Source organism: Chryseobacterium salipaludis, from assembly GCF_022968825.1.
Lineage (GTDB): Bacteria > Bacteroidota > Bacteroidia > Flavobacteriales > Weeksellaceae > Kaistella > Kaistella salipaludis.
Genome location: NZ_JALHKS010000004.1, coordinates 1 through 57,671, shown reverse-complemented (window position 1 = coordinate 57,671; position 57,671 = coordinate 1). Strand labels below are relative to the sequence as shown.

The following is a 57,671-nucleotide window of genomic DNA, read 5'->3' as shown; positions in this document are numbered from 1 at the left end:
AATCCGACAATCAGCGTAATGATGAACAGAAACTGAAAAGTTTCGCCCATGTTCTTCGCATTGTTTCGCACAATCACCGCATTTTCATCGTCCGGCGAAACTTTATGCCTTGCTTTCAGATCCTTTTGAATCTGATCACCATATTCGATGGCCTGTGCCGGTGATAACTTTGTATCGTAGGTAATAAAAATACGGTTCACGGTATCGGAACCTTTTTTCATTTGCTGCAGGGTGGTAATGGGCACGGTAATCATTCGTTCATCCCAGTCGCCGCCGTCATCAGAAAAAACGCCTACCACTTTGAACATGGTTCCGTTGATGTCCAGGTCTTTGCCGATCGGGCTGCCGTTTTTGATCAGGTCGCGCTGTACCATTCGCCCGATAACAGCTACATTTTGTTTCCGGGCAAGATCCAGCGGACTGATGTAACGCCCTTCCATCATTTGGCGGTTTTCGATCACTTTCTCATCCTGGTTAGCGCCGCTGATCTGATACTGTCCGCTCTCGCGGCCGTATTTCACCAGCATGGAAGTGGAGTAGCGCGGGGTCGCGCTTTCTATTTTTTCAGGTTCCTTTGTAGTGATGGTTTCAAAGTCTTCATTCTTTAAAACAATCTGCCGGTTTTCCTGCAGGCCGGCATAAGCTTCCGACGTTCGGCCGGTAAAAATGGAAATAAGGTTCGTGGCATCGCGCGCGAATCCTTGGGTAAAAGCATTCTGCAGTCCCTTCCCAATTCCGAACAGCACGATAAATATGTACAGTCCCAGCGCTACGGTAAATCCGGAAAGTACCGTCCGCAATATATTACTGCGAATGGAATCAAAAATTTCGCGCCACCGGTCGATATCAAACATGGACTTTTTATTTAATTTTTATTGCAGGACACGCTGAATGATGAACTCATCGCTTTCAATAATGCCATCTTTCAGCACTACATTTCTTTTGGTTTCGGCCGCCACATCCGGTTCGTGGGTTACCACAATAATGGTTTTCCCTTCCCGGTTGATTTCCTGCAGCAGCTTCATAATATCATACGTGGTTTTGGAATCCAGTGCACCGGTCGGTTCATCGGCCAGGATTACTTTCGGGTCGGTAATCAGTGCGCGGGCAATGGCGACTCTCTGTTTTTGCCCGCCCGACATTTCATTCGGCAAATGAGTAGCCCACTCCGCGAGGCCTACTTTTCCCAGATATTCCAGAGCACGCGCATTTCTTTCCTTGCGCGGCACGTTCTGATAGTAGAGGGGAAGTGCCACGTTTTCCAAAGCGGTTTTGTAACCAATCAGATTAAATGACTGAAAAATGAACCCCAGAAAACGGCTGCGGTATTCGGCAGCTTTTACTTCACTCAAATGCTCGATAGGGATACCGTCCAGTTCATAGGTGCCGGTATCCTTTTCGTCCAAAATCCCGATAATGTTCAGCAGCGTGGACTTGCCGGAACCTGAGCTTCCCATGATGGACACGAATTCGCCTTCGCTGATGGACAGGTTAATTCCCTTCAATACGTGAAGTTTGCTCTTTCCGGTATCATAGGACTTGTTCAGGTTTTCAATTTTCAGCATCAGTGATTGGGTTTGCGAAATAGGTAGCCATTTCGGCAGAAATGTTACAGAGAATTTACAAAAAAATAAAATTTCGGGTCGTGGCCTCAATAGCCATCGGTGCCGGTCAACTAACTGAAATATTGTCACTAAAAAGTTGGATTTGCTGGCACAGCTTTCGCTAACTGAGTGCCAGTGTGCACTCTACGGGAATTGTGGAAAACTTGTTCACTTCTGAGCTTAATTTGATTGCTCAATCTCACTTTTGTTTTTCTATTTTTGTACGGTTCACAAATGCGTTTTCTTCTGAAAAACATCGTGTTCAGTTCTGGAAATTAGTACCGCCGCAGCGGATTTAATATAAAAATTTATGGGAATTTTTGATAAGCGTATCGGGTATAAACCATTTGAATACCCTGAGGTTCTGCAGTTTGTGGAAGCCATTAACAAATCTTTCTGGGTGCATTCGGAGGTGGATTTCACCGCCGATGTGCAGGATTTCCAGTCCCAGCTGGAACCTCATGAAAAAAATGCGGTGAAGAACGCCCTGCTGGCCATCGCCCAGATTGAGGTATCCGTAAAAACCTTCTGGGGAAATCTATACCACCATCTTCCGAAACCAGAACTCAACGGCCTGGGGGCTACCTTTGCCGAGTGTGAGTTTCGCCACTCCGAAGCGTATTCGCGTTTGCTGGAAGTGCTGGGTTATAATGATGAGTTCACCAACGTGGTGGAAATCCCGGCGATTAAAAAAAGGATTGAGTTTCTGAGCAATGTACTGCGCCACGCCAATTCAACCACGCCGAAGGAATATGTGTCGGCGCTGCTGCTGTTCAGTATCCTGATCGAGAATGTATCGCTGTTTTCGCAGTTTGCTATCATCCTTTCCTTTACCCGTTTCAAAGGGTATATGAAAAATGTATCCAATATTATTGCCTGGACTTCCGTCGACGAGCAGATTCACGCGAATGCCGGTATCTACCTGATTAATAAGATCCGGGAAGAGCAACCGGACCTGCTGACGGATTCCGATATCGAAGACATTTATACTTTGGTGGATCATTCCATCTCCGTGGAAGAAGAAATCCTGGACTGGATTTTCGAGCTCGGTGAACTGGATAACGTCAGCAAAGAAAATCTGCTGAACTTTATGAAATACCGCGTGGACGACAGCCTGCGTAAAATAAAAATGCAGCCGCGCTACAATGTTTCGCAGGAAGAATACCGCCCGATGGTATGGTTTGAGGAAGAAGTCTTTGCCAACTCAATGGATGATTTCTTCGCCAAGCGGCCGGTGGATTACACCAAGCACGATAAAAGCATTACAGAAAACGATTTGTTTTAAGCAGGTGTGCGCGAGCGAAGCGAGCGCCAAAACGTACTGATGATGCTGCGTGAAACCTGCCGAAGCAAACGGAACTTCCAAAATAGCCCCGATTGCAGCGGCATCCTTTTCCGGCGCAGGAGCACAGCGCAGGCGCCGGAAAAGATACAGCGGAAAGCGGGACCGCACCTGAAAAGAAACGGGCACCTGAGGCTCCAAAAAAAATATAACCACAACCGCACTTTGTACATGACTCATTTTACAGATTAAAAATATGGACGAGCAGAAAAATATATGGTGGCTGAACGAAGAATCGGAGCAAATGCTCAATCGCGGCTACCTGCTGAAGGGCGAAACCGTGCACGGCGCCATCGAAAGGATTACCACCGCCGCGGCCAAAAGGCTCTATAAACCGGAACTGCAGCCGGCGTTTGAAGAAATGATTACCAAAGGCTGGATCAGTTTTTCATCTCCGGTCTGGGCGAATATGGGTACCCAGCGCGGTCTGCCCATTTCGTGCTTTAATGTGCACGTTCCCGATAATATCGAGGGCATTACCCACAAGCTGGGAGAAGTAATTATGCAGACCAAAATCGGCGGCGGAACTTCCGGCTATTTCGGTGAACTGCGTAACCGCGGTACGGCTGTTACCGACAACGGAAAATCCTCCGGCGCAGTTTCTTTCATGAAGCTGTACGACACGGCGATGGATGTGGTGTCCCAGGGAGGCGTGCGGCGCGGTGCGTTTGCGGCCTACCTGGATGTGGACCACGGTGATATTGAGGAGTTTTTGTCGATTAAAGATATCGGAAGCCCGATTCAAAACCTGTTCACCGGAATCTGTGTACCTGATTACTGGATGCAGGATATGATTGATGGCGATATGGAAAAACGCCGTATCTGGGCGCGCGTCCTGGAAAGCCGCCAACAGAAAGGCCTGCCTTATATTTTCTTTACGGACAACGTGAACCGCAAAAAGCCACAGGTATATAAAGATCTGGGCATGACGGTAAACGCGAGTAACCTGTGTTCCGAGATTATGCTTCCGTCCAGCCAGGAAGAAAGTTTTATCTGCTGCCTGTCTTCGATGAACCTGGAACTGTACGACGAGTGGAAAGATACCGATGCCGTGAAACTGGCTATTTATTTCCTGGATGCCGTACTGTCGGAATTTATTGAAAAAACCGAAGGGAATTATTACCTGAGCGGTGCCCGTAATTTTGCGCTGCGTCACCGCGCGCTTGGTCTGGGCGTGTTGGGTTACCATTCGTATCTGCAGAAGAACATGATTCCGTTTGAAAGTTTTGAGGCGACGCAGTTTAATGCGAAGGCGTTCCGTCAGATCCGCGAGCAGTCGCTGCAGGCTTCTCAGGAGCTGGCCAATATATACGGTGAACCGGAATTGCTGAAAGGCTACGGCATGCGCAACACGACCACCATGGCGATTGCACCTACGACCTCCAGCTCGGCGATTTTGGGACAGACGTCACCCGGTATTGAACCTTTTGCGTCCAACTATTATAAAGCAGGTCTGGCGAAAGGAAACTTTATGAGGAAGAATAAGTACCTGGCCAAACTGCTGAAAGAAAAAGGAATTGATAACGAAGATACATGGCGCAGCATTATGCTGAATCACGGTTCTGTGCAGCATCTGGAAGAACTGACCGCTGAGGAAAAAGCAGTCTTCAAAACCTTCCGTGAGATTTCTCCGATGGAAATTATTTCCCAGGCGGCGCAGCGCCAGCAGTACATCGACCAAGGGCAATCACTGAACCTGCAAATCCCATCGACCATGCCGGTGAAAGATGTGAACTTCCTGTATATCGAAGCCTGGAAGAAAGGTGTGAAGTCCTTATATTACCAAAGAAGTTCTTCGGTTTCCAAGGAACTGATGGTGAACTTCGTGACTTGTTCGAGTTGTGAGGCTTAATCAGAATCAACAAATAAAATACGGAAGCTACCGCCTGCGGTAGCTTTTTTATATTTTTTAGATAAAAATTTACGCCAGAAACTCAATTTCCTTGTCCTTGAAATCACTGTTTTCTACCAGTTTCTGCATGGCCTTCATTGTTTTCTTTCGCAGTTCGGCCAGCTGCCGGATATTCGGGTCTTCACTGTAATCAAAGATATTGTCCTCAAAGGAGAAGGTGTCGCCTTCCTTGAATTCGATGTTATTCTCCTTCAGTTCTTTCAGCAGCATCAGATTCGTCATGGTTTCCAGCAGCATATATTCTGTTTTGTTCAGCGACTTCAGGCATTTCAGTACCTGTTTTTTATATTTCTTCTTAGTTTTCATATTTAATATTTTTCTAATGCAATATAATATATTAAAACCGATCAACCGCCGGAAATGCGTCAAAAGAATGCTTTTGAGTATCTTTGTGTACCATGAAAGATGCGGATTTGCTACAGCTGATTGTCAGCGCCAAAAATAAAGACCAAAAGGCACAAACCCGGTTGATTAATCTCTTCTGGGTGGATGTTTTCAGCTTTATCATGAAAAAGGTGCAGGATGAATATGTGGCCGATGAACTCACCGTTTCCGTTTTCTCCAAAATTCTCGGCAAACTGGATTTGTATGATCCCAACTTTCAGTTTAAAACCTGGATGCTGACCATTGCTCAGAATTCCATCATCGATTACTGGCGCAGACGTGCGCGTGAAAATGAAGATTCCACCGCCAATTTTGATGACTTTAAAAACCACCTGGCCTTATCTCCGGAAGAACTCCTGATTTCAGAAGAAGACCAGCGCCAGATTCTGAACATTATCGAAACACTGGATGCCAAATATCAGGAAATCATTCACCTGCGTTTCTTTGAAGAAAAGAGTATTAAAGAAGTAGCCGAAGAACTGGATATTACCGTTGCCAATGCGAAAGTCAGGATTATGCGCGCCAAGAAACTGCTGGCCGGACTGCTGAAAGATAATTCGTTTGACGAGTAATCAAAGTACCTTCTTTTTGTGCAATTGCTTAAATTTGTATTTTCCAAATTATGAACGACCTCGATACCACGACACAGAAACCCAAATGGATTCGCGTAAAGCTGCCCACCGGAAAGAATTACCGTGAACTGCGCAGCCTGGTAGATAAATATAAGCTCAACACCATTTGCCAAAGCGGCAGCTGCCCGAATATGGGCGAATGCTGGGGTGCGGGAACTGCTACCTTTATGATTCTGGGGAATATCTGTACCCGGAGCTGCGGTTTCTGCGGCGTGAAAACCGGCCGTCCGCTGGACGTGAACTGGGAGGAGCCCGAGAAAGTGGCGCGCTCCATTAAGCTGATGAAAATCAAACATGCGGTTCTCACTTCCGTGGACCGAGATGACCTGAAAGATATGGGCTCCATTCTTTGGGCGGAAACTGTTAATGCCGTCCGCCGCATTTCGCCCGGCACGACCATGGAAACGCTGATCCCGGATTTCCAGGGAATTACGCGCCACATTGACCGCCTGGTCGCCGTTGCGCCGGAAGTGATTTCGCATAACATGGAAACCGTTTCGCGACTGACACGCGAGGTTAGAATTCAGGCAAAATATGAACGCAGCCTTGAAGTATTGGCTTACTTAAAACAAGCCGGACAACGCCGCACAAAGACCGGCTTAATGCTGGGTCTGGGCGAGGATAAAGACGAAGTGTTCCAAACGATCGAAGATATCCGAAAAGCAGACGTGGACGTAATTACCATCGGGCAGTACCTGCAGCCTACCAAAAAACATTTGCCGGTGAAGCGTTTTGTGTCACCGGAAGAGTTCCAGGAACTGGGCGATTTTGCCCGCAGTCTGGGCTTCCGCCATGTGGAAAGTTCGCCGTTGGTGCGCAGTTCCTATCACGCTGAAAAACATATCCATTAAAAAAAATATCCTTGCTGATTTCAGCAGGGATATTTTTATAAAGACAGAAAATTAATTATTCTTTTCTGAAATATTTACGCAGTTTCCAGGACATTTTTTCGTGTTCCTGCATCAATCCGTTCAGGAAATCAGAGGTTCCTGCATCGCCATAGTCATCTTCACATTTATCCAGATCATCGCGCAGTGACTTCACAATTGCTTCATGGTCGGCCACCAGTTCTTTAAGCATACCTTGATTATCAGGTACTTTTCCGGGTGTTTCCTTCAGCTGTGAAAGTTTCGCAAATTCTTCGGTAGTGCCAATTGCCATGCCGCCCAGCGTACTGATACGCTCAGCTACTTCATCCACCGCTTCAGCTACTGCTGTGTACTGGTCTTCCAGCAAAAGGTGCAGCTCCATAAAGTTATCACCGGAAAGGTTCCAGTGAAATTTTCTTAGTTTAATATAAAGAATGTTTCCGTCTGCCAGTACTCGGTTCAGGATTTTATAAACTTCGTTCAGATTCTTTTGGGTTATTCCTAAATCAGGTTTCATATGTGTTTGGGTTTTAATTAAATATGCAGATTTCCTTCGCGGCCGTCGTCATTATCGGTTTTTTTACCGCTGATGGCTGCAGCAGCGAAATTCAGCAGCGATACAAATTTGCCGGCTTTCGGCTCCCAATAGTAGGTCTGCTGTGGTACCACGCGAATTACCGTAACGTTTGGGTCATCTTTTCCGTCGAACCAGGCGTTTGCCATTTCGGTCCATTTGTCTTCAATCAGGCTGCGGTCTTTGTAAATAAACGCTTCGCCTAACACCGACAGATATTCCGAATTGCTGTTGTTCATAAAATACAACTGTACGCGGTTGTCTTCCTTAATTTCAAAATTTTTATGGCTTTGGTCGCTGCTCAGGAACCACATATTTCCTTCATGGTCGGTTTCGCGCAGGCTCATCGGGCGTGAAGCATTTGGAATAGTATCAAGTTCTGTACAGAACATACAGAACTTGGCATCTTCTGAAAGCTCCTTCAGTTTTTTAATCGCTTCCTCGGAAGTTAAATTTTCTTTTGACATAAAATTATTTGTTTTGGTGTTAATAATGTACATGCAGTTTCTAAGTAAAAAACTGTCTTCAAGCAGATTCAAATATTACACCATATCCGACTAAAACATAGAGTGTGCTCCGTTTTGGAACAACTTCATTCTTTATACTGAATCATGACTTTACTCTAAAGCCTAAATACGTTTATAAATATATGTATTTTATGAATATAATATTAATTATAATGTAAAGGATTGGGATTGAATTCATCGAAGCCGTAAAGTCAGTCACCATTTTTAAGGAGGGACTCAAGGTGAGTGGTACAAAAGTAGCTGCTCGTTTTTGTATCTTTATGAGAATAAACTATTAAAAACATGCATACACTTAAAAAGCTCTTTGTGCCTGCCGTGCTGGGAATTGCAGGACTTATGCTCTTTTCTTCCTGCACAGTCGGATTACCGGACGGCGCCACTGCTGTAACCAACTTTAAAAAAGATAAATTCCTGGGCAAATGGTATGAAATCGCGCGCTTTGATTACCGTTTCGAAAAGAACCTGAACAACGTCACGGCTACCTATTCCCTTAAAGATAACGGAAATATTAAGGTTAATAATCAGGGATATGATTACTTGAAGGATAAATGGAAACAAAGTCTTGGCGAAGCACGTTTCGTGAAAGATGAAAACACGGCGGAGTTGAAAGTGTCTTTTTTTAAACCCATTTGGTCCGGTTATAATGTTATAGATATTGATGAAGATTATCAGTACGCGCTGATTGCCGGTTACAACCTGGATTATCTGTGGATTTTATCGCGCGAAACCACCATTCCCGAAGGTATCAAGCAGCGTTTCCTGAAAAAAGCGCAGAGCCTCGGCTACGATACCGGAAAGCTGATCTGGGTGGAGCACAATAAAACCAAATGACTTTTTTAAAATACTTTGTGTATGCAAGCCGTCATCATCGTGATCGGAGATGAAATTCTGTCCGGAAATACCGTCGACACCAACTCTGCTTTTATTACCTCCAAACTTCGAATGTCGGGGTTTAACACGGTGCGTATTTTCACGGTACCGGATGAAACGGAAACCATTGTTGCCACTTTCAAGACTGCGTGGGACTTGGCGGAGGTCATCATCACCACCGGTGGTTTGGGCCCGACCAGTGACGATAAAACCGTACCTGCGCTCCGGGCATTTTTTAATGATAACTACCGGACCGACGAAGCAACTTTGCAACACCTCAAAAAGCTGCTGGCCGAACGCGGACGACCCGAGCTTTTCGATATTAATAAAAGCCAGGCTGAAGTTTTGTCATTTGCAGTCATCCTGCAGAACGACCTGGGCACAGCGCCCTGCCAGCTGATTGAAAAGGAAGGAAAAACCGTTCTTTGTCTGCCGGGAGTTCCGCTCGAGATGAAAAATCTGGTCACCAGTAAAGTGATTCCCTTCTTGAGCGCAAAGTATAAAACACACCATTTGCTGTCGCGTACCGTAACCGTGGTCAATATCCCCGAAAGCCGGCTGGCGCAGATGCTGACAAACTGGGAAAATCAATTGCCGGCAGAGGTGAAACTATCCTATTTGCCGATGGGCAGCCGCATAAAATTGCGGTTATCCGGCAGTGGTCCGAGCGAAGCGGACATCATTACGACATTTGACAGTCTAACCGCTGCGCTCAGACCGATTTTGGGAAATCACATTATTTCGGAACGTGCTGAAACGGTTGAGGAAATTATAAAAGATCTTCTGGCGGCACATCACTTAACCATTTCCACTGCTGAGAGCTGCACCGGCGGCCAAATCGCACGGTTGATTACCGATGTGCCGGGCAGCAGCAAGATATTTCTGGGCGGCGTAGTACCGTATGACAGTTTACAAAAAGTAAAACTGCTGCAGGTGAAACAGGAAGATATCGATACGCATACAGTCGTCTCCGAAGAAGTTGCACAGCAGATGTCGAAGGGGTGTCAGCAGCTGTTTAAAACAGATATAGCCGTAGCTACAACCGGTGTTGCGGGGCCCGCCTCGGATGCGCATGGCAATACGGTCGGCACGGTGTATTATTCTGTCCGTTTTAGAGATAAAGAGCTGACGAAAAAGCTGTTTCTGCCTTACTTGGAGCGCAGTGATTTTATGAATTTTGTGGCGCAGCGTACTTTGCAGACCGTTGTGGAAATGGTACTGGAAGAAACGCGAATTTAATTACAGTTCAAATATCAGATCTTCGGTAAAAGCGATGCAGCGGTAATCGCGGCAGCTCTGCGTATCCAGTCCTGTGAATTTACTGAAGGCCGGCAAAATCAATTGCTGATCCGAGAGCCGGAAACAGGGAAGGCGCAGGGAACTGTGCCGGTCGAGCCGCACCGTGACGCCCGGATGCAAATGCCCGGAAATACTGAATAAATCTTCATGATCTTCAGGAATGTGAATCAGCCGAAACGGCCTTTCGTCGAGATAATTATCTTCCCAGCCGATACCTAATCCTTCCAGAAAACCTGGTTTGTAACGATCATGATTTCCTTTAATAATGGTGATAAGCAGTTTGGGAAATCGGGCACGCCAATTTTCAAAAATACAAAAATCAGTATTCTTGCCTGCATGCAAAAAGTCACCCACAATATAAAGATGTACTGCTGCAAAGTGTTGCACCAATTCTTCCAGCCGTACTAAATCTTTGACCAACAGATCGGCCGGCACTGGGATCCCGTTTTTCCGGAAATGCGCCGTTTTACCGACATGAAGGTCGCTGATGATAAGGCCTTTTATTTTCGGCCAGTATAAAGCACGCTGATTTGTAAAAATCAACTGTTCGCCGCGGATTGTTCTTTCGAGAGTATCCAGCTTCATTTGCCCATTTTCTTTTTCATTGCTTCCACTTTCAGCCGCAAAATCCGTGCTGCCAAATCTTCTGAGCTCAAGCTTTGTCGCAGGCTGTCCACCTTGATCGGGAAACTTAAAGGCGTAAAGGCATTGGAGCTTTTTAAAATAATATCACTTTTATGCAGCCGGTCAAAAGCTTCCATCAGCCGGACTTCATCAATCTGCTGAAAAAACACTTCGGAATATGCCTGTTTTAATAACAGATTCTCCGGATCGTAATCTTCAAGCACATTAAAAATTAATCCCGACGACGACTGCAGGTTCTTGTTATTTTTCTGTTGACCCGGATAGGTACGTACAACCATGCCGGAAATTACTGCAATATCACGGAACTTTCGACGCGCCATTTCAGTTGAGTTCACGGATGCCATGACATCCCGTATCAAATTTTTCCGGGACAGGATTTCGTGGACGTTCTCTTCATCTACCGGAATTTCCTGTTTAGAAAACAATTCAAAACCATAATCGTTCATCGCAATCGAAAAGGTGATTGGTGACCACAGCGAAATACGATATGCTACCAGCGCAGACATAACCTCGTGAATCAGCCTTCCCTCGAATGGGTACATAAATAAATGATACCCTTCCCGCGTTTTTATTTTTTCAACCAGAAACTCATTTTGCGCCGGAATGTGCGAAAATTCCTGTTGGCGGGCTAGCAACGGATGCAAGAAGCGCAGTTCGGGTTCCGAACTTTTAGCATGTACCGAATCCGAAAGTTTTTCCCGTAAAAAGCCGCTCAGCGAAGAGGACAACGGCAGCCGTCCGCCCAGGTAACTTGGCACGATCGCCTTGCCGCTGGAGCTTTTCACGTACACGGTCATTTCCTTGATATGAGACACTTCCAGCACGCGTCCGGCCAGGATAAAGCGGTCGTCTTTCTTTAGTTTTGAAATGAAATATTCTTCAATCATTCCAATATAGCCACCACCAAAAAACTTCACTTTCATCATGGAATCGCTGACGATGGCACCAATGTTCATTCGGTGTAGCATGGCAATTCGCCGCGAGGTAACTTTGTACAAACCGTCTTCCAGCACTACTTTATGATACTCCTCATAATTATGAAGTTTGCCACCGATGGTGATAAAGGTGAGCAGCCACTGCCAGTCTTCCGGTGTCAGATCACGAAAGGCGTGGGTAGAAATGAGCTGCGCATAGGTTTCTTCATCTTTAAAACCGTCACCCACGGCGAGTGTCAGCAAAAACTGGATTAAAACATCATAACATAAAACCAAAGGTTCGCGCGGTTCTATTTTGTTTTGTTTAATGGCTTCTTTCAATGCCGCCACTTCAATAAGTTCCAAGGAATGGGTCGGCACAAAATAAATACGTGAAACCTCGAAAGGGGAGTGGCCGCTGCGGCCGGCACGCTGCAGAAACCGAGCAATGCCCTTGCTGCTGCCAATCTGAATGACAGTATCCACGGGTTTAAAGTCCACTCCTAAATCTAAAGAGGAAGTGGAAATAACTGCTTTCAGATAACCGGAGGAAAGATTTTCTTCAATCCAGATACGCAGATCCTTATCCACTGAACTGTGGTGGATCGCGATCTGTCCCGCAAAATCCGGATAGGCGGTGAGCAAAACCTGATACCACATTTCAGCCTGACTGCGGGTATTGGTGAAAATTAAGGTCGTCTGGCTTTCCAGAATAATGGGAATAATTTTGTCAGCGAGCCGCGTCCCGAGATGTCCTGCCCACGGCAGCACTTCCACATCATTCGGGAAAACGGACTGAATCTGAATTTTCTTTTTCTCACGCGCCATCACCTGCGTTTTCTTTACCTCGTAAGGAATCAAAACATTCATGGCTTCCGCCAGATTCCCGATGGTTGCTGTAATTCCCCAGATGCGCATGGTGGGACTGAAGTTACGGATCCGCATTACGGAAAGTTCCGTCATCACGCCCCGCTTGGAACTCAGCAGTTCATGCCACTCATCCACGACCATGCAATGCAGATGCTTGAAAAACCGTTGATTTTGTTTCTGGCTTAATAATAAATGCAGGCTTTCCGGTGTGATTATCAGGATATCCGGCATTTTGCGCGTTTGCTTGGCGCGAAGGTCTTTGGGCGTATCCCCATTGCGAACCGATACTTCCCAGTCCAGGCCAATGTCTTCCAGCGCTTCGGACATGGCTTTGGCGATGTCCTTGGCCAGCGCACGAAGCGGCGTAACCCAGAGTAATTTCAGGCCCTCCTGATATTCGTCGGGACGGTTCATAAAATCAATCACGACTGCCAAAAATACCGAGAATGTTTTGCCGAAACCCGTGGGTGCCACCACCATGCCCGAATATCCCTGCGAAAAGCGGTACCAGGTCTGTGACTGGAAACCAAATGGCTTGCGGCCGTGCTTTTCCATCCAATGCAGAATAATCTGATGCCCGTTACTGTGTAAAAATTTTTGCGTCATGCTTCAGCGTCCTCCTGATTCAGGTAATCATCTTTTTGATTTCGGAAAGTTCATCGATTTCGTCGGGCGTTTTATCGCGGCGCCAGCGCAGGATTCTGGGGAAGCGTACGGCCACCCCGCTTTTGTGGCGGCTGCTGAAACCAATGCCTTCAAAGGCAATTTCAAAAACCAGTTCGGGTTTCACGGTGCGCACCGGCCCGAATTTTTCGATGGCATTTTTATTTACAAATTTACTGACTTCCATAATCTCCTTATCGGTCAGGCCGGAATAGGCTTTGGCAATGGTCACAAGTTTATCGCCATCTTTAACCGCAAAGGTGTAATCCGTATAATAATTGCTGCGGCGGCCGGAACCCTTTTGCGCGTAAATCAAAACAGCATCAATGGTCAGCGGGCTGACTTTCCACTTCCACCAGTCGCCTTTCTTGCGGCCGGCGTGGTACAGCGAATTCTTTTCCTTCAGCATTAATCCCTCGGAATTGTTATCCCGCGAATGTTCCCGCACTTCGGCCAGTTCTTCCCAGCTTTTTGCTTCAATGATCTCCGAAATCAAAAGTCGGCCGGCTGGATGTTTTCTCATAATCTCCTCCAGCAATTCTCTTCTTCTGTATAACGGTTCAGCGCGCAGATCTTCAAACTCGAGTTCCAGCAAATCATAAACAAAAATGTGCACAGGAAGTTCCTCCAGCATTTTCTTCGGAATGGTTTTTCGGTTTAGGCGCTTCTGTAATTCATTGAAATTTAACACTTTATGGTCCCGAACGACCAGTATTTCACCATCCAGCACAAAGTTTCCTTCCATCAGTTTCAAGGCTTCTTCGATTTCCGGGAACTGCTCCGTTACCAGTTCTTCGCCACGCGACCAGATAAATATTTCATCATTTCTTTTTACAAATTGTCCGCGGATGCCGTCCCATTTATATTCTGCCTGCCAGTTAGCAATATCACCCAGTTCTTGCGGTTCTTTTTCGAGCGGATACGCCAGGCAGAAAGGATATGGTTTGGAATCATCGGGATTAATGTGGGTGCCCTGAATCAGGTTGTCAAAGTTTTCTTCTTCCATTTTCCAGGAACCCATAATACTGTGCATCAGAATATTCCCGTCCACGCCGGAGAACTTTGCCAGCGCATTGATAAACAGTTTTTTACTGACACCAATCCGGAAACTGCCGCCGATAAGCTTATTGAATATGAACCGTTCGATGTGGTTCAGGCCGTTCCAGGCTTCCAGTACATAGGCTTTTTTTTCTTCCTCGGTCTGGTCTTTTAGCAACACCAGTTCGGTCATCCATTGCGACAGTGATTTTTCAATTTTATTTTCCGCCCGAGGCAGAATGAGAGAAATCGTTTCACCGAGGTCACCCACCGAGGAATAGGCTTCGGTAAAAAGCCACTCGGGCAGCTCGGTGATTTCAAGTGCCCATTTTTTAAGCAAAGCTGTATTTACGGGACGCTTGGGTCGTTTGCCGGTAAAGAGTGCCAGAAACCAAAGTTTGTCGTTCGGGTTTGCTATTTCCAGGTAATGCACCATCGCATCAATTCTTGCGGTGGTTTTATTACTGCTGTCCAGTGCGTTAATCAGTTCTGCAAAATCTTTCATGATTTTTCTGCTATTTCTTTTTCGCCGGCTTCTTCATCACCGAAAATGGTTTTAAGTTCCACTGCATCAATACCAATTTCATTCAGGTATTTCGAGAAAACAGCGGTTTGGCCATGGGTTACATACACTTTTTCAGCTTCGGTACCTTTCACGGTCGCGATCAGGCTGTTCCAGTCAGCATGGTCAGAAATCGCAAAGCCGGCATCAGCCGAACGCCAGCGTCGTGAACCTCGCACCTGCATCCAGCCGGAGCAAATTGCCGTGGCGCGGTTCGGAATTTTTTTAATGACATTCGAGTCGAATAAGGCGGGCGGAAGAATTACAATTTGCCCGTCCGTTTCTTTGGCATTTTCGTGCAGGTTAATCGTTTCGTATTCCGGCAGGTCAATACCCACTGATTCAATTCCTTCATTGAGCCGGCCGATGGACTGATGCACATAAATCTTACCGCTGCCCTGGACGGACTGCATAATGCGCTGTGCTTTTCCTAAGGAATAGCCGATGAAAACCGAGGTCTTGCCATTGGTCTGGTTTTGTGTAACCCAGGATTGCATTTGCGAGGCATATTCGGCCGGAGTCAGCCAGTTATATATAGGCAAGCCAAAGGTACTTTCTGTAATAAATTCATTGCACTTCTGGAGTTCAAACGGCGTGGATAGCCCGTCGTTATCTGTTTTGTAATCACCGGAAAAAACAATCACGTAGCCTTTGTATTCCATCCTGATTTGGGAGGAGCCTATGATATGGCCTGCCGGATGCAGCGAAACCTGGACGCCATTGATACTAATTTTCTCGCCGTAAGCTGCCGTCTGGATCGAAATGTCTTCACCAATTCTCAGCCGTAAGATCGGTTCGGTATAACTGTGGCATAAATATTTTTTCATTCCCCAGCGCGCGTGGTCGCCGTGGCCATGTGAGATAACGGCCATCTCCACCGGTTTCCACGGATCGAGATAAAATTTACCGGGCACACAGTACAGGCCTTTATTGGTTAATTTAATAAATGTTTTACTTTTCATAGGCAGAAAGTCTGGCTCCGTACTGCTATTCAAAAACCACACCCTTTGATTATATAAAAATACATGGGTTCAAGATCACGTTTAATAAATATTGCAACCCAATTGTAACAAATTGCGGACTTTGTTGACTAAATAATAAAATTAAATCCAATGAAAAAGATTACAATACATGCGGTGGCTACCGCTGCCGTGCTGGCCTTTGCTTCCTGCGCTGCGCCGGTTGCGACCAATTCCACCCCGGAAACCTCTTCCGAAACACAGGCTGCTCCGGCAGAACTTCCTGAAAAGGGGCTTGACCTGAGCGCCATGGATACTTCCGTGCGTCCGCAGGATGATTTTTATAATTACGTAAGCGGAAACTGGATGAAGACCGCTCAGATTCCCTCTGATAAATCCACCTGGGGTTCTTTCAACAAACTTGCAGAAGATACGGATGTTAATTCCATGAAAATTCTTTCCTCTTTGCTGACGGATACTTTTGAAGAAGGCAGTGAAGGGAAAAAAATTCAGGATCTGTACGTTACCTATATGGATATGGAGAAACGTAATGCAGATGGTATGGCACCGGTAAAGGCAAATCTTGCCAAAATCGACGGCATCCGTTCCCTGAACGATTTGCAGAAATACCTGATCGAAGCTACGCCGCGGGGCGACAATCTGTTTTACGGCTGGGGTGTTTTCGCGGATCTGAAAAACTCTAAAATGAACGCCGTGTACATGGGTGATCCGGCCTTGGGACTCGGGAGGGATTATTACCAAAAAACAAATCCGAAGAATACCGAAACCATTGCAGAATACACCCAGTATGTAAGCGCAATGCTCGGCAAAATGGGATATAAAAACCCGGAAGCGACGGCACGGAATATCGTCGCATTTGAAAAGGAAATGGCGCAGACACTGCTTACCAACGAGCAAAGCCGCGATATCACCCTTCAGTACAACCCGAAGACAATGCCGGAACTGAAAAAGCTGGTGAAGAATGTGGACCTGCCGGCCTATCTTCATGCAGCCGGTGTAGATACAGACCGCGTCATCGTGGGTGAATTAAAATATTACCAGAACCTGGATAAATTCCTGACGGCTAAAAACCTGCCTTTAATCAAGGACTATCTTAAGTTCCACTTGCTTTCCGGCAGTGCTTCGTATTTATCCAAAGATTTAGATGATCTGAAATTCAGCTTCTATGGAAGATACCTGCGTGGCCAGGATGAGCAGCGTGCCCTGGACAAGCGTGGTTACGAAATGATTGGCGGTGTGCTGGGTGAAGCTTTTGGTAAACTCTATGTGGAAAAATATTTCCCGGCAGAAGCCAAAGCGCAAATGGTGGAACTCATCGACTACCTGAAAAAAAGTTTTGCGACCCACATTACCAATCTTAGCTGGATGTCGCCGGTAACGAAGGAGAAAGCAATGAAGAAACTGAACTCCTTCACTGTGAAGGTAGCCTATCCGGATAAATGGAAAGACTATTCTGAACTGAAAATTGTTTCTGAACAAAAAGGAGGAACCCTGTACGGAAATCTGCAGAACGTGGCAGATTGGAGCTATCAGCGTGCCCTGGAAAAAGTGGGCAAACCGGTAGACCGCTCGGAGTGGGGTATGACACCGCAAACCGTTAACGCCTATTATAACCCATTGAACAACGAAATCGTATTCCCGGCTGCAATTCTGCAACCGCCGTTCTTTAACCCCGAAGCTGATCCTGCGGTGAACTTCGGTGGTATCGGTGCGGTGATTGGTCACGAAATGACCCACGGTTTTGATGATTCAGGTGCTCAGTTCGATGCAGAAGGAAACCTGGTGGACTGGTGGACACCGGCAGATAAGGAAAACTTTAAGAAGGCGACTGAAGCATTGGCAAAACAATATGACAGCTATGAGCCGGTGAAAGGAACCTTCGTCAACGGAACCTTTACCAACGGCGAAAATATCGCCGACCTTGGCGGCGTGAATATCGCTTATGACGCCTTACAAATGTACCTGAAAGACCATGGAAATCCGGGCAAAATCAGCGGCTTCACGCAAGATCAGCGCTTCTTCCTGAGCTGGGGAACCGTATGGCGTACGTTGCAGAAAGAAGCAGCTTTGCTGAATCAGGTGAAAACAGATCCGCACTCACCGGGATTGTACCGTACTTTCGGACCGCTGGTAAACACCGACGCGTTTTATAAAGCGTTCGATGTCAAAGAAGGTGATAAACTGTACAAGAAACCGGAAGACCGTATCAAAATCTGGTAATACTAAATAGCAGGGCAGTTGGCGTAATTATAAAATCCGCTGCCCTGTATTTCAGTGAATTAAACGTATATTTACAAGAATCAATAAAATAGCAAGAGAAAGTATTATGAAAAAAATGACGATTGCGGTGCTCGCATTTTCCGGCATCGTGTTGCTTAATTCCTGTTCCAGCAGAAACGTTACTGCTGCGGAAAACCAGCCTGTTGCGGATACGACCGTGGTTGCTGATGAAGAAACACCAGCCATGGCGGAGGAAGGTTTGAACCTTTCCTACATGGATACCAGCGTGCGCCCACAGGACGATTTCTTCCATTATGTCAACGGAAACTGGATGAAAACAGCCGAAATTCCATCCGACAAATCCAGCTGGGGGAGTTTCAATGCGCTTCGTGAGGATGTGGACAATGCTTCGCTGGAAATCCTGACGCACATCCTGACCGATAAATTCGAGCCGGGTTCCGAAGGACAAAAAATCCAGGCGCTCTACGGAACGTTTATGGATTGGGATAAGCGAAACGCTGATGGCATCAGCCCGATTAAAGCTGACCTGAAAAAAATTGATGATATTAAAACCGTAGCCGGACTTCAGAAATATCTGACGGAAGCAACACCAAGCGGAAACAACCCGCTCTATGGCTGGGGCGTGAGCGCGGATATGAAGAACTCGGTGATGAACGCGGTGTATCTCGGTTCTGCTTCTTTGGGTCTGGGCCGTGATTATTATCAGAAACAAAACGACGCCAATACCAAAACACTTCAGGAATACAAAAACTACCTGACGAAATTATACGAAGTAATCGGTACTAAAAATGCGGCGCAAACTGCCCAACGCGTGGTGGATTTCGAAAAGAAGCTGGCCCTGGACATGCTGACCAATGAGCAGAACCGCGACGCTAATCTGCGCTACAATCCGAAGACCATGCCTGAACTTGGCAAACTGGTGAAAAACGTGAACCTTCCGAAGTACCTGAAAGATGTCGGCGTAAACACCGATAAGGTAATCGTGGGCGAAATCAAGTATTACCAGAATATGGATTCCTGGATGACCAATGCCAACCTGCCGCTTATCAAGGATTATTTGAAAGCACGTCTGGTTTCTGCCAATGCCGGCACACTCAACCAGCAACTGGATGATATCAGTTTTGATTTTTATTCAAAATACCTTCAGGGTCAGCAGGAGCAGCGCCCGATGGAAAAGCGCGGCCTCGGCGTGATTAATGGTACGCTGGGCGAAGCCTTCGGTAAATTATATGTAGATCAGTATTTCCCGGCTGAAGCAAAAAGCCAGATGGAAACCTACATCAGCTACCTGAAAAAATCCTTCAAACAGCATATTGACCAGCTGGACTGGATGTCTCCCGAAACCAAAGCCAAAGCACAGGAAAAACTGGCGAAATTCTCGGTGAAAATTGCCTACCCGGATCAGTGGAAAGACTACTCCAAACTTGAGCTGGCGGCTCCGGCGCAAGGTGGCACCTACTATAACAACCGCAAGAATATCACTTCCTGGTATTACGCCAAGAATCTGGCTAAAATCGGCAAACCGGTAGATAAAACAGAGTGGGGAATGTCACCACAAACCGTGAATGCCTACTACAGCGGTTCCAATAACGAGATTGTCTTCCCGGCTGCGATCCTGCAACCGCCATTCTTTAACTTCAAGGCAGATCCTGCAGTGAACTTCGGCGGAATTGGTGCCGTAATCGGCCACGAAATATCTCACGGTTTTGATGACTCCGGCTCCCGTTTCGACGGTGACGGAAACCTGAACAACTGGTGGACGGATGCTGACCGCAAAAACTTTGACGTAAAAGTGGGGCAGCTGGCCGCGCAGTATGATAAATACGAGCCGGTTAAAGGCAGCTTCGTGAACGGTAAATTTACGAGCGGAGAAAACATTGGCGACCTTGGTGGCGTAGCCGTAGCCTACACCGCTTTGCAGATGTACCTGAACGATCACGGCAATCCTGGGCTGATCAGCGGATTTACGCAGGATCAGCGTTTCTTCATGAGCTGGGCGACCGTGTGGAGAACCAAATCCACGGAGCAGTACATGGTGAATCAGGTGAAAACCGACCCGCACTCTCCGGGCTATTTCCGGGCGTTTGCGCCACTGGTGAATCAGGATGCTTTCTATAAAGCATTTGATGTGAAACCGGGTGATGCGCTGTACAAAGCACCATCGGAAAGAATTAAAATCTGGTAACAAAAACCCGGGACCGTCTGTTTTGAGCAGGCGGTCTTTTTTTATTTGGGCGTGCCCCTCAGCCGCGCGAGGCCCGCGCCCGGGTCGCTACGTCCGCTGCAATCTTTTTGCTGAAGCAAAAAGGATTTCCGCTGCCATCGCTCACGCAGGACTGCGCTTGTTTTCAGGAACAGTTCGAAACGGTGAAATCGAATTTTATTTTACAAATAATAGCGGAAGCATGGACCATAATTTAAAAACGGTATCCCAGCTTAAGGCTGCGTCAGCAAAAATGGGCAGCATCGTTCCTCTTTGCGCTAAGTCCGGCCCGAGGTCAAAGTACAGATCAACACTCCAGTTTTTCCAAACTACAAATTTATAACCCAGACCACCTGTAATGGCATTGTTTGGATCTTTACGAAATGAGGTATCGTTGCCGTAGTAAATATCTTCATTATGAATATACGCCAGTTGAAAGTATTGGCATCGTTCAGCAGATACCAGCGTGCAAAAGTCTTAAGAAAAATCTTATTTTTATACTCATCCGAATCTTTGATGAGGCCGGTTCCCCATGCTGTCCGGCGGACCATTGTGGCATTAATTTTCGTTCATAACTAATGTCTGCTATTTTGCGCAGATTCACCTTAATTTCATTTTGCTAGGCTGAATTAAAAAGCGCCGGCAAGCAGGAGCAGGAAATATAATTTTTTCATCAGTGATTTTTATCAAATATCTTTAATTCTTAAAACATAAGTATATAAATGGAAGGACTGACTATAATACGTAACGAAATCATCTCGAATGCTGAAACGCGTAATTTTCTGGCAGATGTGTATCATCCGGCGCAGGGAGAGAAATTTCCGGTCGTTATCTTTGCGCACGGTTATAAAGGCTACAAAGACTGGGGCGCCTGGGACCTGATGGCTCAGGAAATTGCCAACGCCGGCTTTCTGTTTATTAAATTCAATTTCTCGCATAATGGAACCACGGTAGAAGACCCAAAAAACTTTGCTGACCTGGAAGCTTTTGGACAAAACAATTTCAGCAAAGAATTATCAGATTATGAGAAGATGGTTTCATGGGCAGCAGACCATCCGAAAGCGCAGGCGGAAAAAATAGGCATTGTGGGGCACAGCCGCGGCGGTGGTATCACAGTGATTCAGGCGTACGAGGATGAGCGGATCAAAGCCGCAGCAGTTCTTGCGGGCGTCAGCAACTTCAGGTATCGGTTTCCGTCCCAGCAGCGTTTTGACGATTGGAAACAATCCGGTGTCATGTATTCTGAAAATAAAAGAACCGGCCAGCAAATGCCGCATTACTTTCAGTTTTTTGAAGACTTCGAAAGGCACGAACAACGGTTCGACATCCAGTACGCCGCGCAACATCTGGAAAAGCCATTCCTGATTATCCAGGGAACCGAAGATGAGGCGGTGAAAGATAAGGAGGCCACCCTGCTGCATGAGTGGGCAAAACAATCAGAACTGCTCATCCTGGAGGGCGCAAATCACACGTTTGGTGCAAAGGAACCCTGGACGGAAGATAAGCTACCGGAGGACCTGCAAAAGGCAACTTCAGCGCTTATTAAATTCTTTTCAGAAAAGCTCTAATCTGACCTTAAAATAAAATTAAAAATAAATTAAAATAACCTTAAAAAATATTAAGTTTGCGCATCTGAACCCTGCGCTATGAGCCTGTTGTCCATTCTCGAATTTCCTGATTTCGCCAATCCGCAAATCTGGATTAGTTTACTCACACTCACCTTCCTGGAGATTGTACTGGGCGTGGATAATATTATTTTCATTTCGATTATTTCCGACAAGCTCCCGAAGGAGCGGCAGAAATTTGCGCGCAATTTAGGTCTGGCGTTTGCCATGGTGTTCCGGGTCGCGCTGCTGCTTATGATAGGCTGGATTATCGGTTTGAAAGAACCGGTCCTGACGCTCGGTTTCCTGGAAGAGCCGGGCACAGAAGTCCCGCTGGCGCTCAGCTGGAAAGATATTATTCTGCTGGCGGGTGGTATTTTCCTGATTGCAAAAAGTACCTTGGAAATCCATGGGAAAATGCGCGGCGAACATGGCGAACCGGTGAAAAAATCCGGCTCCAACCTGATGACTTTGGTCATTGTTCAGATTATTCTGGTGGATATGGTGTTTTCGCTGGATTCTATTTTAACGGCTATTGGCCTGGTTGAAAATGTAATGCTCATGATTATTGCGGTGGTTATTTCCATTGGAATGATGATGGCGTTTGCCGGCCCGATTTCAACCCTCATTAATAAATATCCAAGCCTGCAGATGCTGGCACTTTCCTTCCTGGTGGTAATCGGTGTGATGCTTGTGGCCGAGGGGATTCATCAGCATGTGAGCAAAAACATTATTTATTCCTGTCTTGCCTTCAGCCTGGCGGTAGAAATGCTGAACATCCGTTTCCGCAATAAACAGCAGCAGCGCTACCTGAAATTAAATCCGGACCTCAATAAGGATTTAAGTATAAAAGAGGAGGAAATTAGAAGATAGAAGCTAGAACTTAGAAGTCAGAAATCAGATAATCAAAATTTAGAAATCTGACTTTTAAACGTTTTCAAATAGTAAAAGAATAGAAGCCGGCTGCAAGTGCAGCCGGCTTTATGAGTATCAGTAAGATATAAGAAGTTTATTAATATCTCGTCACTGCCGCGATACCTTGGAACTCTCTCAATTGTCCCGCTGGTAAAAAGACGGCTTTTCCGCCGAACTTCAGGTTTTGATGCAGTAAGTCGTCATACGGCTGAATGTTGGCCGTCGCCTGTTCGTCGTCCTCCTCGGTTCTGCCGCCTTCAGCTTCGGCACGTTGTTCCTCCAAAAAGAGAGTCTGCACACGGCCTTCTTCGATGGCTCTTTTGATTTCGCCCGGATCACTCAGGAAGGTGCCGCGGCCCACAGCATCCTGTAGTGATTGAAATTTCGCAGCCTGCTTTTTTTCCGTTTCCTTTTTCATGATGGGCCATACTTCGCGGACAATTGCGGCGGCTTTTTCATCCTGATAATTACCGTTGAGGTACACTTCACAAATCGACTCCTTCTCGTCTGCAATTTTCAGGTAATCGCCGTAATTTTCTGCTTCGGTTACTATGAATACCGGCAGTTTCTGCTCCTTCCGGATGTTATTTACAAACTTGTCCGTGCGGTTAAAAAACTCCTGCATCAGGCTGGTCTGCCGTTGAGCATTAGCTGCTTCGGGGCCGGGAATGGCAAAATATTCGGTGTTCTCGTAAGGGAAGTCGCCACCATATTCCTGGATGAGTGCATCGTCCTGCGCTTCGAGCAGTCGCGCCTTATGTTGGGTCAGCACCAGAATTAAATAATGGGTTTCCAATGCTTCGGCGCGCAAGAGATCGCGCAGGGCAAAATGGTCGGCAATATCTACCTGGTTCTGTACGGGAATGGTCAGCCTCACATATTCCGATATGTTCTTTTCAGCATTCACAAAAAGCAACAGGCTTTCCAGGTTGTGGCGATGGTCAATCTGGCTTTCCAGATCTTGCAATACCTTCATGGTATCATCCAGCTCCTTTTTATCGACCGTGTCTTTCAGTTTGTTTTCTGCCTCTTTGATGAGATTCTTCAGCAGAATTCCGTCCTTTTGATTATCCGGCAAAGTCCGGTGCGTATTGAGTGCGATCGTAATACAGTTTTTTGCGTTTACATCCTGCAGCATCTTTAATTTCTGTGTCATATTTTAATATTTTTTGATGTTTAAAATATGCCGCGAAAAACATGCCGATGTAGGGCAGCTGGCTGAAGTCGTCGGTTGTACTTGAAATTTTAATTTTATTTTAAGAATATTAGCAGCCAACCATTATCCGCGGAACAAAAAGAAATCTTCCTTCATGTCCTCAATTAAGGTTTCTTCGTTGGTCAGGATATAATCAATCGCTTTCGAGGTGAAAGTATTTCCTTTTTCCGTTAAAGAAACAACATCATTGTCGATGGTGATCAGATTGTTTTTAAGTGCCAGGTTGAGCACGGTGCGGCTGCGCACTTTTTGCCAGTTGATATGCTCCTGCAAATGGTTCACATGGCGTTCGGCAACATCTGAATGGTTTTTTAAATGAAGAATAAAAGTAATCAGCGAAACTTCGATCCGCTGCTGCCGTTCGCGGTACAGCACGGCTATCAAACCTTTGTCTGGCGCGAAAAGATAAACGACAAAAAATAGCAGGCCCAGCATGGTCGCGATGCTTCCTGCAATGGATGCATCGAGTGCGTTGGCAGCCCAGTAGCCGCTCACCGCTGCAAAAACACCAAAAAAGCAGGCCAGCGCCAGCATTTTCTTAAGATTGGTGGTGAGCAGATAGGCTGTGGCCGGTGGGGCAATCATTAAGGCAACCACCAGAATAGCGCCCACCGCATCAAATGCACCGACGGTGGTTACCGATGCCACAGTCATCAGGCCATAATGAATAATCACGGGTGAAAAACCGAGCGAAGTGGCCATGCCCGCGTCGAAAGTGCTCAGTTTTAATTCTTTAAAAAAAGCAAATAGTAAAAGTAAAGTAGCAGTGAGTATAACACTGACAACGATTAAAGCTTTCGGGCCGATATCGGTTCCGGCTATATACAAACGGTCAAACGGCGTGAAGGCCAGTTCGCCCAGCAATACGGCGTCCGTATCCAGATGCACATCATTTGCATATTGCGCAATCAGGATAACACCAATACTAAAGAGTGCCGGGAATACCAATCCGATGGCAGTATCTTCCTTGACCATTTTGCTCTGCTGAATCTTTTCCACCATGACCACGGTTAAAACCCCGGTCAGTGCCGCCAGAATAATAAGCAAAGGCGAATTGAGATCCTGGGTCAGAAAAAAGCCAATCACCAAACCCGGCAGAATCGAGTGGCTGATGGCATCGCTGATCATAGCCATTTTGCGCAATACCAGAAAAGTTCCCGGGATTGCACAGGCGATGGCCACCAGGCTCGCAATCAATTGTATTTCAAACTGTGCCGTGCTCATTTTTTATGTTTTGGTTGTACATATTGGCGGCTGCGGTTGCGCCTTCCGGCGTCAGGCTCCATTGGTCGCCGCGGAGTTGAACATAATTGCAATCCAGCAGTTTCCGCAGACCTTTCCGGCTGTATCCCTGGAAATTATTTAAAATTGCAATCGAGTGCGGATGCGAAAGATCTTCGTGCTCTTCGGCTATGTGATACATAAATAATAAAGTCTTCTGAACCTGCAAATCACTGCGGTTGCGGATGCGGCGGATTTCCCGGAACAGCAATCCGCGCATCGGGGAAAAAATAAACGAGAATAAAACAAATACCGAAGCTACGAGCACAATGACCGGCCCGGTGGAAAGGTTGTTCTGCGTGGAACTGATAGCAGTTCCGAAAACGCCTGCCGCCGCACCCAGAATGGCCGCCAGCAAAACCATCACGCCCAGATTGTTGGTCCACTGCCGGGCGGCTGCAGCCGGAGCCAGCAACATGGCACTCATCAGCACAACGCCGACGGTTTGCAAGCCGAGTACAATGGCCAGTACGATAAAACTCGTGATCAGAATGTCAATGGTTTTCGTATTAAAAGCTAATGTTTGTGCATAATCCTGGTCAAACAACAGAATTTTAAATTCCTTCCAGAATAGAAGCAGCACAAATAAACAAATCGCCGTGACCATGCACATGAGCCAGACGTCGCTTTCAACCAAAGTGGCTGCCTGACCAAATAAATATTTGTCCAGCCCTGCCTGATTTGCATTTGGTTGCTTTTGAATAAACGTTAAGAGCAACATCCCAAAACCAAAGAAAACGGAAAGGATAAGCCCCAGCGCTGTGTCTGATTTCAGGTGCGTTTTTTTAGTAATGCCACGAATCCAGAATGTTCCGACCAGGCCACTCACCAGCGCGCCAAGTAATAAAATATGGGTGTCTTTAGAACCTGTAAACAGGAACGCCAGCGCGATTCCCGGCAGCGCCGCGTGCGAAATAGCGTCGCCCAGCAGGCTTTGTTTTCGGAGCACCGCGAAACTGCCCAGCATGCCGGTTATGCCGCCCAGAACAGCCGTGCCCAGCGTAATGGTACGCAGGGTATAATCCGTAAACAGCAGCTGAAGGTAATCGGTTATCGACATATTATTTCTGGATGCTTACTTTATAATTAATGCCGTAGGTTTTGGTAAGGTTATCATCATTGAAGATATCCTTCACCGGACCGGTCGCAATTTTCTTCACGTTCAGGAAAGTAACCCAATCGAAGTATTCCGGGACAGTCTGCAAATCATGATGCACCACGATCACCGTTTTGCCTGCTTTGCGCAGTTCTTTTAAAATATTAATAATGGCAACTTCTGTGGTCGCATCCACGCCCTGAAAGGGTTCATCCATAAAATAAATGGAAGCGTCCTGCACCAAAGCCCGCGCCAGGAAAATCCGCTGCTGCTGCCCACCGGACAGCTGGCTGATTTGTCTCCCTTTGAAACTAATCATGCCCACCTTTTCAAGAGCTTCCAGCGCCTTCTTTTTTTCCTTAACGCCCGGCCGGCGGATCCAACCGAGACTGCCGTAGGTTCCCATCATCACCACATCCAGCGCCGTGGTCGGGAAATCCCAGTCCACGCTGCCTTTTTGCGGCACGTAAGCTACTTTCTTCCTTTGGGTGTCATACGGCTTTCCGAAAATGCGGACACTGCCGGCAATTGGTTTCAGGATACCGAGGATGGCTTTGATTAAAGTGGACTTACCGGCACCATTGGGTCCGACGATTGCCATCAGCACGCCTTCCGGGATCTGCAGGTCAATATCCCACAATACCGGTTTGTATTGGTATGCTACCGTGAGGTCATCTACCTGAACTGCGTACTTTTCCATTACTTCAAAGATTTTACCATGGTCTTTACGTTGTAGCGGAACATCCCGATATAGGTGCCTTCCGGTGTACCCGGATTTCCCAAAGCATCCGAAAATAAAGTCCCGCCGATGGCCACTTGATGGCTTTTGGAATTGACGGCGGCCTGCAATGCTTCCACGGTTCTTTTCGGTACAGAACTTTCAATGAAGATCGCCTTCACCTTGTGCTCGATGATATACGATGCTGTTTTCTGTACGTCCTGCACACCGGCTTCCGTAGCAGTTGAAATTCCCTGAAGTCCTACCACATCAAAGCCAAACGAACGGCCGAAATAATTAAATGCGTCATGTGCGGTAACCAGTCGGCGCTGTTCTTCCGGCAGGGTATTAATCTCTTCCCTAAGTTCTGCTTTTAAAGCTTTTAATGCTCCGAGATATCTTTTCGCATTTGCCTGAAATTCTTCGCGGTGTTCCGGTAAGGCTTTGGATAACTCATCGGCTACAAACTGGGTTGCTTTTTCCCAGTTTTCCACGGCGAACCAAATATGCGGATCATAATTGCTGGCAAAAAGGGTTGAACCGATCAGATCTTTTTTATCCAGCGCGTCGGAAATGGCAATGGTATTAATTTTTTGTCTCTGCATATTTTCGAACACTTCGACGAGCTTTCCCTCGAGCTGCAGGCCGTTATACAAAATCATGTCCGCCTGGGACAATTTGGAAACATCGCCTTCACTGGCTTTATATAAATGCGGATCGACGCCGGCGCCCATCAGTCCTGTTACGCTGACTTTATCGCCACCTACATTTTTAACAAGATCTGTAATCATCGAGGTGGTGGTCACAATCCGGAAATTTCCGTCATCTTTTTTAGCGTCTGTACATCCGGTTAAAAGGATGCTCATCATCAGCGTTAATATAAATTGTTTCATGGATCTAACATTTAGCGCGAAGGTAAGAAATTTCTTCATAGTTTTTACACCTAACTGTTTCAACTTTCATGCGCTGATGCGAACTTAAAAGAGGTTCGCAGGTTAGCAAAGAATTTAAATAAATCCTTTGAATCTCAAAGTAGAAACATATAGCTTACCATTTATAGGATTCCATTATAAAGAATATCTGTGTCCATTGTCTAACTTGAAGTTTTCTGCCGTTTTTAATCATTTGCAGCACCGTTCCGAAGTGTAAGTATTTCATGAATTAGATTTGGCAGCACCTCTCAATAATTAAAAGTTCACCTTTAAGCTATTCCGGGCTTTACCTTAAATTAAAAGCGCGGCTCTCTGAACCTAACGCTCCGCTATCAAAACTAATAGCTTGTTTCTATTTTTATCAGAAAACGAAGGTATAGGTTTAAAGCCATGGTACTCCGATGCAACATAATTTTATAAAACATTAACTATTATATGCAATAAAAAAAATCAATTAAACGCATGTTTAATATTACCTAATTGCTGCTTTGGCGCGAAATTTTCTACCTATTTGCGGTCAACAAATCTCTGTTATGGAACAGCATCACTACCGCCGACTTGCACTTATGCTACTGATTTCTTTTGTAATCATGTACAGTGTGATGTTTTTAAATGTCCACAAACTAAGTCATATTTACCTGAGCCTTACCAGGACGTACATGTCCTTACTAATGGTGACCCCGATGGCAGTGCTGATGCTGCTGCTGATGCCCAAGATGTACCAGAATCAAAAACTGAACAGGATGATCCTGATTTCTGCCGGAGTCGTTTTTGTTTTTGCACTCACTGCGCTGCGTTCTCAGGCATTTGTGGGAGATAAAGAATATATGAAAGGAATGATTCCGCACCATTCTTCCGCAATCCTGACCAGCGAAAACGCGAATATCCGAAATCCGCAGGTGCGCCAGCTGTCCGACAGTATTATTGCGGCGCAGGAAAAAGAAATCGCTGAAATGAAAATGCTGCTCGACAGTATTAACTAAACTATTAAATAATTTAGATTTTATATTATGTTAAAAAAACAAACACTACTGTTACTGGCCATTGTATCTTCCTTCTTGATGTCCTGCATGGCAACCAACGGTAATGACAGCAAATTGTATGGAAACCAGTGGGAGCTGGAATACATTACCGGTCCACGTATTACTTTTGAAGGACTGTTCCCGGATATGAAGCCTGTGGTTTCATTTGATAAGAGCAGCAAAATGGTTCGCGGCAATTCCGGATGCAACGGATACGCAGCGAAATATACCATGAACGGCATGAAAATAAACTTCGCACAGCCGGAAATCAGTACCATGATGTACTGCGGCGATGGTGAGGTGGTTTTCCTGAAAACCATGCAGGAAGTTGATTCCTATAAAATTGATACCGACGGAAAACTCGTCCTGATGATGGGCGATGTACCGATGATGCGATTCCACAAGAAAATGTAATTGCTGAAAATACTTAGAAAGAAAGCGGCGCTCCGGAATTCTGGAGCGCCGCTTTTGTCATTTAGCAATGAATATTTTTTACTTTTTATAGCTGTTGCGCGTACAGAAATATCCGATCGCAAGGCCGGCCAGCATGGTCAGCACCGTTTTCGTTTTGCGGGACGGAACCGGCAGCATAGTTTCTCCGTAAATGCGGAGCGGACTTTCCGACGGGTAATTCACATTTCCGTCGGTATCAGTAAGTGCCTCATCTTTCATCATCATTCGCATCAATGCCGAGGCTGTATTGATGATCGGACGCGGAAACAGGCTGTACATAGTTTTGGCCACTGCAGCAAAACCGTCGGTCACGATATGTTTTCGCGGGTTCTTGGCCGCTTCCACCATGTGAGCTGCCAGTTCACGTGGATCTGTGGAGAACGGTGGAATTTTAAAATCGAGCCCAGAATACTTTGCGGAATGCATGTTTCCGGTCGAGCGCTGGATGCCCGGGTATAATCCGACGATATGGATATTCGGCTCATCCGACAGTTCACCCTGAAGTCCTTCCACCATACCGCGGGCACCAAATTTCGTACTTGAATAGGCGGTGGAATAGGGCGCGGGCATATAACCGCCCACGGAAACATTGTTAATTAAAATGCCTTCTTTCTGTTTTTTAAAAATCGGAATGGCCGCATGGGCACCGTTCATAAAACCCAGCAAATTTGTTTTTACTACCTGCTCCATAGTTTCTGTCGGAATATCCTCAAACCTTCCGCTGGCCATAACGCCGGCATTGTTTATCCAGATATCAATTCTGCCGTTGAACTGCAGTGCTTGGTCGGCCAGGCTTTTTACAGCGGCGGCGTCGCTCACATCTGTCTGAATCCCAAGTGCGGGTACTTCCAGGTCATGGCAAAGTGCCACCGTTTCATCCAGCCCTTTCTGGCCGCGGGCCGCGATGACGATGTTACATCCTTCGAGCGCAAAAGCTTCTGCGGCAGCACGGCCAATGCCACTGCTGCCACCGGTAATCACTACAGTTTTTCCGCGTAAGCTGCGGGTCGCTTCTGTATTGTTGTTCATAATAGTTGATTTGGTTCAGAAACAGGCATCAATTTTTATGCAAGTTGGACTTACCTGCGTCCGTACCGCGATTTGTGGTTTAAATAAAGCAGCCCTGCCTTGCCATTAATCTCAGTTTACTTTATCTAAAGTTACCGATGCGACCGCACTGGCTGCGAAACTTCACCATTTTTAAATCAAATGTTAAAAAATCCTTAATTGTAGTGAAAATCGTTATATTTGCCGACTATAATTTTAATGTTGTAAACTACTCACAATGCAAGGAAAAGGACTAATTAAGCTGGTCGCCATCGTTCTGGGGCTGATCTGTCTGAACGAGCTGCTGCCTACGTGGTACGCCGGGAAGATAGAACGGCAGGCTACGGCACTGGCAGGAAATGATCCGGTGAAGTATCAGAAAGAAATCGCGCGCCTGTCCAAAGACACGCTGAATCTGGGATTCACCAAATTGTACTACACCCGGGCGCAGGAAAAGGAAATGAAGCTGGGGCTCGACCTGAAAGGCGGGATCAACGTACTGCTGGAAATTAATGAGCGTGACTTGGTGAATGACCTGACACAGTACTCCACCAACCCGATTTTGCTCGAAGCACTGGACCGCACCGACAAGGCACAGAAAAACTCAACGAAGAACTACATTGAAAACTTCTTCACGCAGTTTGAAGCTGTTAACCGGGAAAAGAATACCAACCTGAAACTTGCAGATCCTGAAATATTCGGAAATACCAATCTGTCTGAAATTAAATTTAATTCTACGGATGAGGAGGTAAAAGATATTATCCGTCGGAAGATCAGTGCGGCAGAAGGAGCAGCGTATGAAGTAATCCGCACCCGTATCGATAAAATGGGGGTAACCCAGCCTAACGTACAGCGCGTACCGGGCACGGGACGTATCTCCGTGGAAATGCCGGGGATCAAGGAAATTGACCGCGTGAAAAAAATGCTGCAAACCTCTGCAAAACTGCAGTTCTGGGAAGTGCAGCAGGCGCCGGAAGTACTGCCGTATTTTGAGCAGCTTTCCAATATTGTTCCTGCCAAGGCAGATTCTATCGGTGTGGCCAAAAACGCCAACCTGATGGCCATGCTGCAGCTGAATACACTGCGCGCCAACGGGGTCGGAAATATTAAACTGTCCGATACCGCGGCGATTAATAAAATTTTAAACTCAGAAATTGCTAAAAACCTGAGACCGGCCAATATTAAGTACACCCAGTTTATGTGGGGCTACAAACCGGAAAGCAATGATGAAAACAATCTGGTACTTTACGCGATTCGCGGAAACATTACTCAGAAAGCACCGGTGGATGGTGCCGTGGAATCTGCACGTGTCAATTATGATGACCTCGGAAGAGTTGTGGTGGATATGCAGATGGATTCCAAAGGATCCAAAGACTGGAAAACGCTGACCGCGAAAAACGTTAATAAGCCGGTAGCTGTAACATTGGATAATGTGGTGTACACCGCTCCGAATGTAGTGAATGAAATACCAAACGGCCGTACGCAGATTTCCGGGAACTTCTCGCAACAGGAAGCGCAGGATCTGGTGGACGTGCTGGGTGCCGGGAAACTTCCGGCGAGTGCGAAGATTGTACAGGCCGACGTGGTGGGACCTTCATTGGGTGCAGCTTCGATTGAAGCGGGAATGTTATCCTTCCTGATTGCCTTCCTGGTGATCATCGCGTATATTATTTTCTATTATGGTGGTGCCGGGGTGTACGCGGTAATTGCCATGGTGATCAACCTGTTCTACATCTTTGGGATTATGGACTCGGTGGATGCCACGCTTACGTTGCCTGGTATTGCCGGTATTGTACTTTCCATGGCAATGGCGGTGGATACCAACGTTATTATTTATGAGCGTACGAAAGAAGAACTCTTTGCCGGAAAATCAATTTTGGAAGCATACAAGGATGGTTTTAAACACGCGCTCTCCGCAATTATCGATGGTCACTCCACGACGATCCTGACGGCGATTGTGCTGTACATCTTCGGAACCGGACCGATCAAAGGATTTGCAGTAACGCTGATTATTGGTTTGTTAATGACCTTCTTTACGTCAGTATTGTTATCCCGTGTAATGATTTTCTCCCGACTGAACAAAGGGAAAGGCCTTTCAGTCTGGACGCCGCCAACTAAGAATCTGTTCCGCAATATCTGGATTGATTTCATTGGTAAGAGAAAGTATGCGTATATCATCTCTGCCATTCTTACGGTAGGAAGTTTAGCTTCAATCGCTATTAACGGATTTAAATTCGGAATCGACTTTACCGGTGGTAGAAACTATGTGGTGAAGTTTGACAAAGCCGTTGATGCCAACCGTACCGAGGAAAACCTGCTGAAATTATTCCAGACCAAAGACGGGATCAATTCCGCGGTAGAAGCCAAAACTTTCGGAAACAGCAACCAGCTGAAAATTTCAACCGATTATAAAATTGATGATGAATCGCTGGCCGCTGACCAGGAAATCGAAGAGAAACTGTTCCAGGGCCTGAAGGCAGATTTGCCGGCCGGCATGACACTCCAGCAGTTTAAAGCAGCTGATATGGGCGAAGCCGGAATTGTTTCTTCCACTAAAGTAGGGCCTACCGTAGCGGACGACATCAAAACCGGTGGTACGTTTGCGGTAATTGCTGCACTGGGCGGGATCTTCCTGTATATCCTCATTCGGTTCAACAAGTGGCAATTCTCCCTGGGAGCTGTTGCCGGCCTTGCGCACGATGCCGTTATTATCCTGGGAACCTATTCCTTGTTATACCGCTATATGCCGTTCAACATGGAAATTAATCAGGACTTTATTGCTGCGATCCTCACGGTACTCGGTTATTCCATTAATGATACGGTGATTGTATTTGACCGTATCCGTGAATACCTGCGCGAGAAAAAATCGCTTACGCTGGCAGGTCTGTTTGATGATTCTATCTCCAGTACGCTGGGCCGTACCTTCAACACCTCATTCACGACGATTCTGGTGATCCTGGCGATTTTCATCTTCGGGGGAGACAACCTGCGCGGATTCATGTTTGCGCTGCTACTGGGTATCGGGTTCGGTACGTATTCCTCCATCTTCATCTCTTCGGCCATCGCGTATGATTTCCTGAGAGGTAAGAAAAAAGAAGAAGCACCACACGGAAAAACAACGGCTGATCGCGAGCTTGTTTCATCTTCGAAATAGGACACTATCTGATTATTATAATGCCTTCCGAATTTGGGAGGCATTTTTTTTGCTGAAAAGCATACTTGCTTTAAGATGCATTTTTGTCATCTTTTACCTTAAAAATTCCTGTTTGCCCACCTTATTAAATTGACTTCGTTTTACCCGATTTCCATAATTTTGCACCTTATGAAAAAGAAACAGCGCGCAGCCGGCGTCGGTTTTATATTTATTACCCTGATGATTGATATCACGGGCTGGGGTATTATTATTCCGGTGGTGCCGAAACTGATTCAGGAACTGATTCATAATCCGGATATCAGCGTGGCCTCACAATACGGTGGCTGGCTGAGTTTTGCCTATGCCGGCATGCAGTTTCTCTTTGCCTCCGTGCTGGGCGGATTAAGTGACCGTTTTGGCCGCCGTCCGATTATCCTGTTTTCTTTGCTTGGTTTTTCGGTTAACTTTATGATTCAGGCTTTAGCGCCCAGTATTTTCTGGCTTTTTGTGGGCCGGATATTTTCGGGAATAACCGGTGCGAGTGTCACCACTGCGAGCGCCTATATTGCGGATGTGTCCACAGATGAAGACCGCGCGAAGAACTTCGGTCTGGTGGGCGCCGCCTTTGGGGTAGGTTTTATTGTGGGTCCGGTCCTGGGCGGACTGCTTGGCCATTACGGAGCGCGTGTACCATTTTACGCCGCAGCGGCACTTTGCCTCATTAACTTTCTTTACGGCTGGTTTGTTTTACCGGAAAGCCTGGCACCCGAGCACAGGCGTCCTTTTAACTGGCGGCGCGCCAATCCGGTCGGCTCCTTAATGCAGCTGCGCCGTCATCCTGAGATTATCGGTTTGGTTTCTGCCTTGGTTTTTGTGTATATCGCCAGTCACGCCGTGCAGGCCAACTGGACCTTTTTCACCATGTATAAATTTGGATGGAACGAACAGCTCGTCGGGATCTCCTTAGGTGTTTCTGGACTAATGGCCGCCCTGGTGCAGGGATATCTGATCCGGCTGGTGCAGCCTCGGCTGGGGAATGAACGGACGATTATTTATGGTTTATCGCTCTACGCGGTGGGGTTGCTTTTGTTCGCCTTCGCATCCCAAAGCTGGATGATGTTCGCTTTCCTGGTTCCGTATGGACTTGGCGGAATCGCCGGACCGGCGCTGCAGGCGGTGATCTCTACGCAGGTGCCGCGCGGCGAGCAGGGCGAATTGCAGGGTGCGCTGGCCAGTCTCATCAGTTTAACGGCGATCGTGGGTCCGCCATTGATGACCAACACCTTTTATTATTTTACGCACGATGCTGCACCCTTTCTGTTTCCGGGCGCACCGTTCTTTCTGGCATTTTTGCTGATGAGCGTCAGCGTGCTGATGGTGTACAGGCTCTTCCCGCGCAAAAAGAAAATAAAGTAAATGAAACAGCATCGGTTAATCTTTTGTAATTTTGCGTTATGGAACTGAGTATAGGCGAAATGCTTGTTATTGCCATAGCCATTGTTGTGCTGTTCGGCCCGAATAAATTACCGCAGATTGCGCGTGACCTCGGTCAGGGTGTCCGCAAAATGCGCGGCGCCATGGAGGATGTGAAAACTGAAATCATGAAGGAAACCGATAATCCGGTTGCGGAAATAAAGCGCGAGATCGATAAGGTGAAGGAAGCAGCCCAGAACTACAATCCGCTGGCAGAAAAAGCACCGGAAAATGCGCCGCAGCGTGAACCTGTGGTGCGTAGCCAGGCCGAAGATGATTCCTATGAAGGGCCGGTAAGCAGGTAGCCGTATGGAACTTATTCAGTTTGACCGTCAACTTTTTTTAGAGCTTAATACACTGGGCGATTCCGCCTTCGATCAGTTCTGGATTCTTATTTCTGCTACCTGGATCTGGGTGCCGCTGTACATGATCTTTTTGTATTTACTGAAAAGATTTTTCTCCTGGCGCCAGCTCATTTATATTTTAATTTTTATTGCGCTCGGTGTTACGGTTTCTGATCAGCTGGCCGGCATCTACAAGGTAGGAATTGCGCGGTTGCGGCCGTGCCATGATCCGTACTTAATACACCAAATGCGAAGCGTGAAGTGCGGTGGTCAATTTGGCTTTTACTCCAGCCATGCTTCCAATACTTTTTTCCTGGCTTCCTTTCTCACACAGCTGCTGCGTCGTCAGCTTCCCAAACTGCCCTTTATTTTATTTATGTGGGCTGTTGTTGTTTCGTACAGCCGTATTTATCTGGGGGTGCATTTTCCGCTGGATATCGTCATGGGTGCTGCCGTAGGCTTTTTATTAGGAGGCTTTTTCGCAACACTTTCCAAAAAGGTGATTTATAGAACAGCGGCCTAGCGCTTTCTAATTATCTTAATTAAAATTTACTGCAAAAACTCTTTTTTAGGGTCTGTTGCACCTTAGTTGTACGCGGCATTTCCGGTAGCGCTGCCATCTTTTTTATATCTTTGTTTCTATGTCTGAAAACAACGATAAGCGCCTTTTTCTCATCGATGCGTATGCGATGATTTTCCGTGGATATTATGCCCTGATCCGCAGCCCGCGCATTACCAGCAGCGGGCAGGATACTTCCGCTATATTCGGTTTTACCAATTCATTAATTGAACTCATTCGCCGCGAGCGGCCTACCCACCTTGCTGTGGTGTTTGATGTTGGCCAAGCCAGTATCCGCACCGATGATTTTGCAGAATACAAAGCCAACCGCAGCGAAACGCCCGACGCGATCAAAGAAGCGATTCCGTACATACACCGGATCCTGAGTGCGATGCATGTGCCGATTCTGGGGCTCGAAGGCTACGAAGCCGATGATGTGATCGGAACCATTGCCTGCAAAGCGGAGAAAGAAGGCTATCAGATTTATATGGTAACGCCGGACAAAGATTTCGCGCAGTGCGTGACGGAAAACATCCGTATTTATAAACCCGGTCTGAAAGGTGCCGAGTTTGAAATACTGGGCGTGGAAGAAGTCAAAGCTAAGTATGAGATAGAAGACCCTAAACAGGTCATTGACTTCCTGGCGATGATGGGAGATTCCGTGGATAATATTCCGGGGCTGGAAGGCGTGGGAGAGAAGACCGCCAAAAAGTTTCTGAAAGAATACGGCAGCATTGAAAATCTGCTCGCCAACACCCATGAACTGAAAGGGAAGCTGAAAGAGAAAGTAGAAGCGTCTGCCGAGCGCGGCATCATGTCGAAGAAACTGGCGACCATTATCTGCGATGCGCCGATTGATTTTCATCAGGAACAATATGATCTCGACACACCGGATTTTGTGCAGGTGAAAGAGATTTTCGATGAGCTGGAATTCCGTCGCATGTACGAAAATTTATATCGGGCCTTTGCACCGGCAGAAACTCCGACGGCACCACAAGATCTGAAACCCGCGGCGCAAAAGCCGGCAGCCGCATCGGGACAACTGGATCTTTTTGCCAACTTCGAAGAGCTGGACAGAGCAACCTCTACCGTTCAGACTGCGGAAGACAGCGATCATTTGTATCAGCATATTTCTTCACCGAAAGCACAATATGTTCTGGTGAAAAATCTGTTGCAGCAGCCGGTGGTGGCTTTCGATACGGAGCTTTCGCAGCCGGATGAGATGGAAGCGGAACTGATTGGTATGAGTTTTTGCTACCAGCCCGGACTTGCCTATTATATTCCGCTGAGCACTGACCGGGCAGAAGCGCAGACAACACTGGAAATTTTCCGGCCTTTCTTCGAGAAACAGGATCTGATCAAAGTCGCGCATAATCTTAAAACTGATTTTAAGATCCTGACATTGTACGGGATCACCATGCAGGGAGCGATGTTCGATACCATGATTGCACATTACCTGCTTAACCCGGACGGCCGTCACAATATGGATTATCTCGCAGAAGTTCATTTAAATTATAAACCGATTGCCGAAGAAACTTTAGTCGGCAAAGGCAAGAATAAAACAACATTGCAGGCACTGCCGTTGGATAAACAGACGGTGTTTGCCTGCGAGGATGCAGATATTACCCTGCGACTGTACGAATTGTTTGCTCCCCAACTGCAGAAGGAAAATCTGCACGACCTGTTTTTCAGTGTGGAAATGCCGCTCATGCAGGTGCTCGCCAAAATGGAACTGGCGGGTATTTCCCTGGACCGGGCTTGGCTGGAGCAGGAGAGCAAAGACCTGGAAAATGACCTTAAAAATCTGGAGACAGAAATCTTTGCACTATCCGGCGAGGAATTTAATATTAATTCACCCAAACAGCTGGGCGAAATCCTCTTTGAAAAACTGCAGCTGGACCCGAAAGCGAAAAAGACGCGAACCGGCCAATATTCAACCTCGGAAGATATTCTGCAAAAACTGGTCGCCAAGCATGAAATTATTCAGCACATTCTGCAGTATCGCACCTATCAAAAGCTAAAGTCCACCTACGTGGATGCGCTGCCCCTGCAGATTGATAAAGATGACCACCGTGTCCACACGAACTTCTCGCAAACCACAGCCGCCACGGGCCGTTTGTCCAGCGTGAATCCGAACCTGCAAAATATTCCGATTCGTACCTTGCGCGGCCAGCAGATCCGCGGTGCGTTTGTTGCGAAGCCGGGTCATAAACTGATTGCCGCGGATTATTCTCAAATTGAGCTCCGGCTTATTGCCGCAATTTCCGGCGAGGAAAACATGATTAAAGCATTCCAAAACGGCGAAGACATTCACGCCTCGACGGCATCCAGATTATTCGGTGTGCCACTGGAAGAAGTAACGAAACTGCAGCGCTCACAGGCAAAAACAGTTAACTTTGGTATTCTGTATGGGCAAGGCGCTTTTGGTCTTGCGGAACAGACCGGACTTTCCCGTGCTGAGGCCAAGGAAATGATCGCTTCTTATTTTGATACGTATCCGCAGCTGAAAAAATACATGGCAGAGCAGGTGGAGAAAGCCCGCGAAATGGGATATGTGGAAACGGTGCTTCACCGGAAGCGGCATCTGAAAGATATTAATTCCGCCAACTTTGTGGTGAAAGCGCACGCAGAAAGAAATGCGGTAAATGCACCAATTCAGGGAAGTGCCGCAGACGTGATCAAACTGGCCATGATTCATATTGATGAAAAGCTGACCACCGAAAAGCTGCAGACGCGCATGCTGTTGCAGGTGCATGACGAACTTGTGTTTGAATCTCCCGAGGAAGAAGTGGAAACGGCCTCGGCGCTCATTAAACATGAGATGGAAAACGCGTATCTGACAACGGTTCCGCTGCTGGTGGAAGTGGGTGTCGGCAATAACTGGCTGGAGGCGCACTGATGCATTTCCTGATTATCATACCGGCACACAATGAAGCGGAATATATCGGTGCCGCGCTGGAGTCTTTAAGTCGCCAGGATTACCGCGATTTCAGGTGTGTGGTTGTGGACGATGGTTCTTCTGATGCCACGGCTGAAATTGTACGTACAATTGCAGGAGGCGACTCACGGTTCGTTTTACAGCAACTGCCGGCATCGGAACATCAGCCCGGCGCAAAGGTGGTGCGCACTTTTATGTCCGGACTGCAGAGTCAGGAGCTGGGTTCCACAGATATCATTTGTAAATTTGATGCGGATGTTATTTTCCCGCCTGGTTATCTTTCAGAGATTAAGAAGATTTATGAAAATGATCCAGAGGCTGGCATGGCATCGGGAATTGTGAAAATCAGCAACGAACCTTTTTCTGTAAAGGAAGCTTTTGACTTTAATAATAAAAACGGGCAGTGGCAGTTTGAGAATATTTCTTCCAAAAACCATGTACGCGGCCCGATCAAAAGTTACCGCAAAGCCTGCTTTCAGGAAATAAATGGTTTGCGCCCGGTGCTCGGCTGGGACAATATCGATGTGATGCTGACCCAAAAACACGGCTGGCGAGTTATTACCAATAAAGAACTCTGGGTGAAGCATTTGCGGCCGACCGCTTATAAATATAAAACACAAAAAGCGGAGAAACTGGGCGAATATTTTTATAACATTGGTTTAGATTTCCCGCTGGCCTTTATTTCCTCTGCAAAATCTTCTTTAAAAAATAAGTCGTTGCGTGAACTTATAATTACCCTGCGAAGTTTCTTGAAACAAAAAGCACAGCGGCACCTCACGGAAGAGGAAATCGCCTACATCCGGAAGCTGCGCTGGCGACAAATGCTGAAGCGTAAATAAATCAATTTTATATTCTAAATTCTGTGAATCATTGAGAAGGATCGCCTACATCGAACTGGATACCCACGCAGAAATCGCAAGCCGGTTTTATCAACTGCTGCAGGATTCTGCCGTAGTCGCGGTAGATTATTATTTCTCGCCTAAAATTGCCGAACAAGTTCAGCTGACAGGAAACAATGTTTCTGTGCTGCAACCTGCGGAGCTTTTAAAAAAACTGAGGGAAAAAGAATATGAACTGGTACTCATCGGTACGGTGCACCGGTATTTTCAAATCTTTTATAAAGTCGTGCAGGAGTTTAGAACAGCGGTAATCGTGCATAACCTCAACTTCAGTCAGGAAAGTGTTACCAATCTTTATAAAAACATAGGTAAAGAAGAAACCAAATATCGCGTAAAGCTTGCCCTGAAAGAACATTTGCATCTGGCACCGCTCGTTTATAAGAAAGCTGCCGCACGGCTTGTTTTAGATGCTTCCATGGCTTCCGACGGAACACAGTGGCTGCCTTTGTTTTATGCGGAAATGCCCGGCTCTTCCGGCAATCAGATTTTAAATATCGTGATTCCGGGTTCCGTGCAACAGCAGAGACGTGATTATCAACATGTACTTCGGCAGCTTGCAAAATCCAGAGAACTGCTTCATGTAACTTTTCTGGGCAAAGCAGCCGGTGCGGAATTGCAGTGGCTGCAAAGATTTGAGCAGGAATATTCCGTACAGGTATCCCTGCGCTATTATACCGAAAAAGTACCACAGCTGGAATTCGATAATGTGATGAGGAATGCTGACGTATTATGGTGCCCGATTCAGCGCAGAACCCGCTTTTTCAGTGTCGCAGAAGAATACGGACGAACCAAAATGTCGGGGAATATAGGCGATGCCATTTCATATGCGAAACCGGCTGTATTCCCAAGGTGGTTTACATCACCGTATGAGTTTATCCATCAGGAACAGGATCATATTGACGCGCAGTTATTGGCTTTAAAAAATATGCAATACGATTTCCTGCAGAACTATAGCAAAGAAACTGTTCGCACCAGGCTGGAAGAGGTATTGCAGCGGTTACTTAAACCTGAATAAGGAATTGAAGAAGGCTTTATTGATATACTTTTCCAACGGAATAATTTTCATAAAATGATTCACGGCGAAAATAACAGCTGCCACAAAAGCAGGCTTATAAATCATATTGAATAAAGCACTTTTGGTCTCCGGCAGCATGATGGCGACCGTAATGGCCAGGGTGCACACAATCAGCAGATACAGCATTTCTATGGTGAGCGGAAAAACCTTAAAACGGTTATAATTAAAGTAAATTTTAATAATATTAAAAATACCCAGCGAAATGGCCGTTGCCAGCGCGATCCCGATGATGCCCAGGCTGGTGCGCGTGAGGAAAAAATAATTTAAGCCAATCGTCATTGCCGCCAGGAACAGCATCACCACAATATTAAACCGGTAATATTTCGAAAGCGAAATAATATGTCCGTTAAAGCCGGTGGCCAAATCAAATAACATCACAAAACCCAGAATCCAGACGACAGGCTCGGCCTGACGCAGTTGTTCGCCATTGGCAATGAGTTGCGTGAGATACGGGAAACCGACCAGAATGCACGAAAACAGGAAAATTCCCAGGAAAAATAAGGATAGGGAAGTGCGTTTATGGAACCGGTCCAGCTCTTCGAAATCACCGCTTTCGATGCTTTTGTTGATGACCGGCGCGGAGATATTAAACAGGCCCATTTGCGGAATCATGATAAAGGACAGAATGGAGAGAATAATACTGTACACGCCATTTTCCTCGAAGTTGAGGAATTCACCAATCATGAAATTATCCACCCGAAAGGCAATATAGTTCCCGATATTTCCGAGGAAACCGAAGAAACTATAATTAAGAATTTCTTTCCACAGGCCGTTTCTTTTGACATAGGTAAGCGTGAAATCCGGCTGCACCTTTTCGAGCGAATTAGTATAAAAGCCATACCCTGCCAAGGCGAAAATAAACATCCCGATGAAGAAAGCATACGCACCTTTCTCGGAAAAACCGGCGTAGAAAAAAAGGCAGAAAGCCCCCAGGTTGGCCAGTTTCGGAAACAGGTTTTCGAAAATATTGGGAACTGCAATCCGCTTAAAGTTAGACAGGTATTTATTCAGCACCGCGGACAGCGCAAGCACCAGTATCAATGGCAGAATCAATCCCCTCATATGCCAGAGCTCCAGCGAGCGGAACGACGGGAAAAGGTAGAAGAATATCAGGAAACAGAGACAAAAAACAATAAAGTTGAAAACGATGCCCGCCAGCGAAAGCGATAGCAAATTCTGGTGACGGCCTTGCTCCTGCGCTCGGTGAAAAAACTTAACATTTGAAAATGAAAGGCCGAAAACAACAATGGGCAGCAGCATTTCTGCAGTGGGCATAATGTAGCGCAGTTTCCCATAAAATTCAATATGATTCGGAAAAACAAACAGCGCCGAAAAGGTGCCGAGCAAAAAGCCGAAGTAGCCAATCAGTGAGTACTTAAGACCCTGTCTTGCGATGACGCCCATTTATATAGTGCAGATTTTGAGTGGATTACGATCCGCCCTCGTTGCGCGTGCAGCAGAATAAAAGTTCAGAGTATTAACAGTTGAAGGCATAAACACTTTGGTTGCAACTGCCAAAGGTAAGAAATAATGTTAAATAAATGTTAAAAGATTTTATAAGCTGTTTGGATGTTAGATAAACAGTCATTCCTTTGTTGATCCATTCAGCAGTTTTATCATTAGGATTTATGCAAGACTTTATCAGCTTACATTAACACAGATCATTAAGATCATGCAATTATATGCATTCCTGTCCGCCAGACATTTGAACTCTCAAAAGATCACTAGTCATTTTCAGATGATCCATAACGACCGTGATGATGTATTCTTCGGGCGGCTAAACTGAAGAAAACTGATGGTTAGTACAGTGCCAACCAGTAATATGATCAAAAAAAGCACTGCGATAAAAACCGTGATGAAGAAATGAAAATTTAATTCCGGAAAAACCTTCATATCAGCTGGTCAAGCGTTTGATCCTGAGCAGGAGCTCACTGGGACTAAATGGTTTGACGATAAAGTCCGCGGCGCCTAAGTCAAATGCATCTAGCACCACTTCTTCCTGGCCCAGGCTTGAAAGAATAATTACGGGAATCTGGGCACCGTTTTGTTGCAGATAAAACCTCTGTGCCCGAAGCAAAGGGCATCATAATATCTGTGATAATTAAATCAATTTTAGATGTTGTAAGATTTTCAATGGCTTCTTTGCCATTTCTAGCCAAAATGACCTCGTAATTTTCTTTCTTTAATTTGTGCTCAATCGTTTTGAGAATAAGTTCATCGTCCTCTGCAACTAAAACAACCATGTATTTTTTTAAGATAATTTATTAATAATAAGCTCGCCGGTGCCAATCTCATTAATGAGGTCTGCTATCAGTTCGCCGGGATGCTCACTGTTCTTTAATTTATTTTCTGCCTGCACAGCGATTTCGGCAATCCGGAATAATCCGGCAGTTCCGGCAGTCCCCTTTATCTTATGCAAAATTCTTTGCAATTCTGCCAGGTTATGACTATGGTTTGCGTGATTTATTTTTGTCTTGCCATCTGCCAACTCGTCAAGGACCAGATGAATAAATATTTTCCTGAAGTCTGTATCTTGGCCTACCTGCTCATTAAACAAGGATATATCAAAATGTTTTTCTATTTGGAGTGGTCCTTTTTCATCTTCATTCTGCAGGTCAGGCAGATACTTTTCAAGCATTTCCTGCAGGTCAGCTTGTCGTAGCGGTTTAGGCAGAAAATCCGTCATGCCGGCGTCCAGGCATTTTTCTTTTTCGCCTACTATATTTCCGGCAGTAACCCCCAGAATCGGTGTGTCGAAAAAAGAAGGTATTTTCCGAATCCTTTTTGTGGCCTCGATGCCATCCATTACCGGCATTTGTACATCCATCAGAATCAGATCAAACTGGGTTTCCTGACATGCTTCCAGCGCCTGCAATCCGTCGGTTTTTTCGGTAAAGATTGAGTTGGGACGCAGGGATTGCATCATTTTATTATTCAGCACCATGTTGACCGGGTTATCATCCACTAGCAATACATTCAGTACATCCTGTGTTACGGGTGATCCGCTTTGCTCTCCCTCAACTTCTGTTTCGCATTCAGAAGGTAAACTGTTGATCGCCCGGCGAAGCGTACTGTAGAGTTCCTGCGACTTAATAGGTTTAAGGAGACAGAAGGACTTTTCATCGCGACGGAAGGAATTAATCACGTCGGTTTCTTCTGAGGAGGTGTGCAGTACCACTAATGGCGCAATTTCGTCCTGCTCACTAAACAGCTGTTTTATCTTCTCGATCGTTTCCAAGCCAGAGATAACAGGCATATGATAATCCATCAGAATCACGTCAAAGCGTTCGCCTGCCATCAGGATTTGCAGCGCTTCCATGCCATTAGCCGCCAACTTACAATCGATATTTTTGTACCGCAGCATGTGCTCCAGGATCATGCGGTTATTCGCATTATCATCCACAATCAGTACCCGCCCAATATTGAGTTCGCTGTCATCTTCTAAACTATCCTGCTCGTAAGCTACCGTGAGTTCAAAATAAAACACAGAACCTTTGTCTTGCTCGCTACTTAACGATAAGTGACTGTTCATGTATTTCAGAATGTTATTGGAAATGGTAAGTCCAAGACCAGTACCGCCGTATTTTTTGCTTACAGAACTGTCCTCTTGGGTAAATGCGTCAAATATTTTTTTCTGCTTTTCAACTGGAATTCCTATTCCGGTATCCCGCACCGAAAACCGCAAGGAAATGTTTTCATTTTCCTGCAGTATTTTCTCAACCTTTAATTCAATTTCTCCTTTTTCTGTGAATTTTACGGCGTTACCTAAAAGGTTAATCAATACTTGCTTGATGCGCGTTTCATCGAGCCAAAGATTTTGCGGTATGCCCGGCTCAATATTCAACAGCAATTCAATATTCTTGCGTTGGGATTGGTACAGGATGACATTCATCACCTGATCCACCATATCATACACGTTCGCCTTATCTATAAACAGATCCATCTTGCCTGATTCAATTTTAGAGAAGTCCAGGATGTCATTGATGATATTTAGCAAGCTCTCTCCTGATTCATTGATGTATTTCAGGTATTGGGTCTGCATATCGTTCAATGGTGTCTTAAGCAGGAGATCTGAAAAGCCGATGACCCCGTTGAGCGGTGTGCGGATCTCGTGACTCATATTGGCCAGAAATTCTGATTTGGCACGGTTCGCCAGATCGGCATTTTGTTTGGCTTGTGTCAGTTCTTCATTATTATGAATAAGTTCCGTAATGTTTTGCGCACAAATGATTAAGCCTCCCACTTTATTGTTGCCGATGTACCACGGACTAACCTGAAAACGGTAGTTTTGGCTTGGTATTCCATTTCGTGCCTCGATTACCATATTTTCATTGACATATGCTTCACCATTCAATGCATTTTCATAAATAGCTTTTCTGTATTCAGGTACATTCTTGGTGCTCCCTGAAACGAGGTTATTGCCCAGCAATTGACCAACATCTGTTCGCAGCTCCTTAGCCCAGTATTCACTGACCGCCACATAAGTGAGCTTGCGATCAAGCATTGCGACAGGTGTTGGAACATACTTTATAAATGCCTGCAACATGGCCTCCTTGCGCTCCAGCTCGTTCATGGTTTTTTTAATCTGATCTATGTCCTGAATGATTCCATAAACACGTATACATTGTCCGTCCTCAAACTCAGGAATAGCTTTGACGCGAACCCAGATCATGGTACCGTCTACTTTTATAAGCTGAAGCTGTTCATCATATGGAATACCCTTTTCCACTGCTCTTGTAAAAAGTTCATCCACGACAGCCTGATCTTCAGCACTGTAAAAACCAACAGCTGTACTGTAATCTGGTTCAAAGTCCTCACTTACACCATGGATTTCACGTGTTAAGCGTGACCAGAATATTTTTCCGTCCCTCAAATGAACTTCCCAGCCACCCACCTGAGCAACTTCGCCTGTTTGTTCCAGTATTTTTTTAGTATAAATTAAATCTTTTTCGAGCAGAAGCCGATCTGAAATATTGAGGGCGGTACTCATTACGTAAGGATTTCCTTCTTCATCCATTTCGACGAGATTATGGTACATCCAGACTACTTCTTGTCCCTCCTTTGTCTTAAGAACCATATTGCCAATATCTTCTTTTTGCATTTTGATCCGTTCCAGATATTTTTGCAGTTGTAGTTTGTTTCTTTGGGGTACAAGGTCAAACAGGCTGAGGCCTGCGATTTCATCTGCCTCATATCCCAGCGATTCCCGGCCACGCTGATTGACGTCAATAATATTGCCTTGCAGATCATGCATACTCATGAGGCCAATCGCATTTTGGAAAAACTTTTTAAAGCGGCGTTTTGAATCTATTAAACGTTTTCTTTCTTCGAGCTGCTGTGAAATATTACGTCCAAAAGCCACAATTTCTCCATCAAGACCCTCCGGTTTTAAAATCCAGTCGACATAAATCCCATGCGCGTTCGTTCTGAAAATTACATCTTTACCCTCTCGTATTTGTTGCAGGATATCAGTCTTATGCTGATGTGTAAGATGTAAAACCTCGGTTAAGTTGTACTTTTCTAATACTTCGCTAACTTCAGAATAGCTTCTGTCAAAGGTTGGATTTGATTGCAAAATATTCAGTTTGCTGTCCAGAATACAAAGCAAATTGTTGCTTACAGTAAAAGTTTGTTTAAAATATTTTGATTGCGCAGCATCTCGGCGACTCATAAAGAGCTGACTTACAGCCGTAGCGAGTTTTTCCAGCATACTTATCTGTTGCGTAGATAGTATCCGTGGCTGATAATCAATCACACATAAAGTTCCCAATACAAACTGTTCTTCATCAAAAATAGGAAAGCCCGCATAAAAGCGAATTCCTGCCGCTGCCGCAATGGCATTGTTTTTAGTGCGTTCATCGAGCTGAATGTCCTCTATTATAAGAGCAGATTTGCCGGAAATCACGTATTGACAAATCGTATTCTCGCGCTCCACGCTTTCGAAAGCCAGCCCCACACAACTCTGTATATTTTGTGTTTCCTCCCGCATGACGGAAACGAGTGCCACCGGACACTCCGAGATCATCGCAGCAGTTTCTGCAAAAACATCAAACGATGTATCTTTGTTTAAATCAAGCAGTTGCAGTTGAGCTAACTTCTTAAGGCGGTGCTGCTCGTCAGCCGAGATAGGATAGGGTTTCATTCTTAAGGAATAAAGTTAATGTGATGCGAAAATACTTAAATATTATGACCTTATAGCGCTTTTCTTTCGTGATCACCGATATTGAAAACCAGACGTTAACCGCCACGTTTTTCTGTCCCACCGCTTCCACTTACTTCTTCCCTTAATTCCTGCAAATAGGAAATCTTCAAAGCATCATAGAGGGAATGCCGGCTGATGAGGGTCGAAATCAAGGTGGACACCATGCCTGCCAGCATCAGGTGAAATATCAATGAATGACGGTCTGTCATCTCCAGCACAATGATGGCAGAGGTGAAAGGCGCGCGCGTAATGCCGGTCAGAAAAGCGACCATTCCCGCCAGAATAACCACGTTGGTTTCATGGGAAGTGAGCTCGATTGCACCTGCAATCACCGCACCCAGACTGGCACCTGCTGAGAGTGCCGGTGCAAAAATACCACCCGCACCGCCCGACGTAAAAGAAACGGCCGGGCCGATCATCCGGAACAATGGCATGTACCAGGCTTCCTGCTTATTGTCACTAAACAGCGTTCTTTCCATGATTTGCTTGCCCGAACCCAGTATTTCGCGGTTTACAAAGTACGCCAGGCTGGCCAGCACGAGCGCACAACCAATGAGAAACAGAATTTTCTCTCTGTCATTTTTCAGGGTTTTGATCCAGGCATTAATACCGAGCATCAAGGTTGATAATTTACTGGCGAGCAGACCTGCAATACCCGAAACCAGGATGACCGGAAACATTACCGTGAGCGCAACATCAGTTGTTTTCGGATATCCCAGATACAGATACGAACCAGCCAGCGTTTGTGCCGTAAGTCCGGCAATAATCACGGCCGTGAAAAGTGCCGTTTTGAAATAATTAAGATGCGTTTTGGAAAGTTCTTCCACCGCGAACACAATTCCACCCAAGGGCGTATTAAACGCTGCGGACAGTCCGGCCGCTGCTCCGGTCAGGATCATGTTTTTCTTTGAAATCTTGGGCCACCATTGCGGCAGGTATTCATTTACTTTACGAAAAACCGAACCGGCAATCTGAATAGTGGGTCCTTCGCGGCCGACAGCCCCACCGCCTAAAATTAGTGCAAGACTGGAAAGTATTTTAAAACAGATAATCTTCAGGCTGAGTAAATTGCGTATTTTTCGGTGCTCTTTCGGGTTGGCCAGTTCCACGGCTGCCATTACCTGCGGAATACCGCTGCCTTTAGCATAGGGTGAAAAGTTTTTCACGAGCCACCAGGACAGCACAAAGCCGACCGGCGCGATGAGGAAAATGAGCCACGCGTGCCAATCGAGGATGAGGTTCATTGTTTGTTCGGCCAGCACGAAAACTTTGGCATATAGAACCGCGAACACACCCGTAATCACCGACCCGATCCAGAAGGGGATGGCCTGCAACAGGTTATGTTTCAGCCGCTCATTGTGAAGATTATCAAAAGAATGCTTGAGGCTGCTGCGCAGTTTGGCAAAAAGGTTCCGCATAGCCCAAATTTATCATTTTTGAATTTAAAATGGGGTTAATTATCCTTATTTATCGCCGTGAAATATTTCTGATCAAACAGTTTATCCGGGCTGATGAGAAGATAACAACGTTTTTCAGAGAAAGGAGCATGTTGAACAGACCATAGGGTCATGCGGGCAGCACGCTTGTTGTTCGGCGGGTTTACCTCAGCTCGATACTGTGTTGCCCTTCGGTGCGCTTTACGGTATATATGTATGACCGCTGCCACGCAGTAAAGTGGGCGCATATATGGATTATCCATGGAATATCCATGGAGTATCTACGGTTTAACTATGGTCTAACTATAGTCTAACTATGGAGTTACTATGGCGTACCGATCGAGTATCTATGTCTTTTGTATAAGTATTTTAGGACAAGAGACATCAGCTAAGATATTCAATCTCTACAAGACCTCCACTTTTACCGCTCTTCAGCCAGAACCGCAGGATGTTGCATCAGATTTCGGTCTCTTGTCAGTAGATAAAGCAACATCACCAGCAAGCCGAAAGTGATGAGTCCGATCATCCACAAAGCTTTATTCCGTACGGGATTGCGGATGATGTCGACCAAAATTACAATCCAGGGTATAAATTGCAGCAACGCTAAGACAGGAATCAGTACCGGCGCTGTTTCCAGCGAGGAAACCGGGTCGGACAACCTTACATAAATAGCGACGGCAGCTAAGACCATAGAGGCAATAATCATCGCCAGGAGAACTGTTTTGTTAATTAGTAAAGGTCGTGATCTCATTTTTATTGTTTTTAAGTTGTGAATGGTTGGTCCTGCAACCGATTAAAAACTTAAGATACATTTTATTTCAGACTTTTAATTCCCGGGCTGCTGCTTCTTTTTTGAATTGCTGCAAAATAAGAAAAATAAAGGAGTAACTCATCGGCAGTCCGATGGCCGGCAGAAAAGTGACCATAGGGATGTTATCATAGCCTTTCGCAAAATATAAATAGAGCCAAATACAAATTACAGCCAGAGAAGTTATTCCGAGGCCTATTGCAAATCCTTTGAGCAGGCTTAAGCTCCTGAGAAGTTTTGCGTCACTGAACGCGGTTAAATTGAGGTTTTTCATACCTTTTGTAATTTCATGTTTTGTATAAAATTGATTGATGACGAACGAACTTACATCTTCGCCCTGCTTTTAATTTCCTTCTCCACTTGACTCATGTATGCGATTGAGGGCATCAGCGTGAGGAAACAACCGCATGCTACGGCCAGTAGTGCGAAGTTGGAACTCTCGGCGGCGAGGAAAACCAGTATTCCACAGGCAATCAGCATGACGATTCCAAATCCTGTGAGAAGTGCTTTTCGTTTTTTCTTTTCAGCAAAGAGCTCATCTAAGGTGAACTCAGTTAATTTTTTGTTGGTTGTCATCATTATTTTGTAAATTTTGGTTTAATATTACGTCGGACAGAAGAACTGTTGGCAGAGGCCATAAGGAAATTCGGAACTTCCTGGTGCCACCACATCTTCGCCACGGACTAAACTACAAAAAGAAAGGAAGCAAAAATTAAAAATTTTAAAGTTTTTATGTAAAAAAATAAAGTTTGTAAAAATCGACAGGTAAGGCGACTGCTTTCTCGTAAATTGTATTTAAAATTCGTCCCGATAATACACTATCGATCGGGATCTCTTACAGTTCAATGGGATTGTTGTAGTAGCGATTGATTTCAAGTTGCTTTCTTTCTGCCTCCAATATATTTTTAAGTTCTTCACCCGATGCATTTGGAAAAAGTTCACGGATGTTTCCAAGGGTTGCTCCAGATATTGTTTTTTCAGCTTGAGGAATTTCTGCTTATCGAGCTTGGTTGTCGGAAAGGATTGTAATTCAAGATCGTTTTTTTCGTATAAAGCAGCACTGTCATAGGTTTTAATACCGTTCAGCTCCCAATTGAAGTTTCCGTCTGAATCAGATAATTTTATTATTAAACCGGGTAAGCCAAAAAACGTATACGGTCCGAAACTGAAATTATATTCAGGGGCAAACCAGGCACTCCACTTTCTCCCGCCATATGTTGTCGTTGCTTTCTGGCAGGAAATGTTTCTGATTTCCCTTTTTTCATTTTCCAACTTCCAGTTTATAGTATTATTTTCCGAATAGCTGGCAGACAGCTGATTTCCCAGAATTTCTGTGAAGTGCAGGGTAGAGGTGTCAATATCAGTTTGGATAATATATTGGTTTCTGATATTCTTGCGAAAATTTTCCTCAAGCATATGAGAATTACCGCTGCCCATGTATTCCATTGAGGCAGCCAGCAGGGAATCCCTCTGCAGCTGATCATGCGACTGGAATGTGGATTTTTGGTGATCAAAGATTAAGATCTGTATTTCCTTTTCTTTTGCAGAATCCGTCTTATTTGGTTTCTATGTGAATTCATAATACACCCGCGTGGTCTGAGCAACCGTCAGGTTCAAACAAAAAACGATGGCTAAGAAAGTCAATATAATTTTCATGTCTGCCTGGATTTAAGGTTAAATAATAGTCGGCATTTCAGTGTTTAAGAGAGACTGGTTCACAGCACGAAACTTCTGTTTTTTTTATCATCAGCTACATGTGCAACGCTCCGGGTCCGCAACAATCCGTCAGCTAAGCCTAGCTGTGATGATCGCTGCAAGACATTTTGTTTGTTCCACTGACTTTGCAAAATAAATTGCTGGCTCTTAAGGTCAAAATATCTATTCTTTTTTGTCATTTGGTTTTATTATTTGCCTGTTTAAAAATACGACAACCTGTTTACTGTAAATCATGAGCAAATAACCCAAAACGGTCTTAACTGAGTAGGTGATGAGTACGGCAGCAGACTGATGTTCCGGAAATTTGCTTTTCAGTTGGAAAAAAAGAAATACCTCTTTACAAAGGTCTGGTAAACTGTCTACGAACAAAAACCCACCGGTGACAATGACTGCGAAAGTTAAAACGGATGAAGGCTGAACAGTAAGGTCAATTTTACTTTCGTCAAAACCCTTATCAAGATGCAGTTTGTCAATGAGCCACGCGCTCTTAAAAAGCAAAAGTCGTAAGAGCAAAATGTACAGTACAATGACCACGATAAGCAAAATTGCAGTGGGTGCAAACTCTGTCACTGAACCGGTTGAATTTACGTAAAGTAATGCCGAGAAAAATTGTGGTATAACGGTGAGGCTATTCAAAATCAACCAGATGCCTACCATCTTAATAAAAAGTGTCCAAAAGGTTCTTATAGTCATTATCGTGTTTTTATGAAATGGCTTATAGCGTTTTATTATTCCCGAACTCGGGGCTTTTTAGTACAAAAGTTTAATAGAAGAACAAACGTTAAACCCTACAAGACTTGCCCAGCTACTGCGGGAAATGTGGAATCGAAGCTGTTCGGTCCCGCTTTTGGCATTATCTTGCTACCGGATCGGCTATCTAAATTCCATTCTTAAGTTCTATATTTAATTGTCTTCCCTCTTTTGATGCCTTTTTGTCCATAGCTGACCCCATAGCAAGACCTATAACCATTCCAATAGGTAATCCAGTTGCTAATAATCCCATATTACCAATACTTGCCCCAAAAGCAACTCCAATAGGAAGTCCAATGGCAGACATCCCTAAAAGCATCCATAAGTTCCTATAGTAATTTATAGGAACCAGTTTGTGGGTTTTTTCAAGTAATTTGATGATTTGAGCTTGTTTTTTTATAAGTAAACTTTTGAAAGCTCTATCGGAAAGTAAGGGAGAATTTAGTTCTTCAATATGTTTATTGATGATTTCAACAGTTTGGTCGGGTAAATTTTTATTATTTAATTCTCCGATGAGTTCTGTAAATTGAATTTGAGTTTTATTCAATTTCGACTTGCTTGCCGAATCTTCACGATGTCTCAGTTGTTTTACCTCCATTTTATTTGTTTTTTAGATGAGCGCTAACGGCGGAGTATTTCTGCTGGCAGGGATTTTTATAACTGATTGTCCTAAAAATTGCTAAATGGACAACTACCGGAAATCTTTATGGAGTAAACTTCAACCCAGTAATAGTAATACCTGGTCAGCGGTACTTTTTGATTTTGTTTCATAACCAATTTATTTTCTCGTAATTTTTTTAAAATTAATTTTTTGTTAATTCATTATATAAGTTGTCAAGAAACTGCTGCTGGGATTTATCTTCTTGGAAATACCTCTGTTTATTTACACCACAACTTTGAACGTCAGTAATATTGGTGTCATTAAAGCTCCAGTCGTCTATATTTTTTACATCCACGCTCAATTGGTTATCTTCACTTTCCCATAATTTGGAAAATTTCGTTTTTTTATCATCAGTTAATTGGCTGAAATCTGCATATACCGTAAATCCCCGCATTTCCGTGTTGAAGAATTTCACAATCATATTGACAGGCACTCCGCCCCAAATTATTGTTTCGCCCTCTGGCAATTGTATATCAGTAAGTTTATTTTCATTCATTATTTTATCTTGTTTTCCTTCTTTGAAGAATTGTTCTTCATAAGTTAGTATCGTTCCTTTTGGTACAATAATTTTTTTGACAGTTGTAGGCTCGGTTGTGATAAAATATGGGTAATCGGGACCTCGTCCTCCTGTAGGATTGCCCATACCACTTAATGAACTAAGTAAAAAAAGATACCCTCCAATTATTAATAAAATAATAAACGTCAATATTCCTACGATGATGTACGTCTTTTTTTTCATTTGGATTTTTCTTTATGCGATCGGTTTTGCAAAATTACTGCTAATGTTTGGTTGTTGCCGAAGGCGGAGATTTTTAGCACAAAGGTTCACTCGAAGAACAAATGTTAAACTTTGCACACTTTAAGGGATAGTGTCAAAAGAGACTGTTTTCAGTCTCTTTCTTTTTATGCTAATTTAAATTTTCTTTGAATAATCAAAATGAATCTTGTATACATAGCAAAGGTTCAACCTTTCACAAAATCATATAAAAAAAATGGAGCCGGGGCAGTACCTGGCTCTATTTAACGGTATTAAAAATCTGTGTTCGATTGCTTACTTTACTGCAAGTAGATCTACCATTTCAAGTACAGGTTCTTTAGCAAGTAATTCAGAAGCATTGGCCATTAAAGCCTTTGCAATCTCACCATTCAAGTGAGCATCTCTTGCATCTGTAGTTTCGAACGTATCGAATATACCAAAATTAGAAGGGCCGATTTGTAAAGCATACCATCTTACGGTTCCTGGTTCACCTTCGGCAAGAGGTAAGGCAGACTTTAGGAATTCCAACACTTCATTTTCTTTACCTGGTTTTGCTTCCACTCTTGCTAATACTGCAAACTTTTCCATAATTTAAAATTTTAATGTGATTAATAGTTTTCTTCAACTATTTCTAACAAAAATAGGTTTTCCTTATCAAACTAAAAATACAAAAGATGTTAAATAAGGTTAATGTTGATCACCGTAATCAACATCATATTATGCTGCCCACCTACATTTTGTTCAGCAGAAAGTAGTTCAGGCGATTCCTTGCGTAGCTTATTATTACTCTAGAAAGTTAAAAAAAATAACAGATGAAAATGGTGTACAAAAAAAGAGACCTTTCTACAAGTCTCTTGGTTTTTTTTAAAACATTTTACGGTAAAACTTATAATGCTAATTAGCCTTCTGTTCAACAACACTCTGATTATTGGACTTCCAGTTATTAACAGCAGTTTGTAACCGATCAGCTATTGATACAAACCTTAAGTTACTCTTTTTTATGATAATCTCCGGCTAAACTTCCACCGCCGCCACAAAAGAAATTTAATGCGAATCTATCGTCAAATTTCGAAGTAAATACTTCAGCTGTTTTATCCTTAAATAAAATCGTCATCGTTCCTTTTAAATCTTTATTGATGGTTTTTAAATCAACATCAATCTGATTATTCACTAACTTTCCTTTGCCCTCAAACGTACACCCTTTCACAGCACCGGTAAATGAAATCTTAACTGAATAAATACTGTCATTTTCAGATTTCAATTCCAGAATTTGGTTGTATCCTTTGCCACTGGCGTTGGTGTTATACGTACCGTTCAACTCAGCGGGCGTATGAGCTTTTACTTCTTTAAAAATATAATTTTTGGCTAATTCTCCGCTTACTTCTTTCTTATCAGCATCCAATCTTACCAAGGTTTTGTTGGGTTTTACCAGATAATATTCTTTGGGCGAATTTGGGATGGATACTTCAATAATATCATCATTCTTTGTCCAGGTACCATACTCGTTTTCAGAAGTACCGTCGCTGTCTAAATACGATGTACTTTTAACCGCTTTGTTGTCTTTTTGAAAGGTAATATAGGTTTCGATTCCCATACAATCTGCGCAAGGCAATGTTGCCGTATAGATTCCTGAAGGAAAATCATTATTCTGCTGTGCCTCTGTTTTTGTCTGCTCTTTATTTCCAGTTTCAACGGTTGATTTACTGTCGCTGCAAGAAACAAAAATGGTGGTGAGTGCTGCTACGGTTAAAAATTTAAATGTGTTCATTATTTTTTTTTTTTTTGATTAATTTAAAATGTGTTATGACCTAATTAATGATTTTAAAATACCCATTAAGGCTTTGCGGAGTACTAAAATAGAAGAATTTGAAGTCATTATCTTTGATAAAAGCATAAATTTCCGTCGAAAAACTGCTGTTAGCATTGCAGGTGCTTTCCCATAGTGCAAAAAATCACAAACTTAATTTTTGGTAGCTTCACTACTCGCAGAACTTTGTAAAGATCAAATTTAATAAGGCTACAACTGGCTTTCAAAAAAGAGACCATTCTGGAAGTCTCTTCAGTATTTTTACAAATTTTTTTCGATAAACCCATATTGCTGAAAAAAGCTCCCAAAGCTTCCGTTCAACAGGGTTTTCATTGTTCGTGCTTCGCACGCAACGAAAACTAAGTTACTATGTGCAGTTTCTTATTACTTCTTTCAGATTCTTCAGCATTTTCAGTTTGATAGAGTCCTTGATGGTTGCAGTGTCATCCAAAATTTCTCTGACTAACTGATTTTTTGAAATTAATTCTGAGAATTTTTTTTGAGTATTGCAAAATTCTGTAATTAATTCAAGCGGATTTGGATGCAAAACTGTTAATTCTTCTTTATTACTTAATTCTTTTACAGGTTCTTTATCTTTAGAATCTCCGCTATAATACTTTTTTACAAATTCATTGTTAATTAATGGTATTTTTTTTGTTAGTGAAAATATTTATATCTTTTTTGTATTCCCAAATTCGATGATGGACTAACATAAAGGATTTAGGGCGTTTCAGAAAATTCGCCATCTTTTAACGGTAAATAATATTTGAAAATTTTTTTGAATGTAAGCGTTTGGTAATTGCTAATAGTTAAAATATTCAAATATGCATTCGGCTTGAAGATATAAAAAGATAAAATTTGTCATCGTTGTGTGAAGATTCGTAAAAAGATGGTATCCTAATAAAAAAGTTTCTATCCTTTTGCTAGAATCATTTAGGTTGCAAGCAACGCAATTATGTCCATCATTAAAATTAGAATGAATATTTCAAAAGAAAGTGTCATATTCGCCCCTTTTCTTAAATGATGGAATTCAATAAATTTTACAAGTATCTTTTCAAAATCCTGTTTTATTTCAGAACTTTCATTAGTTCCGGAATAATGATTTACAATTAATTCTCTTGTTTCTTTCTTGATATTTTCGTGCAGTGTTTGTGAAATTGCACATAACGTTTTTGCGCTTGGCGCAGTTGGGGATTTCGGAGTACTTCACTGTCAACTAAGCACAAACTTTGATAGAAGCACTGCACTTGATTTAACTACGTCAAGCCCCCATTGCGGCAAACGGCTGTTATGGCTAGTGCTTCTTTTCATCGTTCTATTTTTTTGTTAATTGGTTAATGTCACCAATCATAAAAGTGTGTTTTCCTTTGTCGGCAATTTTGGTAATGGTCTCTATGATTTGGAAGAACTTTATGTTTTCGTCATCTTTCATGAGTTCCGAAGCATTTTTCAAAGCCCGTGCTGTCGCAACAGCTGTTCTTGCGTTTTCAAGTTCTGATTTTGCTCTAATTTTTGCTTCCAGATGTTTAGCGAATAAGTCTTGAATTGATTTTGGAAAGGTTAGGTCTCGCAGTTGCGCCTGTTCTATGGTAATGCCGAATTCTGCCACTTCTTTTTCCATTTCCTCGGTCTTGAAATCCGTAAGTTCATTTCTTTTTTCGTTAGCCGTTTCACTGTCCATTTCTGCAATCCTGTTTCTGAGATAGATTTGCACGATATTGTAGATTCGCTGCTCAGCTTCCTGAATAATGGCATACATCTCTCTGTCAAGCGCGAACTTGTCAAGAAATTTCTGCCCATCAACGATTCTGTAAATTACATTGAAGGAAAACCGAAGAGCGACATTGTCCTTAGTTAAAACTTCTTGGTTTACGACGGTGAGCAGCTTTGAGGTCTGGGGCAGAAGAAACAGTTCGGTCCTGTTTTTCCAATCCCAGATTTCGTGGTAGCCGGATGCCAGTTTTTGCTCAAACTTATTGTTACGGTAAAGAAACCCCACAGTGTTTGGTTTTACCTGATATCTTTTTTTGAATATTCCCATTTGTTATGTTGATACAGTTTTATTGAATTAAAAAGGAGAAGAACACCAAAAGTTGAGGGAAGCCAAGTTGAGTTTGAACCAATTGTCCAAACGGTATCCCTTGTCTTGCAAACTCAATTTCAGTTTGAGCAATACAGCTCTGTTCTTCACCTTCTCTTTTTTCAGTGTGACAGGATGAAGCGTCTTCCAAACGCAAAATGCAACCAATGCACACGGGGAGTCGAACCCCTTGGGACGAAGCTCCGCAATACCCTGTTTAATATGCTTGTCCCCAGTAAAACAGGTGGCGGTTTATCTTTAATCTTTTGTTGTCAATTGCCATTCGTTACTTTATTGTTGTGTGTCTAGCATTAGCCATAACGGAAAAAGTATTGGCGAAGTGCGGGCTACTTTGCACACATTTTCAAAGGAAAACCAAACCTAAGCAAAAATTTTTTCCGATGATTAAATTACTAAAAAAAAATGTTAGCGGAAAACTTTTTTGGGATACGGCTAAATCAGTTCTCAAAGACAGTATTCACTCCGCTTTTTGGCAATACGATGTGCCTGTTGCACAACCTTTTTCAAAAATACAGTAAAAAAGATTTCAGAAATAGAAAATGTGGTTATAAACGTGTTTAAAATATTGATATTCAGTTGTATAAATGGTTTGTTTTGAG

General features: G+C 44.6%; 47 protein-coding genes and 2 pseudogenes (1 of these 49 running past the window's edge). 20 read left to right on the top strand and 29 right to left on the bottom strand.

Annotation, left to right across the window (positions count from 1 at the left end; all coding sequences use genetic code 11):
* Both MVI27_RS08000 and MVI27_RS07995 read right to left on the bottom strand, forming a co-directional pair.
* Positions 1-854, bottom strand: the 5' portion of a protein-coding gene (locus tag MVI27_RS08000) for an ABC transporter permease (protein WP_246960531.1). 376 nt of this gene lie to the left of the window's left edge; 854 of the gene's 1,230 nt are visible here — the first part of the coding sequence; its start codon is at positions 852-854; its stop codon lies off the left edge, out of view.
* Positions 855-872: 18 nt separating this feature from the next.
* Positions 873-1,565: an ABC transporter ATP-binding protein gene (locus MVI27_RS07995; RefSeq protein ID WP_246960528.1), complete on the bottom strand. Its 693-nt coding sequence runs from the start codon at positions 1,563-1,565 to the stop codon at positions 873-875.
* 349 nt (positions 1,566-1,914) lie between these two features.
* Here MVI27_RS07995 and MVI27_RS07990 point away from each other — a divergent pair, with 349 nt between their 5' ends.
* Positions 1,915-2,889 carry a ribonucleotide-diphosphate reductase subunit beta gene (locus tag MVI27_RS07990; protein WP_246960525.1) on the top strand — a complete coding sequence of 325 codons (975 nt, stop codon included), beginning with the start codon at positions 1,915-1,917 and terminating at the stop codon, positions 2,887-2,889.
* Positions 2,890-3,142: 253 nt separating this feature from the next.
* Positions 3,143-4,798, top strand: coding sequence for a ribonucleoside-diphosphate reductase subunit alpha (locus MVI27_RS07985; RefSeq protein WP_246960522.1), 1,656 nt, complete (start codon positions 3,143-3,145; stop codon positions 4,796-4,798).
* 69 nt (positions 4,799-4,867) lie between these two features.
* Here the strand turns inward: MVI27_RS07985 and MVI27_RS07980 are convergent, their stop codons facing one another.
* A complete protein-coding gene (locus tag MVI27_RS07980; protein WP_246960519.1) occupies positions 4,868-5,164 on the bottom strand; it encodes a hypothetical protein in 297 nt (98 codons plus the stop codon).
* A 92-nt stretch (positions 5,165-5,256) separates the two neighbouring features.
* Between MVI27_RS07980 and MVI27_RS07975 the strand changes: the two genes are divergently transcribed.
* Together MVI27_RS07975 and lipA are read left to right on the top strand one after the other, a co-directional pair.
* Positions 5,257-5,814 carry an RNA polymerase sigma factor gene (locus tag MVI27_RS07975; RefSeq protein WP_246960516.1) on the top strand — a complete coding sequence of 186 codons (558 nt, stop codon included), beginning with the start codon at positions 5,257-5,259 and terminating at the stop codon, positions 5,812-5,814.
* 50 nt (positions 5,815-5,864) lie between these two features.
* Positions 5,865-6,725, top strand: a complete 861-nt coding sequence (gene lipA / locus MVI27_RS07970; RefSeq protein ID WP_246960513.1) for a lipoyl synthase — start codon at positions 5,865-5,867, stop codon at positions 6,723-6,725.
* 55 nt (positions 6,726-6,780) lie between these two features.
* Here the strand turns inward: lipA and MVI27_RS07965 are convergent, their stop codons facing one another.
* Positions 6,781-7,260, bottom strand: coding sequence for a Dps family protein (locus MVI27_RS07965; RefSeq protein WP_246960510.1), 480 nt, complete (start codon positions 7,258-7,260; stop codon positions 6,781-6,783).
* Positions 7,261-7,277: 17 nt separating this feature from the next.
* Positions 7,278-7,784: a pyridoxamine 5'-phosphate oxidase family protein gene (locus MVI27_RS07960; protein ID WP_246960508.1), complete on the bottom strand. Its 507-nt coding sequence runs from the start codon at positions 7,782-7,784 to the stop codon at positions 7,278-7,280.
* Positions 7,785-8,126: 342 nt separating this feature from the next.
* Here MVI27_RS07960 and MVI27_RS07955 point away from each other — a divergent pair, with 342 nt between their 5' ends.
* Positions 8,127-8,675 (top strand): lipocalin family protein, encoded by a 549-nt coding sequence (locus MVI27_RS07955; protein WP_246960505.1) that lies wholly within the window; start codon positions 8,127-8,129, stop codon positions 8,673-8,675.
* Positions 8,676-8,696: 21 nt separating this feature from the next.
* Entirely contained in the window at positions 8,697-9,953 is a 1,257-nt protein-coding gene (locus MVI27_RS07950; protein WP_246960502.1) for a CinA family nicotinamide mononucleotide deamidase-related protein, read from the top strand.
* On the opposite strand, the gene pdeM is transcribed toward MVI27_RS07950, so the two are convergent.
* The 4 genes from pdeM to MVI27_RS07930 are packed head-to-tail and all read right to left on the bottom strand — an operon-like array spanning position 9,954 to position 15,667.
* Complete coding sequence (pdeM, locus tag MVI27_RS07945; protein ID WP_246960499.1) at positions 9,954-10,598, bottom strand: ligase-associated DNA damage response endonuclease PdeM; 645 nt, start codon at positions 10,596-10,598, stop codon at positions 9,954-9,956.
* On the bottom strand, positions 10,595-13,048 hold the full coding sequence (locus tag MVI27_RS07940; RefSeq protein ID WP_246960497.1) for a ligase-associated DNA damage response DEXH box helicase: 2,454 nt from the start codon (positions 13,046-13,048) through the stop codon (positions 10,595-10,597). Before MVI27_RS07940 ends, pdeM begins: the two co-directional genes overlap by 4 nt.
* Before the next feature lie 19 nt (positions 13,049-13,067).
* Positions 13,068-14,648 (bottom strand): ATP-dependent DNA ligase, encoded by a 1,581-nt coding sequence (locus MVI27_RS07935; RefSeq protein ID WP_246960494.1) that lies wholly within the window; start codon positions 14,646-14,648, stop codon positions 13,068-13,070.
* Entirely contained in the window at positions 14,645-15,667 is a 1,023-nt protein-coding gene (locus tag MVI27_RS07930) for a ligase-associated DNA damage response exonuclease (RefSeq protein WP_246960492.1), read from the bottom strand. Before MVI27_RS07930 ends, MVI27_RS07935 begins: the two co-directional genes overlap by 4 nt.
* 150 nt (positions 15,668-15,817) lie before the next feature.
* On the opposite strand from MVI27_RS07930, the gene MVI27_RS07925 reads away from it, so the two are divergent.
* From MVI27_RS07925 to MVI27_RS07910, 4 genes are all read left to right on the top strand, one after another.
* Positions 15,818-17,905: a M13 family metallopeptidase gene (locus tag MVI27_RS07925; RefSeq protein WP_246960490.1), complete on the top strand. Its 2,088-nt coding sequence runs from the start codon at positions 15,818-15,820 to the stop codon at positions 17,903-17,905.
* Positions 17,906-18,011: 106 nt separating this feature from the next.
* Positions 18,012-20,111, top strand: coding sequence for a M13 family metallopeptidase (locus tag MVI27_RS07920; RefSeq protein ID WP_246960487.1), 2,100 nt, complete (start codon positions 18,012-18,014; stop codon positions 20,109-20,111).
* A gap of 740 nt (positions 20,112-20,851) precedes the next feature.
* Positions 20,852-21,697, top strand: coding sequence for an alpha/beta hydrolase family protein (locus MVI27_RS07915; RefSeq protein WP_246960484.1), 846 nt, complete (start codon positions 20,852-20,854; stop codon positions 21,695-21,697).
* A gap of 78 nt (positions 21,698-21,775) precedes the next feature.
* Positions 21,776-22,606, top strand: coding sequence for a TerC family protein (locus MVI27_RS07910; protein ID WP_246960482.1), 831 nt, complete (start codon positions 21,776-21,778; stop codon positions 22,604-22,606).
* A gap of 139 nt (positions 22,607-22,745) precedes the next feature.
* Here MVI27_RS07910 and MVI27_RS07905 read toward each other — a convergent pair whose 3' ends face one another.
* From MVI27_RS07905 to MVI27_RS07885, 5 genes are all read right to left on the bottom strand, one after another.
* The gene (locus tag MVI27_RS07905) at positions 22,746-23,804 is read right to left on the bottom strand and encodes a baeRF3 domain-containing protein (RefSeq protein ID WP_246960479.1); all 1,059 of its coding nucleotides are present in this window, start codon (positions 23,802-23,804) and stop codon (positions 22,746-22,748) included.
* Between the two features lie 123 nt (positions 23,805-23,927).
* Positions 23,928-25,088: a metal ABC transporter permease gene (locus tag MVI27_RS07900; protein ID WP_246960476.1), complete on the bottom strand. Its 1,161-nt coding sequence runs from the start codon at positions 25,086-25,088 to the stop codon at positions 23,928-23,930.
* The gene (locus MVI27_RS07895) at positions 25,069-26,205 is read right to left on the bottom strand and encodes a metal ABC transporter permease (protein ID WP_246960473.1); all 1,137 of its coding nucleotides are present in this window, start codon (positions 26,203-26,205) and stop codon (positions 25,069-25,071) included. The genes MVI27_RS07900 and MVI27_RS07895 overlap by 20 nt, the downstream gene beginning before the upstream one ends.
* 1 nt (position 26,206) lies before the next feature.
* Positions 26,207-26,941, bottom strand: coding sequence for a metal ABC transporter ATP-binding protein (locus tag MVI27_RS07890; RefSeq protein WP_246960470.1), 735 nt, complete (start codon positions 26,939-26,941; stop codon positions 26,207-26,209).
* Positions 26,941-27,852 carry a metal ABC transporter solute-binding protein, Zn/Mn family gene (locus MVI27_RS07885; protein ID WP_246960915.1) on the bottom strand — a complete coding sequence of 304 codons (912 nt, stop codon included), beginning with the start codon at positions 27,850-27,852 and terminating at the stop codon, positions 26,941-26,943. The genes MVI27_RS07890 and MVI27_RS07885 overlap by 1 nt, the downstream gene beginning before the upstream one ends.
* 572 nt (positions 27,853-28,424) lie before the next feature.
* Between MVI27_RS07885 and MVI27_RS07880 the strand changes: the two genes are divergently transcribed.
* Together MVI27_RS07880 and MVI27_RS07875 are read left to right on the top strand one after the other, a co-directional pair.
* On the top strand, positions 28,425-28,874 hold the full coding sequence (locus MVI27_RS07880; RefSeq protein ID WP_246960467.1) for a DUF305 domain-containing protein: 450 nt from the start codon (positions 28,425-28,427) through the stop codon (positions 28,872-28,874).
* A gap of 27 nt (positions 28,875-28,901) precedes the next feature.
* Complete coding sequence (locus MVI27_RS07875; RefSeq protein WP_246960464.1) at positions 28,902-29,327, top strand: META domain-containing protein; 426 nt, start codon at positions 28,902-28,904, stop codon at positions 29,325-29,327.
* 78 nt (positions 29,328-29,405) lie between these two features.
* On the opposite strand, the gene MVI27_RS07870 is transcribed toward MVI27_RS07875, so the two are convergent.
* Complete coding sequence (locus tag MVI27_RS07870; protein WP_246960460.1) at positions 29,406-30,395, bottom strand: SDR family oxidoreductase; 990 nt, start codon at positions 30,393-30,395, stop codon at positions 29,406-29,408.
* Positions 30,396-30,651: 256 nt separating this feature from the next.
* Between MVI27_RS07870 and secD the strand changes: the two genes are divergently transcribed.
* The 7 genes from secD to MVI27_RS07835 all read left to right on the top strand — a co-directional run bounded on the left by secD (position 30,652) and on the right by MVI27_RS07835 (position 40,774).
* Positions 30,652-33,567, top strand: a complete 2,916-nt coding sequence (secD, locus tag MVI27_RS07865) for a protein translocase subunit SecD (RefSeq protein WP_246960457.1) — start codon at positions 30,652-30,654, stop codon at positions 33,565-33,567.
* Between the two features lie 168 nt (positions 33,568-33,735).
* Complete coding sequence (locus MVI27_RS07860; protein ID WP_246960455.1) at positions 33,736-34,962, top strand: TCR/Tet family MFS transporter; 1,227 nt, start codon at positions 33,736-33,738, stop codon at positions 34,960-34,962.
* Positions 34,963-35,000: 38 nt separating this feature from the next.
* Positions 35,001-35,324, top strand: coding sequence for a Sec-independent protein translocase subunit TatA/TatB (locus MVI27_RS07855; RefSeq protein ID WP_246960452.1), 324 nt, complete (start codon positions 35,001-35,003; stop codon positions 35,322-35,324).
* A 4-nt stretch (positions 35,325-35,328) separates the two neighbouring features.
* Positions 35,329-35,886, top strand: coding sequence for a phosphatase PAP2 family protein (locus tag MVI27_RS07850; RefSeq protein WP_246960449.1), 558 nt, complete (start codon positions 35,329-35,331; stop codon positions 35,884-35,886).
* A gap of 118 nt (positions 35,887-36,004) precedes the next feature.
* Complete coding sequence (polA, locus tag MVI27_RS07845; RefSeq protein WP_246960446.1) at positions 36,005-38,821, top strand: DNA polymerase I; 2,817 nt, start codon at positions 36,005-36,007, stop codon at positions 38,819-38,821.
* Entirely contained in the window at positions 38,821-39,699 is an 879-nt protein-coding gene (locus MVI27_RS07840) for a glycosyltransferase family 2 protein (protein WP_246960443.1), read from the top strand. The genes polA and MVI27_RS07840 overlap by 1 nt, the downstream gene beginning before the upstream one ends.
* Before the next feature lie 31 nt (positions 39,700-39,730).
* On the top strand, positions 39,731-40,774 hold the full coding sequence (locus MVI27_RS07835; RefSeq protein WP_246960440.1) for a hypothetical protein: 1,044 nt from the start codon (positions 39,731-39,733) through the stop codon (positions 40,772-40,774).
* Here MVI27_RS07835 and MVI27_RS07830 read toward each other — a convergent pair.
* The 14 genes and pseudogenes from MVI27_RS07830 to MVI27_RS07765 form a co-directional block, all read right to left on the bottom strand.
* On the bottom strand, positions 40,757-42,238 hold the full coding sequence (locus MVI27_RS07830; protein ID WP_246960437.1) for a lipopolysaccharide biosynthesis protein: 1,482 nt from the start codon (positions 42,236-42,238) through the stop codon (positions 40,757-40,759). The two genes, MVI27_RS07835 and MVI27_RS07830, sit on opposite strands and share 18 nt — an antisense overlap.
* Positions 42,239-42,728: 490 nt before the next feature.
* Positions 42,729-43,077, bottom strand: a pseudogene (locus tag MVI27_RS07825) (response regulator transcription factor).
* A gap of 8 nt (positions 43,078-43,085) precedes the next feature.
* Positions 43,086-46,976: a response regulator gene (locus tag MVI27_RS07820; RefSeq protein WP_246960434.1), complete on the bottom strand. Its 3,891-nt coding sequence runs from the start codon at positions 46,974-46,976 to the stop codon at positions 43,086-43,088.
* Between the two features lie 95 nt (positions 46,977-47,071).
* Entirely contained in the window at positions 47,072-48,454 is a 1,383-nt protein-coding gene (locus tag MVI27_RS07815; protein WP_246960431.1) for a chloride channel protein, read from the bottom strand.
* A gap of 439 nt (positions 48,455-48,893) precedes the next feature.
* On the bottom strand, positions 48,894-49,223 hold the full coding sequence (locus MVI27_RS07810) for a PLDc N-terminal domain-containing protein (protein ID WP_246960428.1): 330 nt from the start codon (positions 49,221-49,223) through the stop codon (positions 48,894-48,896).
* A 67-nt stretch (positions 49,224-49,290) separates the two neighbouring features.
* On the bottom strand, positions 49,291-49,554 hold the full coding sequence (locus MVI27_RS07805) for a hypothetical protein (RefSeq protein WP_246960425.1): 264 nt from the start codon (positions 49,552-49,554) through the stop codon (positions 49,291-49,293).
* Between the two features lie 50 nt (positions 49,555-49,604).
* The gene (locus MVI27_RS07800; RefSeq protein ID WP_246960423.1) at positions 49,605-49,859 is read right to left on the bottom strand and encodes a hypothetical protein; all 255 of its coding nucleotides are present in this window, start codon (positions 49,857-49,859) and stop codon (positions 49,605-49,607) included.
* 216 nt (positions 49,860-50,075) lie between these two features.
* Positions 50,076-50,828, bottom strand: a pseudogene (locus MVI27_RS07795) (GLPGLI family protein); the annotation flags it as partial.
* A 330-nt stretch (positions 50,829-51,158) separates the two neighbouring features.
* The gene (locus MVI27_RS07790) at positions 51,159-51,689 is read right to left on the bottom strand and encodes a hypothetical protein (RefSeq protein WP_246960420.1); all 531 of its coding nucleotides are present in this window, start codon (positions 51,687-51,689) and stop codon (positions 51,159-51,161) included.
* Positions 51,690-51,873: 184 nt separating this feature from the next.
* Positions 51,874-52,344 (bottom strand): hypothetical protein, encoded by a 471-nt coding sequence (locus MVI27_RS07785; protein ID WP_246960417.1) that lies wholly within the window; start codon positions 52,342-52,344, stop codon positions 51,874-51,876.
* 205 nt (positions 52,345-52,549) lie between these two features.
* Positions 52,550-53,146 carry a hypothetical protein gene (locus MVI27_RS07780; protein ID WP_246960414.1) on the bottom strand — a complete coding sequence of 199 codons (597 nt, stop codon included), beginning with the start codon at positions 53,144-53,146 and terminating at the stop codon, positions 52,550-52,552.
* A 312-nt stretch (positions 53,147-53,458) separates the two neighbouring features.
* On the bottom strand, positions 53,459-53,752 hold the full coding sequence (locus MVI27_RS07775; RefSeq protein ID WP_246960411.1) for a putative quinol monooxygenase: 294 nt from the start codon (positions 53,750-53,752) through the stop codon (positions 53,459-53,461).
* A gap of 400 nt (positions 53,753-54,152) precedes the next feature.
* Positions 54,153-54,932, bottom strand: coding sequence for a copper resistance protein NlpE (locus MVI27_RS07770; protein WP_246960409.1), 780 nt, complete (start codon positions 54,930-54,932; stop codon positions 54,153-54,155).
* Between the two features lie 1,354 nt (positions 54,933-56,286).
* Positions 56,287-57,012 (bottom strand): slipin family protein, encoded by a 726-nt coding sequence (locus MVI27_RS07765; RefSeq protein ID WP_246960405.1) that lies wholly within the window; start codon positions 57,010-57,012, stop codon positions 56,287-56,289.
* 440 nt (positions 57,013-57,452) lie between these two features.
* Between MVI27_RS07765 and MVI27_RS07760 the strand changes: the two genes are divergently transcribed.
* On the top strand, positions 57,453-57,590 hold the full coding sequence (locus tag MVI27_RS07760; protein ID WP_246960402.1) for a hypothetical protein: 138 nt from the start codon (positions 57,453-57,455) through the stop codon (positions 57,588-57,590).
* Positions 57,591-57,671: the final 81 nt, after the last annotated feature.

Bases quoted from the DNA above. Each gene is read 5' to 3' on its own strand.
- MVI27_RS07995 (WP_246960528.1), bottom strand. From the start codon at position 1,565: ATGCTGAAAATTGAAAACCTGAACAAGTCCTATGATACCGGAAAGAGC.
- MVI27_RS07990 (WP_246960525.1), top strand. From the start codon at position 1,915: ATGGGAATTTTTGATAAGCGTATCGGGTATAAACCATTTGAATACCCT.
- MVI27_RS07985 (WP_246960522.1), top strand. From the start codon at position 3,143: ATGGACGAGCAGAAAAATATATGGTGGCTGAACGAAGAATCGGAGCAA.
- MVI27_RS07980 (WP_246960519.1), bottom strand. From the start codon at position 5,164: ATGAAAACTAAGAAGAAATATAAAAAACAGGTACTGAAATGCCTGAAG.
- MVI27_RS07975 (WP_246960516.1), top strand. From the start codon at position 5,257: ATGAAAGATGCGGATTTGCTACAGCTGATTGTCAGCGCCAAAAATAAA.
- lipA (WP_246960513.1), top strand. From the start codon at position 5,865: ATGAACGACCTCGATACCACGACACAGAAACCCAAATGGATTCGCGTA.
- MVI27_RS07965 (WP_246960510.1), bottom strand. From the start codon at position 7,260: ATGAAACCTGATTTAGGAATAACCCAAAAGAATCTGAACGAAGTTTAT.
- MVI27_RS07960 (WP_246960508.1), bottom strand. From the start codon at position 7,784: ATGTCAAAAGAAAATTTAACTTCCGAGGAAGCGATTAAAAAACTGAAG.
- MVI27_RS07955 (WP_246960505.1), top strand. From the start codon at position 8,127: ATGCATACACTTAAAAAGCTCTTTGTGCCTGCCGTGCTGGGAATTGCA.
- MVI27_RS07950 (WP_246960502.1), top strand. From the start codon at position 8,697: ATGCAAGCCGTCATCATCGTGATCGGAGATGAAATTCTGTCCGGAAAT.
- pdeM (WP_246960499.1), bottom strand. From the start codon at position 10,598: ATGAAGCTGGATACTCTCGAAAGAACAATCCGCGGCGAACAGTTGATT.
- MVI27_RS07940 (WP_246960497.1), bottom strand. From the start codon at position 13,048: ATGACGCAAAAATTTTTACACAGTAACGGGCATCAGATTATTCTGCAT.
- MVI27_RS07935 (WP_246960494.1), bottom strand. From the start codon at position 14,648: ATGAAAGATTTTGCAGAACTGATTAACGCACTGGACAGCAGTAATAAA.
- MVI27_RS07930 (WP_246960492.1), bottom strand. From the start codon at position 15,667: ATGAAAAGTAAAACATTTATTAAATTAACCAATAAAGGCCTGTACTGT.
- MVI27_RS07925 (WP_246960490.1), top strand. From the start codon at position 15,818: ATGAAAAAGATTACAATACATGCGGTGGCTACCGCTGCCGTGCTGGCC.
- MVI27_RS07920 (WP_246960487.1), top strand. From the start codon at position 18,012: ATGAAAAAAATGACGATTGCGGTGCTCGCATTTTCCGGCATCGTGTTG.
- MVI27_RS07915 (WP_246960484.1), top strand. From the start codon at position 20,852: ATGGAAGGACTGACTATAATACGTAACGAAATCATCTCGAATGCTGAA.
- MVI27_RS07910 (WP_246960482.1), top strand. From the start codon at position 21,776: ATGAGCCTGTTGTCCATTCTCGAATTTCCTGATTTCGCCAATCCGCAA.
- MVI27_RS07905 (WP_246960479.1), bottom strand. From the start codon at position 23,804: ATGACACAGAAATTAAAGATGCTGCAGGATGTAAACGCAAAAAACTGT.
- MVI27_RS07900 (WP_246960476.1), bottom strand. From the start codon at position 25,088: ATGAGCACGGCACAGTTTGAAATACAATTGATTGCGAGCCTGGTGGCC.
- MVI27_RS07895 (WP_246960473.1), bottom strand. From the start codon at position 26,205: ATGTCGATAACCGATTACCTTCAGCTGCTGTTTACGGATTATACCCTG.
- MVI27_RS07890 (WP_246960470.1), bottom strand. From the start codon at position 26,941: ATGGAAAAGTACGCAGTTCAGGTAGATGACCTCACGGTAGCATACCAA.
- MVI27_RS07885 (WP_246960915.1), bottom strand. From the start codon at position 27,852: ATGAAACAATTTATATTAACGCTGATGATGAGCATCCTTTTAACCGGA.
- MVI27_RS07880 (WP_246960467.1), top strand. From the start codon at position 28,425: ATGGAACAGCATCACTACCGCCGACTTGCACTTATGCTACTGATTTCT.
- MVI27_RS07875 (WP_246960464.1), top strand. From the start codon at position 28,902: ATGTTAAAAAAACAAACACTACTGTTACTGGCCATTGTATCTTCCTTC.
- MVI27_RS07870 (WP_246960460.1), bottom strand. From the start codon at position 30,395: ATGAACAACAATACAGAAGCGACCCGCAGCTTACGCGGAAAAACTGTA.
- secD (WP_246960457.1), top strand. From the start codon at position 30,652: ATGCAAGGAAAAGGACTAATTAAGCTGGTCGCCATCGTTCTGGGGCTG.
- MVI27_RS07860 (WP_246960455.1), top strand. From the start codon at position 33,736: ATGAAAAAGAAACAGCGCGCAGCCGGCGTCGGTTTTATATTTATTACC.
- MVI27_RS07855 (WP_246960452.1), top strand. From the start codon at position 35,001: ATGGAACTGAGTATAGGCGAAATGCTTGTTATTGCCATAGCCATTGTT.
- MVI27_RS07850 (WP_246960449.1), top strand. From the start codon at position 35,329: ATGGAACTTATTCAGTTTGACCGTCAACTTTTTTTAGAGCTTAATACA.
- polA (WP_246960446.1), top strand. From the start codon at position 36,005: ATGTCTGAAAACAACGATAAGCGCCTTTTTCTCATCGATGCGTATGCG.
- MVI27_RS07840 (WP_246960443.1), top strand. From the start codon at position 38,821: ATGCATTTCCTGATTATCATACCGGCACACAATGAAGCGGAATATATC.
- MVI27_RS07830 (WP_246960437.1), bottom strand. From the start codon at position 42,238: ATGGGCGTCATCGCAAGACAGGGTCTTAAGTACTCACTGATTGGCTAC.
- MVI27_RS07820 (WP_246960434.1), bottom strand. From the start codon at position 46,976: ATGAAACCCTATCCTATCTCGGCTGACGAGCAGCACCGCCTTAAGAAG.
- MVI27_RS07815 (WP_246960431.1), bottom strand. From the start codon at position 48,454: ATGCGGAACCTTTTTGCCAAACTGCGCAGCAGCCTCAAGCATTCTTTT.
- MVI27_RS07810 (WP_246960428.1), bottom strand. From the start codon at position 49,223: ATGAGATCACGACCTTTACTAATTAACAAAACAGTTCTCCTGGCGATG.
- MVI27_RS07805 (WP_246960425.1), bottom strand. From the start codon at position 49,554: ATGAAAAACCTCAATTTAACCGCGTTCAGTGACGCAAAACTTCTCAGG.
- MVI27_RS07800 (WP_246960423.1), bottom strand. From the start codon at position 49,859: ATGATGACAACCAACAAAAAATTAACTGAGTTCACCTTAGATGAGCTC.
- MVI27_RS07790 (WP_246960420.1), bottom strand. From the start codon at position 51,689: ATGACTATAAGAACCTTTTGGACACTTTTTATTAAGATGGTAGGCATC.
- MVI27_RS07785 (WP_246960417.1), bottom strand. From the start codon at position 52,344: ATGGAGGTAAAACAACTGAGACATCGTGAAGATTCGGCAAGCAAGTCG.
- MVI27_RS07780 (WP_246960414.1), bottom strand. From the start codon at position 53,146: ATGAAAAAAAAGACGTACATCATCGTAGGAATATTGACGTTTATTATT.
- MVI27_RS07775 (WP_246960411.1), bottom strand. From the start codon at position 53,752: ATGGAAAAGTTTGCAGTATTAGCAAGAGTGGAAGCAAAACCAGGTAAA.
- MVI27_RS07770 (WP_246960409.1), bottom strand. From the start codon at position 54,932: ATGAACACATTTAAATTTTTAACCGTAGCAGCACTCACCACCATTTTT.
- MVI27_RS07765 (WP_246960405.1), bottom strand. From the start codon at position 57,012: ATGGGAATATTCAAAAAAAGATATCAGGTAAAACCAAACACTGTGGGG.
- MVI27_RS07760 (WP_246960402.1), top strand. From the start codon at position 57,453: ATGATTAAATTACTAAAAAAAAATGTTAGCGGAAAACTTTTTTGGGAT.